Source organism: Pseudomonas sp. AKS31 (assembly GCF_023634765.1).
Lineage (GTDB): Bacteria > Pseudomonadota > Gammaproteobacteria > Pseudomonadales > Pseudomonadaceae > Aquipseudomonas.
The window spans coordinates 323,394-373,418 of sequence record NZ_JAMLFX010000004.1; the positions used below are offsets into that span (position 1 = coordinate 323,394).

Genomic DNA, 50,025 nt, shown 5'->3' on the forward strand with positions numbered 1-50,025 from the left:
GGCCCACCGCGGTTTACGCTTTTGCACAAAAGCCATGGTGCCCTCGATCCCTTCGGCGCCAGTCACCGCTTCGCTGAACCACTGCGCTGCCTCATCGAGCAATTCGCTTGAAGGCTGCCCGGCGCTCGCCAAGAGCAATTTCTTGGTCATCGCATTCGCCTCCGGCGCGCAACACAGCACATGTTGCAACACCTCATCCAGGCGCTCAGCCAAGGCCTGCGCATCCTCTTCGACGAAATGCACCAGCCCCAGACGCCGTGCCTGATGCCCGTCGAAACGTGCGGCGGTCAGTGCCAGTCGACGGGTTTCGGTGAGGCCGATGCGCTGCACCACAAACGGCGCAATCTGCGCCGGCAGCAAGCCGAGACTGGTTTCCGGCAAACCGAATTGCGCCTGATGATCGGCAATCGCGATGTCGCTGACACAGGCCAGCCCGAAACCACCGCCAAGCACCGCGCCTTGCAGCACGCTGATCAGCACTTGCGGCGTGCACTGTGCTTCTTCCAGCAGGGCGCCGAATGCGCGATTCAAATCTCGATAAGCCTCGGCGCCTTGAGCACGAGCGCTGGCCATGTCCTTGATATCGCCGCCGGCACAGAAATGCCCGCCGGCACCGCTGAGCACCAATGCCCGAACAGCGCGATCATCGCGCACAGCCGCCAGCACCGCGCGCAGTTCGCTGACCATCTGCAGGCTCATCGCATTGCGACTGTCCGGCCGATGCAGGGTGATGTGCAGCACGCCGCCCTGCAGTTCCAGCAATAGCGTCTGGCATTGCGGCAGGCTGCTCATTTCTTTTTCCCCGGCAGGATGCCCATCAGTTTGCAGATGATCCCCAACATGATCTCGTCGGCGCCGCCGCCAATCGATACCAGCCGCACATCGCGGTAGGCGCGCGCCACCGGGTTGTCCCACATGAAACCCATGCCGCCCCAATATTGCAGGCAGCTGTCGCTGACTTCACGGCCGAGGCGCCCGGCCTTGAGCTTGGCCATCGACGCCAGCCGCGTGACGTCCTGGCCTTTCACGTATTGCTCGGTGGCCTGATAGACCAGTGCGCGCAGGCATTCGATTTCGGTCTGCAGTTCGGCGAGGCGGAAGTGGATGACCTGATTGTCGATCAGCGCATTGCCGAAGGTTTTGCGCTCCTTGCAGTACTCGATGGTGCTGTCGACGCAGTATTCCAGACCCTTGATCATGTTTGCCGCACCGAACAGGCGTTCTTCCTGGAATTGCAGCATCTGCATCATGAACCCGGCGCCTTCATGACCGATGCGGTTGCGCTGCGGCACACGCACGTTGTCGAAAAATACCTGGGCCGTTTCCGAGCTGCGCATGCCGAGCTTGTCCAGGTGCGAACTGAGGCTGATCCCCGGCGTGTTCATCGGCACCATGATCAGCGATTTGTTGATGTGCGGTTTGTCGTCCGAGGTGTTGGCCAGCAGGCAGATGAAGTCGGCGCTCGGCGAGTTGGTGATCCACATCTTGCTGCCGTTGATCACATAGTCGTCGCCGTCCTTGCGCGCGGTGGTTTTCAGCCCGGCGACGTCGGAACCGGCGCCGACTTCAGAAACGCCGATGCAACCAACCTGCTCGCCAGTGATCGCCGGGCGCAGGAACTCTTCGCGCAATTCATCGGAGCCGAAGCGGGCGAGGGCCGGCGTGCACATGTCGGTCTGCACGCCGATCGACATCGGAATGCCGCCGCAATGGATGGTGCCGAACTCTTCGGCGGCGACAATCGAGTAGCTGTAGTCGAGGCCCATGCCGCCGAACTTTTCCGGTTTGGAAATCCCCAGCAAGCCGAGGTCGCCGGCCCTGCGGAAAATCTCGTGGATCGGGAAGCGACCGGCCTTTTCCCATTCGTCGACGTGCGGATTGATCTCGTGCTCGACAAATTGGTGGACGGTACGGCGCAGGGCTTCGTGTTCCGGGGTGAAGATCATTGTTATTGTTCTCCGTAGGGTCCGTGGCGGTCAGAAGCGGCTGACGCCGAAGCTGTTGGGTTGCAACGTGCGAATGTCGGCCTCGTGGCAGATGTCCAGCAGGTAACCGAGCAGGGTGCGCGTGTCGCGCGGGTCGATCAGCCCGTCGTCCCACAGGTTGGCGCTGCCATAGAGCGCGGTGGACTGGCTGTCGAGTTTCTGCGCGGTGACCTGTTCGAGCATGTCGAGCATTTTCGGGTCCGGCGTCAGGCCGTCCTTGAGCTGCTTGGCTTCGGTGACGATGCGCAATACCTTGCCGGCCTGCGCACCGCCCATCACCGCGGTGCGGCTGTTCGGCCAGGCGAAGATGAAGCGCGGATCGAGACCGCGGCCGCACATCGCATAGTTACCGGCACCGTAAGAACCGCCGACCACGATGGTCAGTTTAGGCACCCGCGCATTGGCCACCGCTTGAATCAGTTTCGAGCCGTGTTTGATCACGCCTTGTTGCTCGGATTCGGTGCCGACCATGAAGCCCGTGGTGTTGTGAAAGAACAGTAGCGGTGTCTGGCTCTGGTCGCACAGTTGAATGAACTGCGCCGCTTTGCTCGCACCGTTGGGCGTGATCGGGCCGTTGTTGCCGATGAAACCGCAGGCGCGGCCCTGAATCTTCAATTGGCCGCAAATGGTCTGCTGATCGAACTCGCCCTTGAATTCGACGAAACACGATTCGTCGGCGATGCGCGCGATGATTTCGCGCACGTCGTAAGGCTTTTTCGGATCGTCGGGGATCAGCCCGAGCAACTCGTCGATGGGGTAGAGCGGCTCTTTGTATTGCGGCTCCGGCAGCCACGGCAGTTGCTCGTTCCACGGCAGCATACGGAGGATTTCACGGACCTGACGCACGCCGTCGGCATCGTTTTCAGCGAGGTATTCAGCCGTGCCAGCGACTTGCGCGTGCATCTCGGCGCCACCGAGTTCTTCATCGGTGGCGACTTCGCCGGTGGCCGCTTTCAGCAGGGGCGGACCGGCGAGAAACAGCTTGGCCTTGCCGCGCACCACCACCACGTAATCCGACAACCCCGGCTGATAAGCGCCACCGGCCGTGGCCGAACCATGTACCACGGTAATCTGCGGCAAACCCATTGCCGACATCCGCGCCTGATTGGCAAAACTGCGCGCGCCTTCGACAAAAATCTCGGCGGCGTAATTGAGATTGGCACCGCCGCTTTCGGCGAGGGTGATCACCGGGAGTTTGTTTTCCTGGGCGATCTGTTGCAGGCGCAGGGATTTTTTCAGGCCGCTGGGCGAGATCGTCCCGCCCTTGATTGCGCTGTTGTTGGCGACCACCATCGCGCGGATGCCGGACACATACCCGATGCCGGCGATCAAGCCGCCACCGGCCGCGCTGCCGTCCTTGTCGTCGTGCAACTTGTAGCCGGCGAGGCTGGCCAGTTCGAGAAACGGCGCGCCGGGATCGAGCAACAGGTTCAAGCGCTCACGGGGCAGCAGTTGCCCGCGTTGGTCGAATTTGGCTTTGGCCTCGGCGGCTTTGTTCAGCAGGTTTTTTTCGAGCTGCTGTACGTGTTCGATGGCCGCGAGCATGGCTGCCCGGTTGCGGGCGAAGTCCTCACTGTGCGGGTCGAGCCGGGACTGGATCTGCGGCATGGCTTACTCCTTGTCCTTCAGCACTTCGGGTAAATACGCGCGATGGAAGCCGTTGAACGACTCGCTGTGGCTGGCCTTGTGCAACGGCCATGCACGGCTGCCGAGGCTGGCCGCACCATCGATTCTCAAAGTGCTGCCGCTGATAAACGCGGCGGCCGGGCTCAGCAAAAACACAATCGCCGCACTGACTTCCGACTCGGTGCCGATGCGCTTGAGCGGCACGTGTTCGCGCAGGGTCGGAATCACCGCTTTGAACGCCCCCTCATAAGTGTCCATGCCGCTGGAGGCAATCCAGCCCGGCGCCACCGCGTTGACCCGCACGCCGGCATAGCCCCATTCGAACGCAGCGGTCTTGGTGAAGTTGTCCATGCCCGAACGCGCGGCGCCGGAGTGACCCATGCCGGGCATGCCGCCCCACATGTCGGCGAGCATGTTGACGATGTTGCCGCCGTGTTTGCTCATCGACTGATTGAACACTTCCCGCGCCATCAGAAAACCGCCGACCAGGTTGGTGCGCAGCACGGTTTCGAAGCCTTTCTGATTGATCGAAGCCAGGGGCGACGGGAACTGGCCGCCAGCATTGTTGACCAGGCCGTGGATCGGCCCGTGCTCAGCGATCAGCTCCTTGATCAGTTGTTTCACTGCTTCTTCATCGCGGATGTCGCAAGCCTTCCAGTGCGCCCGGCCACCGTCCTCGGTGATTTCGGTGGCGACCTTTTGCAGTTTCTCCGGCTTGCGCCCGACCAGCAGCACATTGGCGCCGAGGGCTGCCAGTTCATGGGCGGTGCAGCGACCAATGCCACTGCCGCCCCCGGTGACGATGATGGTCTGGCCGTGGAACAGTTCGGCGTTGAAAATCGACGCGTAAGCCATGCAAACAATCCTCTAGTCGAGCTGTTCGGCGATGCTCTGCGGCACCGGGATCTGGATTTCCAACAGTTGCTGGGCGAAGGCTTTGCCTTGCGGATCGATGCGCAGACTGGCCACGCCACCGCCGCCAAGGGCGTTTTCCAGAAGGAAGTTGAGGCTGTGGGTGCCAGGCAGATACCAGCGTTCGACCCGGCCGTGGATCGGGTCGAGCACGTGGCTCATCCAGTCGACCACGACGGCCGGGGTCAGCGCTTCGGCGATCCACGGCAGGTATTCGGGTTTGCGCGGCATCACGCCGATGTTGCTGTGATTGCCCTTGTCACCGGAGCGCGCCACGGCCAGTTTCACCAGCGCTACGCTGGCATCGGCGCGGCCCAGTGGTTTGGGCGGTTGCTGGGGCAGGGGCAAGTCCGCGCTGTCGAGTGAGCTGAGCGAGGGCAGGGCGCATGGATAACGTTCACCGGCCATATCGATCTGCACGGTGCAGGCGCTTTTATCGATCAGGAATGAAAACAGACGAATCAGCGGGTACACCGTTGGCCGCCCGCCGACGATGCCGGTCAGCCCCGGCGCCATGCCGGTTGCGGCCTGAGCGATCTCCCGGGAGAACAGTACCAGCGCCTGTTTGCTCGGATGACGCACGGCGAGTTTGATCACCACTTCACGGCTGTCGCGGCGTTGGCCATGAGGGCCGTAGGTGGCTTCGCTGCCGAGCAGTTCGATGTTGGTTTCGCTGTAAGGCGCCCAACCGCGCTGGCTGAACATCTCCGCCGTCTTGTCGATGATCGCCTGACTGACCCGCCGGGCCTTGTCCACGGCATCGATGCCGGCAATCAGGCAACTGGCGGTGCAACGAAAACCGTCCGGGTAAGTGGCGCTGACCTTGTATTTGTCGCTCGGCGGCAGGCCTTTGGCGCCGTGGACGTGCACGGCATTCTTGCCTTGTTGCTGAAGTTTGACCTCGGTGAAATCGCAGACCACATCGGGCAACAGATAGGCCTGGGGATCGCCGATTTCATACAGCATTTGCTCGCCGACGGTCAGCGTAGTGACCAGTCCGCCGCTGCCTTCAGGCTTGCTGACGATGAATTGGCTGTCGCCGCTGACCTCAACGATCGGGAAGCCGATGTGCTCGTAATCCGGCACCTCGCGCCAATCGGTGAAATTGCCGCCGGTGCATTGCGCGCCGCATTCGATGATGTGCCCGGCGAGCGCGGCCTGGGCGAGTTTGTCGTAGTCGTGCCACGACCAGCCGAATTCGTGCACCAGCGCCGCGCTGACCACGGCGCTGTCGACCACGCGCCCGGTGATGACAATGTCAGCGCCCAGGCGCAGCGCTTCGACAATGCCCGGCGCGCCAAGGTAGGCGTTGGTTGACACGCACATCGGCGGCAGCGCGGCGCCGCTGAACATTTCGGTGATGCCGCTTAGCTGTTTGAACCGTGGTTGCAGGTCATCGCCGAGTAAAACGGCGATTTTCAGCGCGACGCCGGCCTTGTCGCACGCCGCTTGCAGGGCGGCGGCGCAGGCTTGCGGGTTGATCCCGCCGGCATTGCTGATCACGCGGATGTTCTGCTCGGCCAGTTGTGGCAGCAGTGGTGTCAATACGTCGATGAAGTCGCTGGCAAAACCCGCTTGCGGGTCCTTCATGCGTGCCCCGGCCATGATCGACATCGTGATCTCGGCCAGGTAATCGAACACCAGATAATCAAGCTTGCCGCCGTCCACTAACTGCGCGGCGGCGGTCGAGGTGTCTCCCCAGAATGCACTGGCGCATCCGATGCGAACGGTGGTGGGCATTTTTTATCTCCGACTCAGCAACCTGCGACAGAAGTGTCTGGAGGCTACCAAGCAAGCGCTTGGTTTGTAAACAGTTGAAACTATCTTCTGCCCAAGCGCTTGCTTGGTTGCCGCTGGCGGCTTAAATTGCGCGCAACCCTGCGGTTTCAGGGGGCAACAGACTGATCGACTGTAGGAGAGAACGGGTGGACGAGCAAAAAGCCCTGAGGGTCATGCGCGATTTGGTCGACGAAGGCCAGTTGACCGACCCCGACAGCGCCCGCGGCAAATTGCTGCAAGTGGCCGCTCACCTGTTCCGCAACAAAGGCTACGAACGCACCACGGTGCGCGATCTGGCCGGTGCCGTCGGCATCCAGTCGGGAAGCATTTTTCATCACTTCAAAAGCAAGGATGAAATCCTCCGTGCGGTGATGGAAGAGACCATCCGCTACAACACCGCGTTGATGCGTGCAGCGCTTGCTGACGCGACCGATGTGCGCGAGCGCGTGCTGGCGCTGATTCGCTGCGAATTGCAGTCGATCATGGGCGGCAGCGGTGAAGCCATGGCGGTGCTGGTTTATGAGTGGCGTTCACTGTCCGAAGACGGTCAGGCCAAGGTGCTGGCATTGCGCGATGTTTACGAAGACATCTGGCTGCAAGTGCTGGGTGAGGCCAAAGACGCGGGGTTTATCCGTGGCGACGTATTTATTACCCGACGTTTCCTCACTGGCGCACTGTCGTGGACGACCACCTGGTTCCGTGCCGGCGGCAGTTTGAGCCTCGATCAGTTGGCCGATGAGGCGTTGATTCTGGTCCTTGAAGCGCGTTGAAGCACTTTCTATCCGGCCGGGAAACTGGCTAACTGGGCGAAACCGCCTAGCTTGAATGCATTGATCGGTATTTTTTCGGGGAGTGGGGTGTTTTGAAGTCTTCGCCAATTCGGACGGCCGCGGGGTTGATGCTCGTAGCGCTGGCTGCATTTTGGGTATTGCCCGCTCAGGCAGCGCAATTGGTCCGGGTCGGCGCGGCGCATTTTCCGCCTTACACCGTTCGCCCGGAAAACGGTGCCGACACAGGTCTTCTGCCCGCAGTTGGTCGAAGCCCTCAATCGTCTGCAAAGCGACTATCAGTTCGTCCTCGTACCGACCTCGATTCCTCGGCGTTTCGGTGATTTCAAGCAGGGCCGGATCGACATGGCAATTTTCGAGAACCCCGATTGGGGCTGGAAGGAAATTCCCCACACGGATGTCGACATGGGCCTTGAGGATGCGGAGATTTTCGTCGCGCAACGCGAAGACGGTCGGCAGCAGAACTATTTCGCCGACCTCACCGGCAAACGCCTGGCATTGTTCAGCGGTTACCACTACGAGTTCGCCAACTTCAACGCCGACCCCAAATACCTCGCACAGAATTACAACGCGACGCTGACCTATTCCCACGACAGCAACTTGCTGATGGTGCTGCGCCGGCGCGCCGATGTTGCCCTGGTGACACGTTCCTATCTGTTCGATTACCTGTTGCGTAACGAGAAGGTGCGCGACGAATTGCTGGTGTCGCAGCGCATCGATCAGGTCTATCACCATTACGCGATTCTGCGCCCGACCGCGCCGATCACCGGCGCGGCGTTTGGCAAGTTGCTGCAGGGTTTGCGCGACAACGGTGAAATGCTGAAGATTTTCGATCCGTACAAGATTGCCGTGGTGCCGGTGCCTCACCACTGAGGCAGCGATTTCTGGGCAAAGCCTAAATTTTCCTTCCCGGCTCACGTCCCATCGTTGAACTGTCGACGATTATCGTGAGCCCGACCCATGTCCAATCTGAATGACCTGACTGCCCTGGCCTTGCCTTCGGGCAGTCAATTGATCGCTGATGTCAGTGAAAGCCGTCTGAGCCTGAGCCTGGACGGTCAACCGCTGATCCGCTTGCGCCTCGATCGGGAGGCAAAGGGACCGATCCAGATCGATGAACGCTTTGCGCTGCCGCCCGGGCAGGCGTTGTGGGCGGCCTGTTACTGGCTGTTCGCACGGGATCCGGCGTGCCAGCAATTGACTTGGCATCTGGATCAGCCGCCGACCGAAGCCTTGCTCAGTGGCTTGCTGGTGAGCACCGGAGTGGCCGGCGAATATCGCTGCGAGCGCACGCTGTTCTGGCAGTTGCCGCAACCGTGGCTCGGCAACTCCCTGGCGGGCAGCTATCCGCAGCAAATGGTCATCAACGAGGGCAAGCGTCATCCACTGCGTCCGGTCAAACCGCGCGGTGAAGTGTATCGGCGTTTCGATGCGCGTCTTGGTGCGTGGATTTCCCTGCGCACTGTAGAGATCGAAGAAGACCTGTCGCGCTTCAACCGCTGGCAGAACAGCCCGCGCGTTGCCAGTTTCTGGCAAGAAGAGGGCAGCCTCGAGAAACACCGCGAGTACCTGAGCAAACTCGCTGCCGACCCGCACACGCTGACGCTGATTGGCTGTTTCGATGATCAGCCGTTTGCCTATTTCGAAGCCTACTGGGCCAAGGAAGATCGCATCGCGCCGTTCTACGATGCCGACAATTACGACCGCGGCATTCACATGCTGGTGGGCGAAGAAGATCATCGCGGCCCGCACAAAGTGGCGAGCTGGTTATCGGCGCTGGTGCATTACCTGTTTCTCGATGATCCGCGCACTCAGCGGGTGGTTGCCGAGCCTCGGGCCGACAACGCGAAGATGATCGGGCATATGCACAACCAGTGCTTCCACTGCGAGAAAGAGTTCGATTTCCCGCACAAGCGCGCGGCGCTGATGATACTGGGACGTGAGCGGTTTTTTGATCGGTGCAAATTGGCTTGAGGTGATTTAAAGGCAAAAGATCGCAGCCTTCGACAGCTCCTGCAGAGGAATGCATTTCCATGTAGGAGCTGCCGAAGGCTGCGATCTTTTTTATCTGTCGACGCGGTCTCAGCGACGACCCACGGCCACCGCCTCTCGACGACTGCCCGACACCTTGCGGCAGTGCACCAGCGCATCGCGAATCATGAAGTTGACCAGCGTTGGCGAAACGCCCAGTTCCTTGGCGATGTCCTTTTGCGGCACGCCGTGCAGCCGGTACATCTCGAACGCATAGCGCGTGCGGTTGGGCAGTTCGGTCAGCGCGTCGGCGATGTTTTCCAGGGTCGAGAAATTGATGTGCGAGGTTTCCGGCGAAGCACCCTGGATGACCACGTTCAGCCCTTCCTCTTCAGGGCCGGAGTACTTCTGCTCAAGCGCCTGTTTGCGGTAATGATCGATGGCGAGGTTGCGCACGATCTGGAACAGATAGCTCAGTTGAGCCTTGATCGACGACGTGATCGGTGGCGCCGATTGCAGGCGGAAAAACGCATCCTGCACCACGTCCTCGGCGCGCGAGCGGCAGCCGGTAATACGGGCTGCAATCTTGACCAGAATCAGTCGATTGTCGACGAATGCCTGAAGTAGCGGTGAATCGCACCTGCTTGTGGATACTTGTTCCGTCATGGAAATCACCTTGCTGCCAAATAGGGTCGTGGGACGCCTTGGGGGAGGGGGGCGTCCTACACATCGAGCGACAAATTATGTTGAATGATAATGATTGTCAATTGAGAAAGAGAAGTAATGCGCTACAAAGGTGCATTCTGAGAACTGCGACACGCCGCCGCACCCCGGCGCTATTGGCGCTCCTGCCCGTCGACTAATTATTTCAAGACGTCATCCGTTCTCATTGGTGAATGGTTCCGGGTATCGAGCCCCGGCCAGACAGCATTCCCAAGCCTTGCGCGGTCGGCACAGACCGCGCCCTGCATGCCCTTCGCGGGGCGTGACGCAGCAACCCGATTCCATTAGCAAGCCGAATTCAGGCAGGAAACCCCATGACCGACGCGTTCGAACTCCCCAGCACCCTGGTCCAAGCCCTCCAGCGCCGCGCGGCCCTGACGCCGGATCGACTGGCCTTGCGTTTTCTCGCCGAAAACCCGGAGCAGGCTGTGGTACTCAGTTATCGCGAGCTGGATCAACGCGCACGCATGATCGCCGCTGCACTGCAGGCTGACGCTGAATTCGGTGATCGCGCGGTGCTACTGTTCCCAAGTGGCCCGGATTACGTCGCGGCGTTTTTTGGCTGCCTGTACGCAGGGGTGATCGCGGTGCCGGCCTATCCGCCGGAATCCGCGCGCCGTCACCATCAGGAGCGTTTGCTGTCGATCATCGCCGACGCCGAACCGCGTCTGTTGCTGACCAGCGCTGACCTGCGCGACACCTTGCAGCAGATCGAGGGCGCGCCGCCGTTGTTGTGTGTCGACACGCTCGACAATTCACTGGCGCAAAACTGGGTTGAACCGAGCCTGCCGCAAGACCACATCGCCTTCCTGCAATACACTTCCGGTTCCACTGCGCTGCCCAAAGGCGTGCAGGTCAGCCATGGCAATCTGGTCGCCAACGAACAGCTGATCCGTCACGGGTTCGGCATCGACGTGAACCCGGACGACGTAATCGTCAGTTGGCTGCCGCTGTATCACGACATGGGTTTGATCGGCGGTCTGCTGCAGCCGATTTTCAGCGGTGTGCCGTGCATCCTGATGTCGCCGGCCTACTTCCTTGGCCGGCCATTGCGCTGGCTGGAAGCGATCAGCGAATACGGCGGCACCATCAGCGGCGGGCCGGACTTCGCCTATCGCTTGTGCAGCGAACGGGTCAGCGAGTCGGCGCTGGAGCGTCTCGACCTGAGCCGCTGGCGCGTGGCCTATTCCGGCTCCGAGCCGATCCGTCTCGACACCCTTGAGCGCTTCGCCGAGAAGTTCGCCGCATGCGGTTTCAGTGAGGGCAGTTTCATGGCCTCGTACGGTCTGGCCGAGGCCACGCTATTCGTCGCCGGCACCCCGCGCGGCACCGGTATTCCGGTGTTGCGCGTGAACGATCAAGCCTTGGCGCAAAACCGCGCCGAACCGGGCGATGGCAGCCCGATCATGAGTTGCGGCATCAGCCAGCCGGAACACGCCGTGCTGATCGTTGAACCGAACACGCTGGTCGAACTTGCCGACAACGCCGTTGGTGAAGTCTGGGCTGCTGGCCCGAGTATCGCCCACGGCTACTGGCGCAACCCTGAAGCCAGCGCCAAGACCTTCGTCCAGCACGCCGGGCGCACCTGGCTACGCACCGGTGACCTTGGCTTCATGCGCGGCGCTGAACTGTTTATCACTGGCCGCCTGAAAGACATGCTCATCGTGCGCGGCCATAACCTCTATCCGCAGGACATCGAGAAAACGGTCGAGAACGAAGTGGAAGTGGTGCGCAAGGGCCGCGTCGCGGTGTTCGCGGTCAATCAGGATGGCGAGGAGGGTATCGGCATCGCCGCAGAAATCAGCCGCAGCGTGCAGAAAATCCTTGCGCCGCAGGCGTTGATCAAAGCCATCCGCCAAGCCGTGGCTGAGGCATATCAGGAAGCGCCAAGCGTCGTGGTGTTGCTTAATCCGGGCGCACTGCCCAAAACCTCCAGCGGCAAATTACAGCGTTCGGCGTGCCGCAATCGTCTGGCCGATGGCAGCCTCGACAGCTACGCAGTGTTCCCGTCGAACACCGCTGAAAGCCAGGACGCAGTCACCAGCGCCTCGGAGCTTGAAGCCTTGATCGGCAAGATCTGGGCCGAGCAACTCAACGTTAAACAGGTCAACGCCGACGACCACTTCTTCCTGCTCGGCGGTAACTCGATCGCCGCCACGCAAGTCATCGCCCGGGTTCGCGAAGAACTCAGCCTTGAGCTGAACCTGCGTCTGCTCTTCGAGGCGCCGACCCTGTCCGCGTTTGCGGCTGCCGTGGCCCAACAGCAACAGGACGGCGGCAACGCCCAAGGTGCAATCACCGCACTGTCGCGCAGCGAGCCGCTGCCGCAATCGCTGGCGCAAAACCGTCTGTGGATCACCTGGCAACTCGACCCGCAGAGCAGCGCCTACAACATTCCCGGTGCCCTGCGTCTGCGCGGTGAACTCGACGAAGACGCCTTGCGTGCCAGCTTCCAGCAACTGATCGAGCGCCATGAATCCCTGCGTACACGCTTCTTCGAACGCGACGGCGTGGCCCTGCAACAAGTCGCAGCCGCCGCCGAATTCAACCTGCAACTGATCGACATCAGCGACATGCCGGCCCATGCGCGTGAACTCCGCGCCCAGCAGATCCGCGAAGACGAAGCACACACCCGATTCGATTTGCAAAAAGGCCCGCTGCTGCGGGTGACACTGGTGCGTCTCGATGACGAGGATCACCAACTGCTGGTGACGCTGCATCACATCATCGCCGACGGCTGGTCGCTGAACGTATTGATCGACGAATTCTCGCGGCTGTACGCCGCCGCTTCGCAAGGTGCGAGCGCCAACCTCGCGCCGCTGCCAACCCATTACGCCGACTACGGCAGTTGGCAGCGTCAATGGTTGGCGCAAGGCGAGGGCGAGCGACAACTGACGTACTGGAAAGCGCAACTGGGTGACGAGCATCCGACCCTGGAACTGGCCACCGATCACCCGCGTTCGGCGCAAAAAAATCCCAGCGCCGCACGCCACACCGTGCGTCTGGGCGCGAGCCTAAGTGATGCGATCCGCAACACGGCGCAAGCTCACCAATCGACGCCGTTCATGCTGCTGCTCTCGGCGTTTCAGAGCCTGCTGCATCGCTACAGCGGTCAGCGCGACATTCGTATCGGTGTACCGAACGCCAACCGTCCGCGCCTGGAAACCCAGGGCCTGATCGGCTTCTTTATCAACACGCAAGTGTTGCGCGCGCAGATCGATTCGCGCTTGTCATTCGTTGCGCTGCTGGCCCAGACCCGCGACGCTGCACTCGGTGCCCAGGCGAACCAGGATCTGCCGTTCGAACAACTCCTCGAAGCCTTCCCGCAAGCCCGCGAACACGGCTTGTTCCAGGTCATGTTCAACCACCAGCAGCGCGATTTGAGCGCGCTCAAGCGTCTGCCGGGGCTGCTCGCCGAAGAGCTGCCGTGGCACAGCCGCGAAGCCAAGTTCGACCTGCAACTGCACAGCGAAGAGGACCGCAACGGGCGTCTGACGCTGTCGTTCGACTACGCCAGCGAACTGTTCGATGCGGCGACCATCGAGCGGCTGGCCGAGCATTTCAGCCACTTGTTGCGCGAGGTCTGCGAACGTCCGGAGCAAGCCATTGGCGATCTGCAACTGCTGACCGCCACTGAGCTCGAACAGCAACAACACTGGGGCGTTGCGCCGTGCACCCCGGCGCAACAATGGCTGCCAGAACAGCTCAACGAACAGGCGCGTCTGAACCCGGAACGCACCGCGCTGGTGTGGGACGGCGGTAGTCTCGACTTTGCCGAATTGCACATGCAAGCCAACCGCCTCGCGCATTACCTGCGCGACAAAGGCGTCGGCCCGGATGTCCGCGTCGCCATCGCTGCGGAGCGTTCGCCACAACTGCTGATCGGCCTGCTGGCGATCATCAAGGCGGGCGGCGCTTATGTGCCGCTGGACCCGGATTACCCGGCCGATCGTCTGGCCTACATGCTCAGCGACAGCGCCGTCGAATTGCTCCTGACCCAAACCGAATTGCTCGGCCGCTTGCCGGCCTGCGCCGGTGTCAGCGTCATCGCCATGGACGCCTTGCACCTGGAAAACTGGCCGAGTCAGGCACCGGGTCTGCACCTGCACGGTGACAACCTCGCCTACGTGATTTACACCTCGGGTTCCACCGGCCAACCGAAAGGTGTCGGCAACACCCATGCGGCACTGGCCGAGCGTTTGCAATGGATGCAGAACACTTACCGCCTCGATGAAACCGATGTGCTGATGCAAAAGGCGCCGATCAGCTTCGACGTGTCGGTGTGGGAGTGCTTCTGGCCATTGATCACCGGCGCGCGTCTGTTGATCGCCGGCCCCGGCGAACACCGTGATCCGCATCGCATCGCCCAACTGGTTCAGGAATACGGCGTGACCACGCTGCACTTCGTGCCGCCGCTGCTCGCGCTGTTTATCGATGAACCGCTGAGCGCCGAATGCACCAGCCTGCGCCGGGTGTTCTGCGGCGGTGAAGCGCTGCCGGCCGAACTGCGCAACCGCGTACTCGCGCAATTGCCGGCGGTGCAATTGCACAACCGTTATGGCCCGACCGAAACCGCGATCAACGTTACTCACTGGCATTGCAGCGCTGCCGATGGCGAACGCTCGCCGATTGGCCGGCCGCTGGGTAACGTGATTTGCCGTGTGCTCGATGCTGATCTCAATCCAGTGCCGGCCGGTGTGCCGGGTGAACTGTGCATCAGCGGTATCGGTCTGGCCCGGGGTTACCTCGGTCGTCCTGCCCTGACGGCCGAGCGTTTTGTGGTCGATCCGTTGGGCGAGCAGGGCGCTCGTTTGTACCGCACTGGCGACCGCGCGCGCTGGACCGCCGATGGCGTGATCGAATACCTCGGTCGCCTCGATCAGCAGGTCAAGCTGCGTGGCTTCCGCGTCGAACCGGAAGAAATCGAATCGCGTTTGCTCGCGCAGAACGGCGTCGCCCAAGCCGTGGTGCTGGTACGCGAAACCGCTGCCGGTGCACAACTGATCGGCTACTTCACCGCAACCGATGCCAGTGAAGATCACGACGAGCAAATCACTCGCCTGAAAACTGCTCTGGCCGCCGAACTGCCGGAATACATGGTCCCGGCGCAACTCATGCGTCTGGACGCAATGCCCCTCAGCCCGAGCGGCAAACTCGACCGCCGGGCCTTGCCCGAGCCGCAATGGCAAGTGCGGGAACACGTCGAACCGGTGACAGAACTGGAACAGCAGATCGCCGCGATCTGGCGCGAAGTGCTGGGCTTGACTCGGGTCGGCCTGCGCGACGACTTCTTCGCTCTCGGCGGTCATTCCTTGCTGGCCACGCAAATCATCTCGCGCACCCGTCAGGCCTGCGACGTCGAACTGCCGCTGCGTGCATTGTTCGAACACAGCGAACTGGCTGATTTTGCCGAACAGATCCGCCTGATCCAGGCCAGTGGTCGCACTAATAAACAACCGCCAATCGCCAAGGTTGATCGCAGCCAACCGGTGCCGCTGTCGTACTCGCAACAGCGCATGTGGTTCCTCTGGCAGATGGAGCCGGACAGTCCGGCGTACAACGTCGGTGGCATGGCGCGCCTGCGTGGCGTGCTGCATGTCGAGCGTTTCGAGTCCGCGTTGCAAGCGCTGATCCTGCGCCATGAAACCCTGCGCACCACGTTCCCGAGTGTCGACGGCGTCGCCCGTCAGCAGGTGCATGGCGAAACCGGCGTGCGCATGGGCTGGAAGGATTTCTCAAAACTTGCCACCGATGTGCGTGAGCAAAAGGTTCAGCAACTGGCCGATGAAGAGGCGCATCTGCCGTTCGACCTGGAAACCGGTCCGCTGCTGCGCGCCTGTCTGGTGAAAACTGCCGAGCAAGAACATTACTTCGTGCTGACCCTGCACCACATCGTTACTGAAGGCTGGGCGATGGACATCTTCGCCCGCGAACTCAGTGCGCTGTACGAAGCGTTTGTCGATGACCGCGATTCGCCGCTTGAGCCGCTGCCGGTGCAGTATCTCGACTACAGCGTCTGGCAGCGCAACTGGCTGGAATCCGGCGAGCGTCAGCGCCAACTCGACTACTGGACGGCGCAACTCGGTCGTGAGCATCCACTGCTGGAATTGCCCGGCGACCGTCCGCGTCCCCCAGTGCAAAGCCATCAGGGCGAACTGTTCCGTTTCGACCTCAGCGACGATCTTGCCGCGCGGGTTCGTGCCTTCAATGCGCAAAACGGTCTGACCCTGTTCATGACCATGACTGCCGCGCTCGCCACGCTGCTTTACCGCTACAGCGGCCAGACCGATCTGCGCATTGGCGCGCCGGTGGCCAACCGCATCCGCCCGGAAAGCGAAGGGCTGATCGGTGCGTTCCTCAACACCCAAGTGCTGCGTTGCCAGCTCGACGGCATGATGTCGGTCGGCGAATTGTTCGAGCAGGTGCGTCACACCGTGATCGAAGGCCAGTCACATCAGGACCTGCCGTTCGATCATCTGGTTGAAGCCTTGCAGCCCCCGCGCAGCGCCGCATACAACCCGCTGTTCCAGGTGATGTGCAACGTGCAGCGCTGGGAATTCCAGCAAAGCCGCATGCTCGCCGGGATGACCGTCGAGTACCTGGCCAACGATGCGCGGGCGACCAAGTTCGACCTCAATCTGGAAGTCACCGACCTCGACCATCGCCTCGGCTGCTGCCTGACCTACAGCACGGATCTGTTCGATGAACCGACCATTGCGCGCATGGCCAAACATTGGCGCAACTTGCTCGAAGCGCTGATCGCTGATCCGCAGCAGCGCCTCAGTGAACTGCCGCTGCTCGACCAGCCTGAGCAACAGCAACTGCTCGACAGCCTCGGCATTGAGCCGGGCGAGCATCGCCTCGATCAATGCATCCATCACCTGTTCGCCGAACAGGCGCTGGCGCGCAAAGACGCGCCGGCCCTGACGTTCGCCGGGCAGACCCTGAGCTACGCCGAACTCGACGCCCGCGCCAATCGTCTGGCCTGGGCCTTGCGTGAACGCGGCGTCGGCCCGCAAGTGCGGGTCGGTCTGGCACTGGAGCGTTCGCTGGAAATGGTCATCGGTCTGCTGGCGATTCTCAAGGCTGGTGGCGCGTATGTGCCGCTGGACCCGGAATACCCGCTCGACCGTCTGCATTACATGATCGAAGACAGCCGCATCGGCCTGCTGCTCAGTGATCGCGCGATGTTCAAAGCCCTCGGCGATCTGCCGCCAGATGTGGCGCGCTGGTGCCTGGAAGATGACAGCGCGGCACTCGCCGCTTACCCGTCCACTGAGCTGCCGTTTATCAGTCTGCCGCAGCATCAGGCCTACTTGATTTATACCTCGGGTTCGACCGGTAAACCGAAGGGCGTGGTGGTCTCCCACGGCGAAATCGCCATGCATTGCCAAGCCGTGATCGAGCGTTTCGGCATGCGCCCGGACGACTGCGAGCTGCATTTCTATTCGATCAACTTCGATGCGGCCACCGAGCGTCTGTTGGTGCCGCTGCTCTGCGGCGCGCAGGTCGTGTTGCGTGCGCAAGGTCAGTGGGACGCGGAAGAAATCTGCGCCTTGATCCGCACGCATAAAATCAACGTCCTTGGTTTCACCCCGAGCTACGGCAGCCAGTTGGCGCAGTTCCTCTCGACGCAAAACCAGATCTTGCCGGTGCGGATGATCATCACCGGCGGCGAAGCGCTGACCGGTGAGCACCTGCAGCGGATTCGCGCGGCGTTCCAACCGGCAATGTTTTTCAACGCTTACGGCCCGACCGAAACCGTGGTCATGCCCCTGGCCAGTCTGGCGCCGGAGGTGCTGGAGGAGGGTGCCGGCAGTGTGCCGATCGGCAGTGTGATCGGCGCGCGCGTGGCGTACATTCTCGACGCCGATCTGGCGCTGGTGCCGCAAGGTGCAACCGGTGAATTGTTCGTTGGCGGTGCCGGTCTGGCCCAGGCTTATCACGACCGTCCAGGCATTACCGCCGAACGTTTTGTCGCTGACCCGTTTGCCATCGATGGCGGGCGCATGTACCGCACTGGCGATCTGGTGCGCCAGCGTGCCGATGGTTTGGTGGAATACCTGGGCCGGATCGACCATCAGGTGAAGATCCGTGGTTTCCGTATCGAACTCGGCGAAATCGAAACCCGTCTGCTCGATCATGACTCGATCCGCGAAGCCGTGGTGCTCGCTCTGGATGCACCAAGCGGCAAACAACTCGTTGGCTATTTAGTCACTGAAGTTGCCGAGCAAAGCGAAGCCAATCAAGCAGAACTGCGCGACGCGCTCAAGGCGCACCTCAAGGCACAATTGCCGGATTACATGGTGCCGACGCACCTGATTCTGCTGGCAAGCATGCCGCTGACCGCCAACGGCAAACTCGACCGCCGCGCCTTGCCGGCGCCGGATCCGGAGCTCAATCGTCAGGACTACGTCGCGCCAAGTAACGAACTGGAACAGACACTGGCGCAGATCTGGTGCGAAGTGCTCAACGTCGAACAGGTTGGCCTCAACGACAACTTCTTTGAGCTGGGCGGCGACTCGATTCTGTCGATTCAAGTGGTCAGCCGTGCGCGTCAGCAGGGCATTCATTTCAGCCCGCGTGATCTGTTCCAGCACCAGACTGTGCAGACACTGGCCGCAGTGGCCAGCCGTAGCGAGCAGGTGACGGCCGAGCAAGGTCTGGTGGTGGGTGAATCGGCCCTGACACCGATTCAGCATTGGTTCTTCGACACCGATATTCCTCAACGCCAGCACTGGAATCAGGCGTTATTGCTGGAGCCGACCGCAACCCTTGAACCGCATCGTCTGGAGCAGGCGCTGCTGGCGGTGATCGAGCAGCATGACGCCTTGCGTCTGCGCTTCAGCGAAGTCAACGGCGCGTGGCAAGCGACGCACCAACCGGTGTCCGATGCGGCGGTGTTGTGGCAGGCGCGGGTTACCTCGATGGACAAGTGCGAGGCGCTGTTTGCCGACGCGCAACGCAGCCTCGATCTGCAAAATGGCCCGCTGGTTCGCGCCTTGCTGGTCGATGGCCCTGAAGGTCAGCAACGTCTGTTTATCGCGATCCATCACTTGGTGGTCGACGGCGTCTCGTGGCGCGTATTGCTCGACGATCTGCAAACCGTGTATCGCCAACTCGACGCCGAACAAGCGGTAAAACTGCCGGCGAAAACCAGTGCCTTCAAGGACTGGGCGGCACGCTTGCAGGCCTACGCCGGCAGCGAATCCCTGCGCGAAGAACTCGACTGGTGGCAGACCCGACTGGCCGGCCCGAGCGCTGATCTGCCTTGCGAAAATCCCCAGGGCGGCCAGCAGAATCGCCACGCGCAAACCGTCAGCGTACGCCTTGATGCCGAGCAAACCCGGCAGCTGCTGCAACAAGCTCCGAGCGCTTATCGCACTCAGGTAAACGACCTGTTGCTGACCGCATTGGCCCGCGTACTCTGTCGCTGGAGCGGTCAACCGTCGGCGCTGATTCAACTGGAAGGTCACGGCCGCGAAACCCTGTTCGACGAGATCGATCTGACCCGCACCGTCGGTTGGTTCACCAGCGCTTACCCACTGCGTCTGACCCCGCACAACATCGAAGAAGCCGCCGGGCAGGGCGCTTCGATCAAGGCGATCAAAGAGCAACTGCGCGCGGTGCCGCACAAAGGCCTCGGCTACGGAGTGCTGCGTTATCTCGCCGATGACCTCAGCCAGCGCAGCATGGCCGCGCTGCCGCAGGCGCCGGTCACCTTCAACTACCTCGGCCAGTTCGACCAGAGCTTCGGCAGCGATGCGCTGTTCCGTCCGCTGGAGGAAGCGGTCGGCGCCGCCCACGATCCGCAGGCGCCGTTGCCCAACGAGTTGAGCATCGACAGTCAGGTTTACGGTGGTGAACTGCTGCTGCGCTGGACCTTCAGCGCCGAGCGGTATGACGCGCAGACCATCAACGATCTGGCCGACGCTTACCTCGGTGAGCTGCAAAGCCTGATCGCCCATTGCCTGCAAGACGAGGCCGGTGGCCTGACGCCGTCGGACTTCCCGCTGGCCAGACTGACTCAGGCACAACTCGATGCCTTGCCGGTGCCCGCCGCACACATCGAAGACGTCTATCCGCTGACGCCGATGCAGGAAGGCATGTTGCTGCATACCTTGCTCGAACCGGGCACCGGTCTGTACTACATGCAGGATCGCTACCGCATCAACAGCGAACTCGACCCGCAGCGTTTCGCTCAGGCCTGGCAAGCGGTGGTCGCCCGTCACGAAGCGCTGCGCGCGTCGTTCTGCTGGAACGTCGGCGAAGACATGCTGCAAGTAATCCATACCCCGGGCCGTACGCCGATCGAGTATCTGGACTGGAGCGCCATCACCGAAGCCGAGCAGGAACCCAAGCTGCAAGCCCTGCTGAAAAGCGAGCGCGAAGCCGGCTTCGATCTGCTCAATCAGGCACCGTTCCACCTGCGCCTGATCAAGGTCGGCGCGGCGCGTTACTGGTTCATGATGAGCAACCACCACATTCTCATCGATGCCTGGTGCCGCTCGTTGCTGATGAACGACTTCTTTGAAATCTACACCGCCCTTGGTGAAGGTCGCGAAGCGCAATTGAGCGTGCCGCCGCGTTACCGCGACTACATCGGTTGGCTGCAACGCCAGAGCCTCGCCGAAGCACGGCAGTGGTGGCAGCAGAACCTGCAAGGGTTTGAGCGCACCACGCCGATTCCGAGCGACCGGCCATTCCTGCGCGAACATGCCGGTGAAAGCGGCGGCATGATCGTCGGCGACCGCTACACCCGCCTCAATGTCGAGGACGGTGCGCGGCTGCGGGAACTGGCGCAGGCCCATCAACTGACCATCAACACCTTCGCCCAAGCGGCATGGGCGCTGGTACTGCGGCGCATGAGCGGCGATCGTGACGTGCTGTTCGGCGTCACCGTGGCCGGGCGTCCGGTGGACATGCCGGAGATGCAACGCACCGTCGGCCTGTTCATCAACAGCATCGCCCTGCGGGTGAAAATGCCTGAGGACGATCAGCGCAGCAGCGTGCGTGAGTGGCTCAGCGCTTTGCTCGACAGCAACATGCAACTGCGTGAGTACGAATACCTGCCGTTGGTGAACATCCAGGAACAAAGCGAATTGCCGAAAGGCCAGCCACTGTTCGACAGCCTGTTCGTGTTCGAAAACGCTCCGGTGGAAGTCTCGGTACTCGATCGCGCGCAGAGCCTCAATGCGACCTCGGACTCCGGCCGAACCCACACCAACTTCCCGCTGACGGCGGTGTGCTACCCGGGCGATGACCTCGGTCTGCATCTGTCGTATGACCAGCGTTACTTTGACGAATCGACCATCGAGCGCATGCTCGGCGAGTTCAAGCGTCTGCTGCTGGCGCTGGTCGATGGCTTCCATGGCGACATGGCCGATTTGCCGCTGCTAGGCACGGAGGAGCAGGACTTCCTGCTTCACGGTTGCAACCAGAGTGCCCACGATTATCCGCTGGAGCAGAGCTACGTCGCGCTGTTCGAAGCGCAGGTTGCCGCGCATCCGCAGCGTATCGCCGCCAGTTGCCTGGATCAGCAGCAGAGCTATGCCGAGTTGAACCAGAATGCCAACCGCCTCGGTCATGCACTGGTCGCCGCCGGTGTGCAGATGGATCAACCGGTGGCCTTGCTCGGCGAACGTAACCTTGACCTGCTCGGCATGATCATCGGCAGCTTCAAGGCTGGCGCGGGTTATCTGCCACTGGATCCGGGTCTGCCGAGTCAGCGTCTGCAACGCATCATCGAACTGAGCCGCACGCCGGTGCTGGTCTGCAGCGACGCGTGCCGCGCACAGGCGCAGACTTTGCTGGATGAGTTCAGTTGCGCCAATCGCCCGCGCTTGCTGGTGTGGGAAGAGATTCAAGCGGCGGCGACATCGGCGCAGGACCTGGGCATTTACAGCGGCCCGGACAACCTCGCTTACGTGATTTACACTTCGGGCTCCACCGGCCTGCCGAAAGGCGTGATGGTCGAGCAGCGCGGCATGCTCAACAATCAGTTGAGCAAGGTGCCGTATCTGCAACTGAGCGAGGCCGACGTGATTGCGCAGACCGCTTCGCAAAGCTTCGATATTTCGGTCTGGCAGTTCCTCGCCGCGCCGCTGTTCGGTGCGCGGGTGGACATCGTGCCGAACACCATTGCCCACGATCCGCAGGGGCTGCTGATGCATGTGCAGGCCCAGGGCATCACCGTGCTGGAGAGTGTGCCGTCGCTGATTCAGGGCATGCTTGCCTCGGAGCGCCTGAGCCTTGATGGCTTGCGCTGGATGTTGCCGACCGGTGAAGCCATGCCGCCGGAACTGGCGCACCAATGGCTGCTGCGTTATCCGGACATTGGTCTGGTCAACGCCTACGGCCCGGCGGAATGCTCGGACGACGTGGCGTTCTTCCGCGTCGACATGGCTTCAACACGCGGCAGTTACTTGCCGATCGGCACGCCGACCGACAACAACTTGCTGTACCTGGTCGATGGCGCGCTGGAACTGGTGCCATTGGGCGCGGTGGGTGAGTTGTGTGTAGCGGGCACGGGTGTCGGTCGCGGTTATGTCAGCGATCCGCTGCGCACCGCGCCGGTGTTTGTGCCGAACCCGTTCGGTGCGCCGGGCGAGCGTCTGTATCGCACCGGTGACCTGGCGCGACGTCGCAGTGACGGCGTGCTGGAATACGTTGGCCGGGTTGACCATCAGGTGAAGATCCGTGGTTATCGCATCGAGCTGGGTGAAATCGAGGCGCGTCTGCATGAGCAACCAGAAGTGCGCGACGGCGCGGTCGGCGTGCAGGAAGGCGTCAACGGTAAACACTTGGTGGGTTATCTGGTCGCGGCAGACTCCGCGCTGAATCCGAGCGAACGCCTGGAGCGGATCAAGCAGCGCCTGCGTGCCGAACTGCCGGAGTACATGGTGCCGCTGCACTGGCTGTGGCTTGAGCAGATGCCGCTGAATGCCAACGGCAAACTCGATCGCAAAGCCTTGCCGGCGCTGGAGATCGGGCAGTTGCAGAGCGAGGATTATCTGGCGCCGCGCAATGATCTTGAGCAGACGTTGGCTGACATTTGGGCCGAAGTGTTGAAGGTCGAACAGGTCGGTGTGCGCGACAACTTCTTCGAGCTGGGCGGGCATTCGTTGCTGGCCACGCAAATTGCCTCGCGCGTGCAGAAAACCCTGCAACGGGATGTGCCGCTGCGGGCGATGTTCGAGTGCAGCACGGTGGCGGAACTGGCCGAGTACATTGATGGACTGGCGGCGAGTGATATCACCGAGGAGAAGGTTGATCGGTTGAATGATCTGATGGCGGAGCTGGAGGGCCTTTGATTCTCTAGTGCCCGTACCGGCCTCATCGCTGGCAAGTCGCATCGTCGCACCGCAGCTCCCACAGTTTCGGCGCTTTACACAAACTTTGTGAACGACGTTGATCCCTGTGGGAGCTGGCTTGCCAGCGATGGCGTCAGTGCGTGCAACACCATTCAACCGGCACACCCGCGTACATTTCCAGGGTTGACGATCAGCAACCGGCAGCTCAGTCTGCCGGTTCTCTTTTTTGTCGCGGGGGTGGTCGATGCCTTTTTTTACGGTGGACGGACAAGCGCTGCATTACATTGATCAAGGCACCGGTCCGGCGGTACTGCTGGCCGGGAGTTATCTATGGGATCAGGCCATGTGGGCACCGCAGATCGCCGCGCTGTCGCCGCACTATCGGGTGATTGCGCTGGATCTGTGGGGCCATGGCGAGTCAGGGCGGTTACCTGAAGGCACGACATCACTGGATGACATTGCCAGTCAGGCGCAGGCTCTGCTCGATCATCTGGATATCGACCGTGTCACCCTGATTGGCCTGTCGGTCGGCGGCATGTGGGGCGTGCGTCTGGCGTTGTCGGCACCGCAACGGATCAACGGTCTGGTATTGATGGACACCTACGTTGGCGTCGAACCTGAACCCACCCGTCAGTATTACTTCTCGCTGTTCAAGCAAATTGAGGAAACCGGCGAAATCTCCGAGCAACTACTGGATATCGTCGTGCCGATTTTCTTCCGTCCGGGGATCGATCCGCAGTCGGCGCTGTATCAGGATTTCCGCGCGAAACTGGCGGCGTACTCCTCGGATCGACTGCGCGAAAGCATCGTACCGATGGGGCGTATAACCTTTGGGCGTGACGATTTGTTGCCACGGCTGGGCGAGTTCAACGCAGCGACCACGCTGGTGCTGTGTGGCGATCAGGACAAACCACGTCCACCGTCGGAAGCCCAGGAAATGGCTGAGTTGATCGGTTGCCCGTGGATACTGGTGCCGGAGGCGGGGCATATCTCCAATCTGGAGAATCCCGAGTTTGTCACTGAAGCGTTGCTCGCCTTTTTGGCTGAGCGGCATTGAAAAGATCGCAGCCTGCGGCAGCTCCTACAGAAAGCGCGTTCCCATGCAGGAGCTGCCGCAGGCTGCGATCTTTTCACTTTGCTTATTTAGGCCCGAGAATCTTCGCCAACTTGTCCGGCGAAGGCGCGCCTTGCTGCTGTTGCAGCTCGCCCTTGTCATCCATGTAGAAAATCGCCGGCGTGGCTTGCAAGTCGAGGTCTTCCATCAACTGCATGTTCGCCGCCAGTTTGGTCTGCACGGCCACCGGAATGTCTTTCAAGGCTTTGAGCGAGCTGCCCTTGCCAGCCTTTTCGTGATCTTCCAGGGCCTTGGCCGGATCTTTCGCGGCCAGCAATGCCGCCGATTTGCCCGGGCTGTCCTCGCGGATGATGCCGACCATGATGTGCCGCAGTTGCACCTTGCCGGCCTTGACCCATGGCCGTGCCTGTTCCCAGAACATGTTGCAGTACGGGCAGTTCGGATCGCTGAACAGGTACACGGTGCGCGGTGCATCCTTGTTGCCGTCCTGAATCCAGTTGCTCGCTTCGAATTTGGCCCAGACTTCTTTGGCCATCGGCGCGTAAACCAGTTTTTGCAGTGGCTCGCTGCTCAGGTCCTTGCCATCGGCGTCGTACAGATTACCCAACAGAACATGCTTGCCATCCGGGGTCAGGTACAACGCCATGCCGCGATTCTGATACTGCGCCGCATACCCGCGCAGGCCATCGGGGGCGTCGAACTGGCCGACGATTTTTGCGCCTTTGGCTTCGATCTGTTTGATCGCCGCAGGCAATTCTTCAGCAGCCTGCACCGACGGCAAGTGCAGCAGGGCGGTGCCCAGAGTCAGCGTCAGCAGGTGGCGGAGGCGGGGCATGGCAATTTCCTTGCAGAGGTGGCCGGTGCAGTGGCCGGGTTCGAATTCGGGATCGGAGTGGCGAAGTTTTCCAGCGCACGCGCCAGGCTGGCGTTGGACAGCTCGCCCAGGTGGCTGGTCAGTAGGCGACCGTCAGGGCTATAGAACAGCGTAGTCGGCAAGGCCATGGAGCCGACGGCCTGACCGAGGCGGCCGCTGCGGTCAAACAGCACGTTGTTGAGGCTCAGGCCCTGGGTTTCGAGAAACGTCGCCACGCTCTGCATGCTTTCGGCCTGATTGACGAACAGGAAGGTCAGGTCCGGGCGTTGCATCTGGGCGTTTTCCAGCACCGGCATCTCGCGGCGGCACGGTGGGCACCAGGTCGCCCACAGGTTGATCACCAGCGGGCCGCCCTGATAGTCACGGAGCTGGATGGTTTCCCCGGCCGCATTGCGCAGGGTAATGTCCGGCAGTCGCGTGCCTTGTTCGTAGAGGTTCAATGACAGTGTCGCCAACAACCAGAACGCCACGCCGCTGGCCACGCCAAAGCCCAGCGGGCGACGCAGGCCCGGACGACGCCAGCCGCGATACAGCGCTGCGAGCAACAGCACGATCACCCCCGGCCAGGCGAGGAAACCACCGTCACGCAAGTCGATGATCTGCCACAGGTCATTACGATAGTGCGACCAGTACAGCAGCACAAAGGCAACCCGTGCCGCGAGCATGCCCAGCAGAAACAGGCTGAACAATGCCGACTCGGGGTTATCGCCACCCCGCTTGGCCACTCGCCAGCCGACAAAGGTCGCCAGCGCCAGGGCACTGATCAGCAGCAGATGGTTGAGCGCGATGGCAAAGGTACCGAGGGTTAGCGTCAGCATTAATTGGCGTCCCGGGTGGTGGCCCAGCGTTGCAGGAACGTCTCGGCATCGACTTCGCCGGTGATGCGCTGGCTGCGGCGCTCTTCGCCATCAGCACCGATCCAGATGAAAGTTGGCGGCCCCGGTACTTTGTAGCGGCTCAGCAGTTCGCGGCTGGCGGCATTGTCAGCGGTGACATCGAGGCGCAGCAGGCGCACGTCACTCAGTGCTTGCATGACCTTGTCTTTGCCGAACACTTGCTTCTCCATGACCTTGCACGACACGCACCAGTCCGCGTAGTAATCGAGCAACACCCACTGGCCTTGAGCCTTGGCGGCATCGAGTTCGCGCTGCAGTGCAGCCGGTTCCTTGATCGTGGTGAATGCGTCGTGAGCCGATGGCGCCGCTGTGCTGGCGTGGCCGGCACTGTAGACCTGCAACGGTTGATACGGATCATCGCTGCCGCCCGCCGCACCAATCACCAGCAAACTGCCCCACAGCCCAAGCAACAACGAGCTGGCGCCGAACAACTGGGCAACGCGGCCAAAACCTTCGGACTGTTTCCAGGCACAGAACGCAGCGATCAACAGCAGTGCACCGCACAGGCCCAGCCACAACGACGTATCCAGTACCGGGCGCAGCATCAGCAGCGCGGTGGCGAGGAAGAGGAAACCGAACACGCCTTTGAGCAGATTCATCCACGCGCCCGGTTTGGGCAGGAAGCGATTGCCCACGGTCACCAGCAACAGCAGCGGCACACCGATGCCGATGCCCAGCGAAAACAGAATCAAGCCACCGTGCAGCGCGTTGCCGGTCTGCGCGATATACAGCAATGCACCGGCCAGCGGCGCGGTCATGCACGGCCCGACCAGCAGGCCGGACAAGGCACCGAGCGCCCCGGCGCCGATCAGGCTGCCGCCACTGCGGCTGCGCGAGGCGTGCTCAAGACGATCACGTAGAGCCACCGGCAGTTGCAGTTCGAAGAAGCCGAACATTGGCAAGGCCAGCACCACGAAGACCGCGGCGAACGTGCCGAGCAGCCACGGATTCTGCAACCATGCCTGCAGGTTTGCGCCGAGCAGCGCAGCAATGACCCCCATCGCCGCATACACCAACGCCATGCAGATCACATAACTGCCGGCCAACGCGAAACCGCGACGCGGAGTGGCGCCACTTCCAACGACCATGCCGGCCAGAATCGGCAGCATCGGCAACGTGCAAGGTGTGAACGCCAGCAACAGACCGAGACCAAAAAATACCAGTAGGCTCCAGCCCAACGCGCGTTGTTGCAGGCTGCTGGCCAATGCCTGATCCGGCGCTTCAGCGCTGGCGGCCACCGCCGCTTTGCCACCCAGATCAATGACCCGGGTTTGCGGTGGATAGCACAGGCCGGCATCGGCACAGCCCTGATAGCTGACCTTGATCTGGCCTGTGGCTGCCGCCGGGATTTTCACTTCCAGCCCTTGGCGATAGACCGGTTGCTCGCCGAAAAACTCGTCGCTGTGGGATTCGCCTTCAGGCAGCGCGGGCTGTTGCTCTGCGCTCAGCCCTTCGAATTTCAGGCGTTTCTGATACAGGTAATAGCCGTCGGTGATTTGCCAGAACAGCTGGGTCTCACCGGATTCCAGGCGTTCGGAGGTGAGCACGAATGCCTGGTCGACCGGCAGAAAGTCCGGTTTTGTCTCAAATGGATTGTTTCCAGCCTGGGCCAGACTTGAAATCAGCAGTGCAAACAATAGAAAAAAATGACGCATGGAGAAGCCTTGTCCCTGTGCAAGTGAGGTGCACAATGGGCGGCGGCGATTAACCGATGATTAACCGCCACGCCCTTGTTGCTGTGACGTTCGGGGCATAATGTCAGCTTAATCGGCCAACTGCCTAATCGGCTTTTTTCTACGGGACTCACCATGCACGTACTGGTTTGCGAAGACGATGAGCTGATCGCCAGCGGCATTGTTGCCGGTCTTACGGCTCAGGGATTGACCGTTGAGCACGTCAACACCGCATCGAAAGCGCGGGCGATGCTCAAGGTTGCCGAATTTGACGTGATGGTGCTAGATCTCGGCCTGCCCGACGAAGATGGCCTCAAGTTGCTACAACAACTGCGTCAAAGCGGCCTGGAAATTCCGGTGCTGATTCTGACCGCGCGCGACTCGGTCACCGACCGCGTTGACGGCTTGCAGGCCGGGGCTGACGATTACCTGCTCAAGCCGTTTGATCTGCGCGAGCTGTTCGCCCGTCTGCAAACCCTGTTGCGCCGGGTTGCCGGGCGCAGTGTCAACCTGATCGAGCACGGCGCATTGACATACGACCCGAGCAGCCGCGAAACCATGTTGGCCGGGCAACCGGTGGACCTGTCACGCCGGGAGCAATCGCTGTTGCAGGCGCTGCTGCACAATCGTGGCCGGGTGCTGTCCACCGAGCAATTGAAGGACAGCGTCTACGGCTTCAACGATGAACTGGAAAGCAACGCGCTGAATGTGCACATCCATCACCTGCGCAGCAAACTGGGCAAAGGCATCGTCGAAACCGTGCGCGGCCTGGGCTATCGCCTCGGCCCGGCCGACGGCGGAGATCGAGACAAGTGATGAGCCTGCGACTGCGCCTGAGCCTGACCCTCGGCGCTGCGTTTGCGCTGATCTGGGCGCTGGCGGCGGCCTGGATGCTCAGTGACCTGCGCAATCAGATGATGTTTTCCCTCGACCAGCGTCTGGTGGCGTCGGCGCGCATGGTCGCCGGGCTGCTGGAACAGCTGCCGACGCTGCCGAGCAAAGGCGAGGGCACGCATTTCAGTGCCGAACAACTGAATATCCCCGGCGGCATGGCCTGTCAGGTCAGTTCGTTGCGCGGAGAAATTCTCGCGCGCAGTCATAACAACCCCGAACAAGCACTGGAAGCCGAAAAAATGGGCTTCCATGACCAGATGATCGACGGTGCACCATGGCGCAGTTTCACCCTGGCCCGGGGCGATGTGCGCATTACCACGGCCGACCGGCAGATCGAACGCGAAGCCCTGAACATGTCGATCCTGCTGGCGGCGTCGGTGCCGGTGGGTGTGGCGTTGCTGGGTTGTCTGTGCCTGTTGTGGCTGGGCATCGGTCAGGGGCTGGCGCCGCTCAACCGTCTGCGTGAGGCGCTGATGCGGCGCAATGCCGACTCGCTCGAACCGCTGCAGATCCAGACGTTCCCCAGCGAATTGAAGCCGCTGCTCGAAACGCAGAACCAGTTGTTCCAGCGCATCGGCAAGACCATCGAACGTGAGCGGCGCCTGACCGGTGATGCGGCTCATGAGCTGCGCAGCCCGCTGACGGCGATCAAGACCCACCTGCAAGTTGCGCGCATGACCGATGGCAGCGCCCGCGATCAGTCGCTGGCGCGGGCCGAGGAGGGCGCCGATCGCTTGCATCGCACCCTTGAGCAATTGTTGTTGCTGGCGCGGGTCGAGGGCAGTCTGTCGTTCGACGACGGTTCGCAGTGCAGCGCCGAGCAAGTGGCACGCCTGGCGATCCAGGACGCCACGGGTGGCGAGCGCCTGCGGATCAAACTGCAACTGCCGGCCGGGCTTTCTGCAGCGCCGCTGCACATGCCGTCGGTGCTGTCGATTGCGGCGCTGCGCAACTTGCTCGACAACGCCTTGCGCCACACCCCCGAGGACTGTGCGGTTGAGCTGAGCCTGGAAACCATTGGCAACCGCGTACGTTTTGTCGTGCGTGATCATGGCCCGGGCATTGCACCGGAGGATCTGCAGCACCTGACCCAACGCTTCTGGCGCAACGGCCAAAGCACCGGGTGCGGCCTCGGTCTGGCGATTGTCCAGGCGATCGTTCAGCGCTGCGACTGCGCCCTGCATTTCGACAGCCGCCCGGATGGCCTGCGTGTCGAACTGACGATGCCGCTGCAACCTGTCTGATTCCAGCACAGCCTGTGTAGGAGCTGCCGAAGGCTGCGATCTTTTGATTTTGTTTTTTAAGATCAAGATAAAAAGATCGCAGCCTTCGGCAGCTCCTACAGGAAATCGCGCCAGACACATCAAATGTAACTTCTCGACGTTCGCTATCCGGCAGGGCTAGGGGTAAGGTCAACGCAGCTTTGACTCAATGGATTGAGGGAACTGCGCCATGGAAGCACCCATCTGCATTCGTCCGGCCATACTGGCCGACGCCGGCATCATCAGCCGCATCATCGAACGTTCGATCCGCATCGGTTGTGCACTCGACCACCGCAACGATCCGCCACGGGTCAGCACCTGGATCGCTCAGCAATCCGCCGACTTCATCAGCGCCCGGCTCGCCGATCCCCACTTCTATTTATGCATGGCTTTACTGGCGGGCAAACCAGTCGGTGCCGGCATGGCGCAGGCCAGCGGCGACATTTCCCTGTGTTACGTGCAGCCGGAGTCATTTCGTCGCGGCGTCGGCCGGGCACTGATGCACGATCTGGAGGGTTGGTTGCGGGTTCGCGGAGTGCTTCACGCGAACCTCAACAGTACGCGCACCGGCCGCGCTTTTTACCGCCGTCTGGACTATCGCGAGTCTGCGCCGCCCTTTGAATACCAAGGTGTGCAGACACTGCCCATGCACAAGTTGCTGGCTGCGCCGGTCTGACAACTCGATCACAGGCTAAATCCTCAGGACCCTTAAGCGTTTCCAGAACAGGAAAACCTGCAAGTGCGCCCCGTGATCGGAATGCGCACCTGTCCGGTGTGCTGTTTTGGTCACTATCCATAGCGTATTGAGGGGTCGAGAGATGTCAGTCGCCACCAGCCTTATCGAAGAGTCGTCGGCTCGGGTCACTTCGGCGCCGGCCGAAACGTTGTACCAGTTCAATGAATCGCCATTGCTGGCCCGGCAGGCCCAACAGGAATCCAACGCCCGCAGCTACCCACGGCGCATTCCGCTGGCCCTGAAACGCGCCAAAGGCCTGTATGTCGAAGACGTCGAAGGGCGCACCTTCATTGACTGTCTGGCCGGTGCCGGCACGCTGGCGCTGGGGCATAACCACCCGGTGGTGATCGAAGCGATCCAGCAGGTGTTGGCCGATGAGTTACCGCTGCACACCCTCGACCTGACCACGCCGGTCAAGGATCAGTTCGTCCAGGATCTGTTCGGCCTGCTGCCACCCGCCCTGGCGGTGGAGGCGAAAATCCAGTTCTGCGGCCCGACCGGTACCGATGCCGTGGAAGCGGCGTTGAAGCTGGTGCGCACGGCGACCGGGCGCAGCACCGTGTTGTCGTTTTCCGGCGGTTACCACGGCATGAGCCAGGGCGCGCTCAGCCTGATGGGCAGCCTGGGACCGAAAAAGCCGCTGGGTGCGTTGCTCAGCAATGGCGTGCAGTTCATGCCGTTCCCGTATGACTACCGTTGCCCGTTCGGTCTCGGCGGTGCGGCGGGGGTGAAAGCCAACCTTTGCTACCTGGATAACCTGCTCAACGACCCCGAGGCCGGCGTGCAATTGCCCGCAGCGGTGATCGTCGAAGCGGTGCAGGGCGAGGGCGGCGTGATTCCGGCGGACATCGAGTGGCTACGCGGCTTGCGCCGGATCACCGAGAAGGCCGGTGTGGCGCTGATCGTCGATGAGATCCAGAGCGGTTTCGCCCGCACCGGCAAAATGTTTGCCTTCGAACACGCCGGCATCACCCCGGATGTGGTGGTGTTGTCCAAAGCCATCGGCGGCAGCCTGCCGTTGGCCGTGGTGGTTTATCGCGACTGGCTCGACACCTGGCAGCCGGGCGCGCATGCCGGCACCTTCCGTGGCAATCAGATGGCCATGGCGGCGGGGTCTGCGGTAATGCGTTATCTGGTTGAACACAAGGTCTGCGAACACGCCGCTGCCATGGGTGAACGCCTGAGTGAACACCTGCGCATCCTGCAACGGGACTTCCCGCAACTGGGCGATATTCGCGGTCGTGGCCTGATGCTCGGGGTTGAACTGGTCGAGCCGAACGGCACGCCGGATGCGCTTGGTCATCCGCCGGCGTTTGCGCGACTGGCGCCGCTGGTCCAGCGCGAATGCCTCAAGCGCGGGCTGATTCTGGAGTTGGGTGGTCGGCATGGCGCGGTGGTGCGTTTCCTGCCGCCACTGGTCATCACTGCCGCCGAAATCGATCGTGTGGCGGAAATCTTTGGCCGTGCTTTGGCCGCTGCCAGCGCTGCGCTGTAAATTTTTCGCCGAGCCAAACGTTCTTTCTACATACCCGGCTGCACCCCGCGTGCAGCCCACCCTTACAACGATGGAGAACCAGCATGACGTCAGTATTCGACCGCGAGGACATCCTCTTTCAGGTCGTGGTCAACCACGAAGAGCAATACTCGATCTGGCCGGACTACAAAGCCGTGCCGCAAGGCTGGCGCACCGTGGGCAAGAGCGGCCTGAAAAAGGAATGCCTGGCCTACATCGAAGAAGTCTGGACCGACATGCGTCCGCTGAGCCTGCGTCAGAAGATGGAAGCCCAGGCCGCCGCGCAATAAGCAGCCGGGCAAAAACAAACCCGCTGGACTGGTGACAGTCAGCGGGTTTTTTCATGCCAGCAAAAAAGATCGCAGCCTTCGGCGGCTCCTACAGTGCAGCGTTTACATCCTGTAGGAGCTGCCGAAGGCTGCGATCTTTTGATCTTCAGCCCTTCAAGCCCTTGAGCAGCAAATCCACATTGCCTTCCAGCTCCGTCACCGGATCCGCCGCATCGGTACTCAACACCACCAGACGACTGCCTGACCCGGCAATTGCCGCTTTCACCGGCTCCGATGGCTGACGATGATGCAGCACCACCGCCACATCATTGTCTTTCAGCGTTGCCGTCAGTTGTTTCAGATCCTCCGGCGTCCACTCCGCATCAGGGCGTGGATCCTGGCCAACCAGCTCCAGATTCAGACTGCCGATCAGATAACCAAAGTGATCGCTCAAACTCATCACGCTCAGATTGTCGGCACTGGCCAACCGCGCCTCGCTGTCGGCGCTGAGTTTCAACAAGCGCTGCTTCAGCGTCGCCAGGTTCGCCTCGATCACAGGTTTGGCGCCCGGTGCCAGGCGCACCAGATCCGCCGCCATCACATCCGCCATGCGCCCCATGTTGTTGCTCGCCAGCCATGGCTGGCTGTTCAGACCATCAATCTGCAGATCCGGTTGCACGGCAATGCCCGGCAGGGCGCCGTCGACCGGGCGCGCCGCGTCGACTTCAACGATGCGGATATTGCTGCGGCGGGCGATCGGGTACAGCGGATCATCGGCCCACAGCGAGCGCACGCCAATCACCGCATCGGCGCCCGTTGCCAACTTGCTCAGCGCCGGGGCACCGCGACCGGTGAAATAAGCGCTCTGTCGGCTGCCCGGCAAGTTCGCCGGTGCCGCACGCTCGAGCTGGACGTCAGTGCCTTTGAGCAGTACTTCGCCCAGGCCATAAGTGATTGGCAACGAGGCCAGCACTCGCAGCGGTTTAGCGTTTTCGGCGGCCATCACCGGCATGCAGACCACGCCGCACAGGGTCATGGCCAAGGTCAGTTTGCGCAGTGAAAAAGTCATTTATCCAAGATTCCCTTTCAGACTCGGGACAACCCCGCGCGCAATGGCGGCGAGGGCGAAGGCAATGCCGGCGACCAGAATGATCGCGGCGCCGGATGGAATCGGCAGGTCAAACACTATTGGCGCAAGGATCCCGCACAGCGTGCTGACGGTGGCAATCAGCACCGAGCACCAGAAAAAGCCCTTGAGCGACTGGCTGAGCAAACGTGCCGCCGCCGCTGGAATCACCAGCAGCGCGCCGACCAGAATCGCACCAATGACTTTCACCGCCGCGACGGTGATCAGCGTCACCAGAATCACGAACAGATAATCCAGGGTCTTCACCGCCACCCCGCGCACCGCCGCCAGTTGCGGGTTGAAACTGGCGAGCATGATGCGGTTGTACAGCGGCAAGGCCAGGGCCATGACCAGTGAACCGACGATGGCCAGTACCGCCAGATCGTTGCCGTTAACGGTCAGTACCGAGCCGAACAGCACGTTCTCGAGAATGTGCACGTTGATCTTGCCCGCGAGAATCAGCAGCAGACTCGCACCCAGCGCCAGCGACACCGAGAGGAACACGCCGATCAAGGTATCCGGCGCCAGGCCGGTGCGGTTGCGCAGGTAGTTAAGCAGGATGCCGAACAGCAGACAGTAGCCGAACAGGCTGCCATACGGCCCGGTGTAAGGTTCGCCGAGCAGAATGCCGATGGCCACGCCGGTCAGCGCCGCGTGGCCCACCGCTTCGGAGAAGAACGCGAAGCGCTTGACCACCACCAGCGTGCCGAGGCCGCCTAGCACCGGACCGATCAACAAGCCGGCAAGCAACGCATTGACCACGAAACCGTAGGCCAGCGCTTCCGGCAGATACCCTGACGAGGCCCAGCCTTGAACCATCAAACGAAAGGCTTCGTAACTCATCAGGCAGCGCTCCGTGGATGGGTCGAGAACAGCGTCAGCAGGCGTTCCGGAGTCAGCGCCTCTTGCGGCGTGGCATCGAACAGCACGCGGCGGTTAAGCCCGGTGACGCGGCTCGCCAGACGCCCGACTGCTTCCAGATCGTGCTCGATCCACAGCACGGTGATGCCCGCTGCACGCCAGTCGCCAAGCAGGCGTTCAAAGACTTGAATCCCGGCTTCATCGAGGGCCGACATCGGTTCATCCAGCACCAGCAATTGCGGCGCCGGAATCAAACCCTGGGCGAGCAGCACCCGCTGCCGCTCACCGCCGGACAGCGCGCCCATGCGGCGTTTGCGTTTGTCTTGCATGCCGACGCGTTCCAGCGCTTCACCAATGGCGCCGGCATGACGCTTGCTCAAGCCGAGAAACGCCGGGCGTCGCTGGCACATGGCAGCCATGAAATCGTCGACGGTCATCGGCAGACCGCGATCAAATTCCAGTGCCTGCGGTACATAACCGATGGTGCCGGGTTCGCCGGGCCATTGCAGGCTGAGCTGGCCCTGATGCGGCATTTGCCCGAGCAGGGTCTTGACCAGCGAACTCTTGCCGCCGCCGTTGGGGCCGACCAGGGCGTGCACGCTGCCGGGCTGCACCTGGAAGGTGACGTTGTCGAGGATTGTCGTGCGACCGAGCGTCAGAGAGACTTCCGCAAAATCCAGAGTCGGTCCCAATCCTTGTGGGAGCGAGCCTGCTCGCGAATGCGGTGTGTCATTCGGTAAAGATGTTGGCTGGCCCGGCGTCTTCGCGAGGAGGCTCGCTCCCACAGGGGATTCGGTGTTTTCGCAGGAAAGGTTTTCTCTGGAAGTCATGCGCCAGACTCCTGAATCGCCCGCACCACGGTGTTGAGGTTGCCGGTCATTTCCTTTTCGTACTTGTCGGCGGTGTATTCGCCGTAGGAAATGTGCGACAGCGGATACAGCTTGACGCCGGACTCACGCTGAATGGTCTCGACATAAGTGGACGGGAAATCCATCTCCGAGAAGATCACTTTCACGTCCAGTTCACGCAGCTGGTCGATGGTCTTCTTCAACTGGCTTGGACTCGGTTCGATACCATGGGCCGGTTCGACCACGGCGGTCACTTCCAGGCCGAACTCACGCAGCAGATAGTCGTAAGCGGCATGCACCGTGGCCACGCGCAGTTCGGCGTTCGGCGCTTGAGTCAGCTTGGCCAGGGCATCGGCGCGCATCTGCCGCAGGCGTTTGCCGTAGGCGCGGGCGTTCTGGGTGTAGGTCTTGGCGTTGTCCGGATCGAGTTTGCCCAGCTCGCGGGCAATGTTGTTGACCTGAGCGATGGAAGCGCTGATCGACAGGAACGTATGCGGGTTCACCACTTTGCCGGCACCGCGCGCGGCAACCCCGGTGGCGGCGAGCAACGGCACGTTTTCGTTGGCTTCGATGGTCTTGATGTTCGGCGTTTCGCTGGCGGCGATCATGCGATCGGCAAAGTCGTCATGGCCGACGCCGTTGAGCACGATCACATCCAGCCCGCTGATGCGTTTGATGTCCTCGGCCCGTGGCTCGTAGGCATGCGGATTGAAGCCGGCCGGGATCAGCGGCACCACCTCGGCCTTGTCGCCGACGATGTTCGCCACATAGCTGTAGTAAGGGTGCAGGGTGATGCCGATGCGCAGGCGTTTGCCCTGATCGGCGCTGGCCAGTGGACTCAGCAGGCAGGCACACAGGCCCACGAGAAACAAACGTAACAACGGACGGCGAGGCGATGAAATAAACATGGGCAAACGGTCTTCTCTCGGAGGAGGGCGAGGAATCAATGGCGATGTTCGCGGGTAACCCCGGCATCGTATTGCGCGACGATCTGTTTCCAGCCAGCAGCGGACAGTGCTGCCGCACTGAGTTGCGCTGGGGCTTGAGCGGCGGCATCACGATTGAGCCAGATGTCTGGCGCAGCCTTGTCATCGGCACTCAGCAGCATCACAAACGAACCAGCGACGGTCGGATTCTGGCTCTGACCGACATACGCGGTGTCCGCGAGCAATTGCCAGGCATGACCACCCCGGCTGACCGAACTTGCGTCCTGGGCAAACGGCGCAAACCCTTCGTCGGCCAGGTTCTGCGGTGTCGGCAAGGCTTGCTGTTCTTCGCGCAGCAAGCGGATTTCATCGAGGGTCACCCGCAGGTCGGCATAGATGCCTTGCTCGGCAGCACTGAGGTCGCGGCGTGCGTCGAGCTGGTTGGTCGCCACTGGCTCTGGCTCATGGGAAACCCCGCGCCACGCGACCACGGCACCTGCGACCGCCAGAATCAACAGGCACAACAGCAGCACATTGAGGGTTTCATGACCGGCACCTGCCGGACGTACGATTTGTCGGGTCGGCGTACTCATGGGGCTTCGATATCCGCTTGATCGATTTCCACCACGTGACCCGGACCTGCGTCGAACAGCACGTAAAACTCACTGCCGGGTTTCTTGAACGTCAGTGTGGAATCGGCGCCGAGCTTGCCCGGCACCAGAATGGTTTCGTCGTAACCGATCACATCAAGGGTCACCCCCGGCGCGCCGCTGCCGTCGGAGAACCCGCCGGTGCATTTGATCTGTTCGGCGTCGATGGCTTTGCATTCACACATCGGGTTGTGAGCCAGCGCACTGGCACTGAAACCGGCGCACAGCACCAGCAGTGCAACCTTCAGGCACAAGCGGGAAGGGCGTTGAGAGCACGTCATGGTTTGACTCCTTGTTTATTCAGCCAGGCGAAGGTGGCGGGGGAGGCCTGACTCAGAGGGATCGAAGCCTGATGCATGCTGCCGTCCCAGCCTTCCATGGTGATCCACAGTTCGGCGTCGGGTCTGGTCTTCTCCGGGAACGGCATTTGCGTGCCCATGCGGTAAGGCGTGCCGAAGAAAATGCTGCCGGCGGCGCGCAGGCTGCGTGGCTTGCCGATGCGCAGATAGGTAGCTTTGACCTGTTCGACGCAGGCATCGCACAGGGCGGCGCTGAAGTCCTTCATGTAGCCGGCCGGGCCGGTGAGCACCGGCGCCTCGTTGCGCAATTCGGCCAGGCGCAGGCTCCATGGGCCGACCTGGATAGTGCCGATTTCGTGCTGACCCAGGCCGCTGTCACCGCGAAACAGCGAGGCGTCGGCGAAGTACTTGGGCATGAAACCCAGCGGAATCAACAGCAGCAGGACGTTGATGTGGAAGCGCCATTTATGCCAGAGACGCGCGAGTCGAGAGGGTTGAGCCTTGGTAGTGGATTTGCTCACAGGCTGGCCTCCGAGGTTTCACGGCTCATGGCCGGTTGTGCCTTGAGGCGGGTTTTCTTGTCTTCGCGCTTCAATGCATTGGCGGTGGCCAGTGCAGTGCGTTTGGTCCAGATCAACAAGCCGCTGAGGATCATCATGCTCAGTATCAAACCGAAGAAGAACCAGATCAGCTTGATCCAGATGCCGCCGAAATCGCCGGTGTGCAGCGGCCGCATGGACTCGGTGACGAACTCCAGCGACGAGCGATCGGACAGCAATCGTGACGCGGCGATGTCGCCGTTGTACGGGTTGAGCGTGGCGGTCTGGAACATCAGCGGATACCAGCCGCGCCCACCGACGCTCATGTGGCTGTAGGCATTGCCCGGCAGGCTGACGAAACTGGCTTCCAGCCCCGGAATCTTCTCTTGCGCGAGCTCGACGGCACGGTCCAGGCTGATCCTTGGCGGTGGCGTGCCGGCGGCAGAAATCGGCACGCTTTCACGGGACATGGCCGGAATGATCGGCTCGCTGGAAATGGCGATCTGGTTGTCGAACAGAATTGCCCGAATCAGAAACCAGATCCCGGTGATGGAAATCACCGCAATGAACCAGATTGACCAGATACCGCACAAGCGGTGGAAGTCACCCCAGAAAATCCGCGCGCCGTGGCGCACGCGCAGGGTCGGACGCAGAAAACCTTTCCAGAAGCGCTTGTAGACCACCAGGCCGGTGATCAGCGACACCAGCATCGGCACGCCGAGAAACGACACCAGATACCAGCCCCAACTGAAACCGTTGGTGAACGGCACCAGCCACCAGCCGTGCAGGGCGCGGGTGAAAGCCTTGAAATCGAAAGTCGGCGCAGGGCCCTGAATCACCCCGGTGTAAGGGTTGACGTAGACCGTCTGCGAACGGCCGTCCGGATAACTGACCGCAACGTCCAGGGCGAAGTGTGATTCGTCGGGGCGACTGATGCTTTCAACGAGGGTCTGCGGTTCGGCTTGCTTGATCGCCGCCATGATCTGGTCATAGCTGAGCAACGGCGCATCGTCCGCTGGCTGGCTGGCACGCATTTGCGGGTTGGCCAGCCAGACGATTTCCTGGCTGACCACCGCCAGGGTGCCGGTGACACAGACGATCAGGACAAAGAACCAGATCGGTAAGGCTAGCCAGCTATGAACGAGGAACCACAGTTTGGAGCGGGATTTCTTCGACATGATTGCGCGTCTTGATAGCGATGAAAGGGCGCGTGGCTACGGGCTTCGCAGCACGGCAGACCCCGAAAGGCCGAACGTGGCTTTTGCCTACGCGAACGGCCTGCATCTCTATAGGACGGATGAGCGAGGTAAATCCCGAAAGGTGATATGAAAGCAAATGTTTCCCAATTCCCCGATCAGCATAAAACCCTTGTGGGAGCGAGTCTGCTCGCGAAAGCGCCGGTTCAGTCACTTCACCCGTTGTCTGATCCATCGCATTCGCGAGCAGTCCAGGCCAGTCCAGGCCATGAAATGCTCAACCCTGCTGAAACATTTCCATCGCCCGCTGCTTGATCTGCTCTTCAGTCAGATCCTCCTTGCGCGAGGCAAGAAACCACAGATGCCCATACGGATCCTTCAATGTCCCGCTGCGATCCCCGTAAAACTGATCCTTGACCTCGGACACCGTCGTCGCCCCGGCCTCCAGCGCCCGTTGAAACGATTTGTCGACATCGGTCACATACAAGCAAACCAACCGACACGGCTTTGTCGGGACTGCTTAGAGGCCCTTGATCACAGGGTGAGCCGAGCATGATCGCGCTGTCGCCGATGCGCAGTTCGGCGTGGCCGATGCCGCCGTCCGGCATGGTCAGGCGCATGACTTCGGTGGCGCCGAAGGCTTTTTTATAGAAATCGATGGCCTCGGCGGCTTTGTGAATGCCGAGATACGGGGTAATGCTGTGATACCCCTCGGGAATGGGTTTGACGCTCATGACGTTCTCCCTGAATTGTTGTTCTGTGGGACAGGACTCCACCGGATTTGTGGAAGATTCACTATAGAACTGTCCTTGCCGAGCAGATTTCTGCCCGACGAGCAGTCAATTTTTGGGAAAGTGCGGCCCCGGTCCCTGTTCGCCCAGCACATCCCCCTGATTGCGCAGCGGGCAGGCTTCCATCGACAAACAGCCGCAACCAATGCAGCCATTGAGCCGGTCACGCAGCAGCGTCAATTGCTCGATCCGTTCATCCAGCTCACGGCGCCATTGCTGCGAGAGGATTTTCCAGTCGGCCGCAGTGGGCGCCCGATCATCCGGGAGAGTTTTCAGCGCCTCACCAATTTCCGCCAACGGAATCCCCAGTCGCTGCGCGACTTTGATCAACGCCACCCGGCGCAGTACTTCGCGCGGATAGCGCCGCTGGTTGCCAGCATTGCGCTGGCTCTTGATCAAGCCTTTGGCTTCATAAAAGTGCAGGGCAGTGACGGCGACACCGCTGCGCGCCGCGACTTCGCCGACCGTTAACTGCTTGTGCACATTTTCTTTGCTGATCATCTGCAGACAGCTCTTGACCTTGACTTAACTAGAGGTTTTACCCTGCAGGCCTTCGAGTCGCAAGGCTCGTCTTACGATGAGTGGGGGCTTTCCATGAATAACCGCAGTTTTACCCAATTGATCGAATTTGAAGTCGAACCACGCCAGCAACCGGCGCTGGTGACTGCTCTAGCGAGGCAGACCGAGCGTCTGGCTCAGCGCTACGACGGTTTTGTCAGCGCCAGTGTGCAGGCCAGTGATGACGGCCGGCGCGTGCTGGGTTTTCTCCAATGGCGTTCCCGCGAGGCGGGGGAGGCGGCGTTTCGCAGCTTCGAAAGCGGCGAGCAGGACTTCTGGCAACTGATTCACACCCATCAGGCGAAAACCATCACCTTTAATTCGTTTCAGGTGCTGAGCAGCATCGCCCGCAGCCACGACGATGCGCTGCACTGCCACCTGGTCGGCTAGATCGACAACTGGATCAAGCGATCGCCCTGCAGATTCTCGGTAAGTCGCCGCTTGTTCACCGCCAGTTCGCCGATCTTGATCAAACGCGTGCGCGTAACGTTGCGGCTCAGGCCGAGCAGCGCCGCAGTGTGTACCTGGTTGTAATGGCAAAAGCGATACGCCGCGCGCAGCAGGGCGTCTTCGACTTTTTCGTGCAACGCGCCGGCCTGTTGCGCGAACAGTTTTTCAAAGGCCTGTGCAAGCAACGCTTCCGGTGAGTCATCGGCGCTGCTGTGATGACCGTCCGGGCGATCGATGCGCAGGTTCGACAGGCGCAAATCATCGCGTTCGATCACGCCGTTGCGGCAGATCAGCAGGGTGTGATGGATGACGTTTTCCAGTTCACGAATGTTGCCCGGCCAACTGTAGGCACGCAGTTTCTGCTCGGCGCCGGGGCTGATGCTGACCCGGCCATAACCGAGGCGCTGGCTGTAGGTCTCGATGAAATGGCGGGTCAGCGGCAGGATATCGCCGGGCCGCTCGCGCAACGGGTTCAGTTGCAGATTGACCACGTTGAGGCGGTAATACAGATCCTCGCGAAAATGGCCGGCATTGATGGCTTTTTCCAACTGCACGTTGGTCGCTGCCAGCACCCGTACATCGATGGCAATGCTTTTGCGCGAGCCGAGCCGCACCACTTCGCGCTCCTGCAAAACCCGCAACAACTTCACCTGAATCGCCATCGGCAGATCGCCGATCTCATCGAGAAACAACGTGCCGCCATCCGCTTCCTCGAACCACCCGGCCTTGGCGTTCAGCGCGCCGGTGAACGCACCTTTTTCATGACCGAACAATTCCGCTTCCACCAGCGACTCGGAAAACGCCCCGCAATTGACCGCAATAAACGGCCGATGCCGGCGGTTGCTGAGGTTATGAATATGCCGCGCCACCAGCTCTTTGCCAGTGCCGGTCTCGCCGATGATCAGCACACTGGCTTCACTCGGCGCGACCTGTTGCAAATGCGCGAGCAGGGCCTGGGACTTCGGGTCTTCGAACACTTGCGCGGTGGCGCGGATCGACGTGGCGAGCGTGGGTGAGGGCGGTAGGGTCAGCAGTTGCATGGGCTCGTCCTTCTTTTTAGTTCAAATGCAGGCAGGTCAGGAATAGAAAGTCGGCGCCGGCAGCGACTGATTCAGCGCCCAGTCGCCCAACTCATGGAGTTTGTAGTCCAGCGGGTCGTGCAGGGTTTGCGTGCGCAGGTTGCGCCAGTGGCGGTCGCAAGATGCCCAAGTCCGCGTATTCCTCGATCCGCTCAGGCGATTTTCAGCAGTTCGGTACGGGACGGACGCCAGGTGCCGCCGGAGAGGGCGACGACTTTCAGGGGACGCGACATGATCAGTTCTTTTTTCAACAGTTGCTCAGCGAGCAGTGAGTAAGTCATCGGGTCAGAGCAAGTGCTGTACCCATTCCTGAAAGCCCCGGTTTACAGGGGTTGAGCGTTAGCTTGGTGGTCGCCGCTGTGAGTGACAGGGCGCTTTGTTGAATCAGTATCGGCTGAGTAACAGTGGCTGGAGCAACAGTGCTCACCGCATGGATGGAGTTATAAACGCAGTTTTTTATTCCGTAAAAGAACGTTAATTGATATTTATAGATCGTTGGGAGATATGCGGCAGCTTGTGTCGAATTCCTGATAGCCACTATTGAGAGCGTTGATTTCTGCGCGAGCGAGCCGGGGCGTAGCCTTTGTCCATCGACTCCCCCATTGCTCGCCAGGACGCTCCCATGAATCGTTTACTGACTGTCTCCCTGTTGCTCGCTGTCTCCGTACTCGCCGGTTGTGCCGGACACGTTTCGCCGGAACTGCGCCCTTATACCGATGAAGAATCCCGCGAATTGGCGATGGAAGCACTGAACCGCAGCGGCTTGTCCTTCGACGAATACCACGCTAAAAAAGCGCAATTGCTCGGTCAGTCGCAGTTCGACAAGAAAGCGGAAATGAGTGCTGAACGTGCCGTACAGCTGCACGGTCGCCCAAGCTGAAAACAAACTGTACTGGTAGAAGTTTTACCCAACTGTCCGTGGGTTTGCCGGGCTGCGTGGGATAGGGTCAACACCTGAATGACCCGGATGGACTGCCTGCCATGAACCTCTCGCTTGATCTGCTGTTGGGCTTTGCCCTTTTTGCCCTTGTCACCTCGATTACGCCGGGGCCGAACAACACCATGTTGCTGGCATCGGGGGTGAATTTCGGCTTTAACCGCACCATCCCGCATATGCTCGGGATTACCTGCGGCTTCTTTGTTCTGGTTGTGGCCGTGGGCTTTGGCCTTGGTGCGGTGTTTCAGACCTATCCGATTCTTTATACGGTTCTGCGCTATGTCGGCGCGGCGTATCTGTTGTATCTGGCGTGGAAAATCGCGCACTCGGGACCTGTCGGTGACAGTGCCGAAGGCGAGGCGAAGCCGATCAGCTACCTCGGCGCTGCCGCGTTTCAGTGGGTCAACCCCAAAGCGTGGATCATGGCCATCGGCGCCATCAGCACTTACACGCCGATGCAGGGCTATTTCAGCAATGTCGTGGTGATTGCCGCGGTATTCGCCATCATCAACCTGCCGAGCGTCGGCGTCTGGGCAGCCTGCGGTACGTTGTTGCGTAATGTGCTGAAGGATCCGCGCTGGTTACGCGTGTTCAACTGGGGCATGGCGGCGCTGCTGGTGATTTCGCTGTACCCGTTACTTCTCGAAAGCTTTACCTGACGCATCGCTTCAACCGCAGGCCGGATGCCTGTTAAGCTCGACTTCAGGAGCGTTCCTACGCACTTTTAAATGAAGTTGTTCTTCTTTAACGGCATCCGATCAGGTATTGATGGCGCTCTCGAACCGACGCGCAGCTCACAAGGCTGCGCCGTACCGTTTGCAGACACGAGCCTCCTGATCCCGGAACACGCTCTGCGAGTCTTTTATGAACACACGTCCGTTGTATTTCGATTACGCCGCCACCACCCCGGTTGACGAGCGGGTCATCCAGGTGATGATCGAGTGTCTGGGCTTTCACGGTAATTTCGGCAACCCGGCTTCCAGCTCCCACGCGTTCGGCCAGCAGGCCCGGCAGACGGTCGAGCAGGCCCGCCGACAGGTCGCCGAACTGGTCGGCGCCCAGGCTGAGCAGATTGTCTGGACCTCCGGCGCCACCGAGTCCAATAACCTCGCCCTCAAAGGCGTGGCGCAGGCCCGCGGGGTTTCCGGCGGCCACATCATTACCAGTCAGATCGAACACAAAGCCATCCTCGATACCGCCCGCCAATTGCAGGACGCCGGCATCGCCGTGACCTATCTGGTGCCGGATTCCAACGGCCTGATCACGCCGCAAGCGGTCAGTGAAGCCATGCGTGATGACACTTTTCTAGTGTCGCTGATGCTGGTCAACAACGAGCTGGGCACCGTCAACGATGTTCAAGCGATTGGTGCCGTGGTGCGCAGTCGCGAGGCGTTGTTCCATGTCGATGCGGCGCAGGGGGCCGGCAAGGTTGCTATCGATCTGGCGCAATGGCCAGTGGATCTGATGTCGTTTTCCGCGCACAAACTTTACGGCCCCAAAGGCATCGGCGCGTTGTATGTCGGCCCACGGGCGCAGCAGCGGTTGCAGGCGCAGATTCACGGCGGTGGACACGAAGGTGGCTTGCGCTCCGGGACATTGGCGACGCACCAGATTGCCGGGATGGGCGCAGCGTTTGCTTTGGCCGCCGAGGCATTCGATGCCGAGAAAAAAACCATCGTCGCACTGCGCGAACGCTTGCTCGAACAACTGCTCAGCTTGCCGGGCGTGCGCTTGAACGGCTGCGCCACTCAACGTATTGCGCACACCTTGAGCCTGACCTTCGGCGAAGGCGAATTCAACAGCGCGGCATTGAGCCATTCGATCGCGTTTTCCGCGACCTCGGCCTGTAACTCGGCCAGTAACACGCCATCCCACGTGCTGTTGGCGCTCGGGCATGACGCGCATCTGGCCGGTCGCACCATTCGCCTGAGCCTCGGCCGTTTCACCACCGTCGAAGATGTCGACAAGGCCGTTCAACTGATCAAGACCGCCTGCGCCAGTGCTCCGGCATTCTGGGCGACAGGGCTTTAAACCAGCCGACTCACGGCTACGAACAATAACGATGAAGTGATTAGCAGGAGACATGATGAGTACCCAGACCTCGACCGAAGGATCGGTGCCCCAGCGCCTGGCGCACACCCGTGAACTGATGCGCCGCGAAGGCATTCATGCGCTGTTGGTGCCGTCCGCCGACCCGCATTTGTCGGAATACCTGCCGGGTTACTGGCAGGGTCGGCAGTGGTTGTCGGGCTTCCATGGTTCGGTCGGGACGCTGATCGTCACCGCTGATTTCGCCGGTGTCTGGGCCGACAGCCGTTATTGGGAGCAAGCGACCAAGGAACTCAAGGGCAGTGGCATCGAACTGGTCAAACTGCAACCGGGTCAGCCGAGCCCGCTGGACTGGCTGGCCGAGCAGACACCGGAAGGTGGTGTGGTCGCGGTTGACGGTGCGGTGATGGCCGTGGCATCGGCGCGTACCCTGAGCAGCAAGCTCGAAGCACGCGGCGCGCGCCTGCGTACCGACATCGATCTGCTGCAGGAAGTCTGGCGCGATCGCCCGAGCCTGCCGAATGCTCCGATCTATCAGCATCTGCCACCGCAGGCGACAGTCAGCCGTGGCGAGAAACTGGCCAAACTGCGCGACACCCTGCAAGAGCGCGGTGCCGACTGGCATTTCATCGCCACCCTCGACGACATTGCCTGGCTGTTCAACCTGCGCGGCGGCGATGTGTCGTTCAACCCGGTGTTTGTTTCGTTTGCCTTGATCGATCAGCAGCAGGCCACATTGTTCGTGGCGCTGAGCAAGGTTGACGCGGATCTGCGTGCGGTGCTGGAGAAGGATGGCGTGACGCTGCGTGATTACCGCGAAGTCGCTGATGCCCTGCGTGCCGTGCCGAGTGGCGCAAGTCTGTTGGTGGATCCGGCGCGAGTGACCAGCGGTTTGCTGGATAACCTCGACAGCACTGTGAAACTGGTCGAAGGCCTGAACCCGACCACATTGGCCAAGTCGCAGAAAAGCGAAGCGGACGCCGAACATATTCGCCAAGCGATGGAGCAGGACGGTGCGGCGCTTTGCGAATTCTTCGCCTGGCTGGAATCGGCTTGGGGGCGCGAGCGCATTACCGAGTTGACCATCGACGAAAAGCTCACCGCAGCCCGCGAACGTCGTCCGGATTATGTCTCGCTGAGTTTCAACACCATTGCCGCGTTCAACGCCAACGGTGCGATGCCGCATTACCACGCCACCGAAGAAGAGCACGCGGTGATCGAAGGCGACGGTTTGCTGCTGATCGACTCCGGCGGTCAATACCTGGGTGGCACGACGGATATCACGCGGATGGTGCCGGTCGGTACGCCGAGCGAAGAGCAGAAACGCGATTGCACGCGCGTGCTCAAGGGCGTGATCGCGCTGTCGCGAGCACAGTTCCCGAAAGGCATTCTGTCGCCGCTGCTGGACGCCATTGCCCGTGCGCCGATCTGGGCCGACAGCGTGGATTACGGTCACGGCACCGGTCACGGCGTTGGCTACTTCCTTAACGTCCATGAAGGCCCGCAAGTGATTGCCTATCAGGCAGCGCCTGCGCCGCAGACGGCCATGCAGCCGGGGATGATCACTTCGATCGAGCCGGGCACTTACCGTCCGGGCCGTTGGGGTGTGCGCATCGAGAACCTGGCGATGAACCGCGAGGCGGGCAGCAGCGAATTCGGTGAATTCCTCAGGTTTGAAACCCTGACGCTGTGCCCGATCGACACGCGTTGCCTGCTACCGGATCTGCTCACCGAGGAAGAGAAGCAGTGGTTCAACGCCTACCATGCGCAAGTGCGTGAGCGGTTGAGCCCGTTGCTTGAGGGCGCGGCGCTGGAATGGCTGAACACCCGTACTGCGGCTATCTGATTGGTTGGGATTCAGGCGCTGTGTTCAGCGCCTGAATGATCGCTTAGCGCTGGCGCAGGGCTTCTTCAACGAAATCGAGTCGATCCTGGCCGAAGAACAGTTGCTTGCCGATAAACATGCTGGGTGCGCCAAACACGCCGCGTTTAACCGCGGTTTCGGTATTGTCTTTGAGTACGGCTTTGACTGACTCATCGTTGCTCAGTGCTAGCACTTCAAGCGGATCGAAGCCGTGGTCGCTCAGCACGGCAGCGACTGTCTCCGGCTCGTCGAGACTACGTCCTTCCACCCACAGCGCCGTGAACAGGCAATCGATAAAGGCCTGAAAGCGTTCTGGTTGACGCAATTGGATCCCAGTGACCGCACGCATCAGCATCAGTGTGTTGATCGGGAAATGCGGATTGAATCTCAGCGGCACCCCGTAGCGTTTCGCGTAGCGATCCAGATCCTCGAACATATACCGACCCTTCGCCGGAATCATCGCCGGAGATGCGTTGCCGGTTGCCTTGAATACGCCACCGAGCAGCATCGGGATGTAAATCAGCTCACTGTTGGTCTCGGCACAAATCTTCGGCAATTGGGTGTAGGCCAGATAGGTGGCAGGGCTGCCGAGGTCGAAATAGAACTCCACGCTTTTAGTCATTTTCGCGTCTCTGTCGTTATTGTTATGGCGGGGGCTTACCAGCGTTCGTTCCACGGGCGCAGGTCCAGTTCGAAGGTCCAGGCATCCCGTGGCTGACTGTGCAGATACCAGTAGTTTTCGGCAATGTGCTCGGGGTTGAGGATGCCGTCCTGATCTTTGGTCGCGTACTTCTCGGGGAAACTGTTGCGAATGAAATCGGTGTCGATCGCACCATCGACTACCACGTGGGCGACATGAATGTTCATCGGCCCAAGTTCCCGCGCCATGCTTTGCGCCAGGGCGCGGATGCCGTGTTTGGCACCAGCGAAAGCGGCGAAGCCGGAAGCGCCGCGAAGTCCGGCAGTGGCGCCGGTGAATAGAATCGTGCCGCGCTGGCGCGTGACCATGCGTTTGGCCACTTCGCGGGCATTGAGAAAACCAGAGAAACAGGCCATCTCCCAGATCTTGAAATATTTGCGCGCGGTTTCTTCGAGGATGCTGCACGGCACATTTGCGCCGATGTTGAACACAAAAGCTTCGATCGGACCGAGTCGAGTCTCGATGTCTTCAATCAGGGCGATGACCTCTTCTTCCTTGCGCGCATCGCAGGCAAAGCCGTGGGCCTCTCCGCCTTCAGCTTTGATTGAATCCACCAGCGGTTGCAGTTTGTCGGCGCTGCGCCGGGTGACGCAGGCGATGAATCCCTCTTTGGCGAAACGCTTGGCAATCGCTCCGCCCGTGGCATCGCCAGCACCGGCCACCAACACGACCTTCTTGTTATTCATGGGTAGATCCCTTTATTAAACGATCGTTAAGTGAACGAACGTTATGCTAGGATCCAGACCACGTCAAGGCAGTCGATTCGAGGGCAAACACATGCGTTATTCCGCCAGCCACAAACTGGAAACCCGGGAAAAGTTATTGCAGAGCAGCGCGCTGTCGGCCAAGCGTTCGGGGTTTTCCACGGTGGGCGTCGATGGCTTGATGAAGGCTATCGGATTGAGCGGAGCGGCGTTCTACAGCCACTTCTCGTCGAAAGATGCATTGTTCACTGCCATCGTCGAGCGCGAGTTGGGCCAAAGCCTTGAGCGACTGGGGGGCGAGGGCGCGCCGGATCGTGAGCGACTGGAGCGCTGTCTCAAGCACTATCTGAGCTTGGCTCACGTTGAGCAACCTGAGGCCGGTTGCGCGTTGCCGGCGCTGGGTGCAGAAATTGCCCGATCGGATGTTCAGGTACGCGAACAGGCCGAGTTATGGATTTGTCGGCTGCAAGAGCGCTGGGCACAGATACTTGAGAGCGAGACCCTGGCGTGGTCAGTGTTGTCGCAATGCGTCGGGGCATTGGTGGTGGCGCGTATGTTGGTCACGCCGGACGTCCAGCAAGCGGTGCTGAAGTCCAGCCATGAAGAGATTGGCCGGCAGATCGCCGGGCCACGCTGATCTATTTGCAGATGACAATCATGCTGCGACTGGTGTAACCCGCAGGATTGAGACCGAACGGGTAATCGCCGGGCTCTTCCACGGTGTCACCGGATTTGGCGATGACCTTGTAGCCTTTCGGCAAACAAGCACTGGCGGCGCTGGCGTAGCACTTGTCCCAGGAGGACGATAGCCCTGAGCAGTTGATGTGCAGCCCTTTTTTTCCGCGTTTTACCTTGGTTTCCGAAGTCGCCGCACAACCCGCAATAGCCAGTATGGCGATCAGTATCAAAATTCGTTTCATTACCGTCCTTATAGCGGCCACGAGTCTAACGCTCGGGTTTGCCTGTGTTCGCTTGCGCTCTAAGCGTTTTGAAATCCCTGTCCGAAAAAATCCATGTCTGGCATTGGGTTACGGGTCTAAACATGGCCTAAATGCGCACCAATTACCAGACCTTCGTCAAAACCTCTTTCAGTCAGCCGCGATTGCGGGGTTCGCGCCGCTACCCATGGTCATGGTTGCGCCTACGGACGCCAGAATAATGCACAGGATCGCCATCCATTGTGACAGCGTGAGGAATTCATGCAGAAACAACAGGCCAGACAAGGCCCCGAAAGCCGGTTCGATACTCATCAGTGTGCCGAATGTACGTGCCGGCATGCGGGTGAGGGCGACCATTTCCAGTGTGTAGGGCAGGGCGGTAGACAGAATGGCGACGCCAATGGCAATCGGAATCAGGGAGGGGGTCAAAAGCGCTGCGCCGGCATGCACGATGCCAATAGGGGCCACGAACAATGCCGCGATCATTACGCCTAGTGCTGCGGTCGCCACACCGTTATCGGCCCCGGCCTTCTGCCCGAACAGTATATATAGCGCCCAGCAGACACCAGCTCCCAGTGCATACCCAGCGCCGACCAGATCGATTCCGGCGCTGGTGGCGCCTGTTGGAATCAGCAACATCAATCCCGCGGCGGCGAGGGCGATCCAGAGAAAGTCGATGGCGCGGCGGGAGGCATAAATGGCTACAGCCAATGGCCCGGTAAATTCGAGGGCAACGGCGATCCCCAGCGGCACAGTGCGCAATGACATATAGAAGAGGAAGTTCATGCCGCCCAGTGCCATGCCGTAAACGATAACCGTGCGCAGGGATTTGGCGGTCAGCGTGGCGCGCCAGGGACGAAGTATCAACAGCATGATCACACTGGCGAAGATTAGACGCAGCGTTGTGGTTCCCTGAGCGCCAACGATGGGGAACATGCTTTTGGCCAGTGAGGCGCCTGACTGGATCGATGCCATGGCTATTAATAGCAGGCCAACCGGAAACAGCATTGAGGCGAGGGAACGTGGCTGGTCATTCATTGCGTGGCATCGTCCAAGGTAAGAACAGCAGGGTTTTATTTTGATATTGGGCAATATACTGCGCATTCGTTGCGGTTACGTCTATATAGAAGGGGCTTTTTGCGTGATTCGATAGAAAAGCGAAATTAACGGTTGACGGCAGATTCAGGATGTCTATAATTCGCCCCACTTCCGGCGCAGTCG

At 60.9% G+C, this 50,025-nt stretch carries 39 protein-coding genes and 4 pseudogenes; 16 read left to right on the forward strand and 27 right to left on the reverse strand.

Features of this window, described 5'->3' with window-relative positions; translation table 11 throughout:
* From M9827_RS15805 to M9827_RS15825, 5 genes are all read right to left on the reverse strand, one after another.
* On the reverse strand, positions 1 to 792 hold a 792-nt coding region (locus M9827_RS15805), incomplete at its 3' end, for an enoyl-CoA hydratase/isomerase family protein (protein ID WP_250606118.1).
* Positions 789 to 1,946: a citronellyl-CoA dehydrogenase gene (gene atuD / locus M9827_RS15810; protein WP_250606119.1), complete on the reverse strand. Its 1,158-nt coding sequence runs from the start codon at positions 1,944 to 1,946 to the stop codon at positions 789 to 791. The genes M9827_RS15805 and atuD, both read right to left, overlap by 4 nt.
* A gap of 30 nt (positions 1,947 to 1,976) precedes the next feature.
* A complete protein-coding gene (atuC, locus tag M9827_RS15815) occupies positions 1,977 to 3,593 on the reverse strand; it encodes a geranyl-CoA carboxylase subunit beta (protein WP_250606120.1) in 1,617 nt (538 codons plus the stop codon).
* A gap of 3 nt (positions 3,594 to 3,596) precedes the next feature.
* Positions 3,597 to 4,466 (reverse strand): SDR family oxidoreductase, encoded by an 870-nt coding sequence (locus tag M9827_RS15820; RefSeq protein WP_250606121.1) that lies wholly within the window; start codon positions 4,464 to 4,466, stop codon positions 3,597 to 3,599.
* 12 nt (positions 4,467 to 4,478) lie between these two features.
* Positions 4,479 to 6,263: an acyclic terpene utilization AtuA family protein gene (locus M9827_RS15825; protein ID WP_250606122.1), complete on the reverse strand. Its 1,785-nt coding sequence runs from the start codon at positions 6,261 to 6,263 to the stop codon at positions 4,479 to 4,481.
* 185 nt (positions 6,264 to 6,448) lie between these two features.
* Here M9827_RS15825 and M9827_RS15830 point away from each other — a divergent pair, with 185 nt between their 5' ends.
* The 3 genes and pseudogenes from M9827_RS15830 to M9827_RS15840 all read left to right on the forward strand — a co-directional run bounded on the left by M9827_RS15830 (position 6,449) and on the right by M9827_RS15840 (position 9,064).
* The gene (locus M9827_RS15830) at positions 6,449 to 7,072 is read left to right on the forward strand and encodes a TetR/AcrR family transcriptional regulator (protein ID WP_123595323.1); all 624 of its coding nucleotides are present in this window, start codon (positions 6,449 to 6,451) and stop codon (positions 7,070 to 7,072) included.
* A 92-nt stretch (positions 7,073 to 7,164) separates the two neighbouring features.
* Positions 7,165 to 7,963: pseudogene (locus tag M9827_RS15835) on the forward strand (substrate-binding periplasmic protein).
* Positions 7,964 to 8,050: 87 nt separating this feature from the next.
* Positions 8,051 to 9,064 carry a GNAT family N-acetyltransferase gene (locus tag M9827_RS15840; protein WP_250606123.1) on the forward strand — a complete coding sequence of 338 codons (1,014 nt, stop codon included), beginning with the start codon at positions 8,051 to 8,053 and terminating at the stop codon, positions 9,062 to 9,064.
* A gap of 108 nt (positions 9,065 to 9,172) precedes the next feature.
* Here M9827_RS15840 and M9827_RS15845 read toward each other — a convergent pair whose 3' ends face one another.
* Complete coding sequence (locus M9827_RS15845; RefSeq protein WP_250606124.1) at positions 9,173 to 9,727, reverse strand: RNA polymerase factor sigma-70; 555 nt, start codon at positions 9,725 to 9,727, stop codon at positions 9,173 to 9,175.
* A 371-nt stretch (positions 9,728 to 10,098) separates the two neighbouring features.
* Here M9827_RS15845 and M9827_RS15850 point away from each other — a divergent pair, with 371 nt between their 5' ends.
* Both M9827_RS15850 and M9827_RS15855 read left to right on the forward strand, forming a co-directional pair.
* A complete protein-coding gene (locus M9827_RS15850; RefSeq protein ID WP_250606125.1) occupies positions 10,099 to 23,097 on the forward strand; it encodes a non-ribosomal peptide synthetase in 12,999 nt (4,332 codons plus the stop codon).
* 244 nt (positions 23,098 to 23,341) lie between these two features.
* A complete protein-coding gene (locus M9827_RS15855) occupies positions 23,342 to 24,154 on the forward strand; it encodes an alpha/beta fold hydrolase (protein ID WP_250606126.1) in 813 nt (270 codons plus the stop codon).
* An 82-nt stretch (positions 24,155 to 24,236) separates the two neighbouring features.
* Here the strand turns inward: M9827_RS15855 and dsbG are convergent, their stop codons facing one another.
* Genes dsbG through dsbD form a run of 3 tightly spaced genes read right to left on the reverse strand, consistent with a single transcriptional unit; the run spans position 24,237 to position 27,597 of the window.
* Positions 24,237 to 25,007, reverse strand: a complete 771-nt coding sequence (dsbG, locus tag M9827_RS15860) for a thiol:disulfide interchange protein DsbG (protein ID WP_141127405.1) — start codon at positions 25,005 to 25,007, stop codon at positions 24,237 to 24,239.
* Positions 24,983 to 25,864 (reverse strand): TlpA disulfide reductase family protein, encoded by an 882-nt coding sequence (locus tag M9827_RS15865; protein ID WP_250606127.1) that lies wholly within the window; start codon positions 25,862 to 25,864, stop codon positions 24,983 to 24,985. The genes dsbG and M9827_RS15865 overlap by 25 nt, the downstream gene beginning before the upstream one ends.
* A complete protein-coding gene (dsbD, locus tag M9827_RS15870; RefSeq protein ID WP_250606128.1) occupies positions 25,864 to 27,597 on the reverse strand; it encodes a protein-disulfide reductase DsbD in 1,734 nt (577 codons plus the stop codon). The genes M9827_RS15865 and dsbD overlap by 1 nt, the downstream gene beginning before the upstream one ends.
* 153 nt (positions 27,598 to 27,750) lie before the next feature.
* Between dsbD and M9827_RS15875 the strand changes: the two genes are divergently transcribed.
* From M9827_RS15875 to M9827_RS15895, 5 genes are all read left to right on the forward strand, one after another.
* Positions 27,751 to 28,431, forward strand: a complete 681-nt coding sequence (locus tag M9827_RS15875; protein ID WP_250606129.1) for a response regulator — start codon at positions 27,751 to 27,753, stop codon at positions 28,429 to 28,431.
* Positions 28,431 to 29,753 (forward strand): ATP-binding protein, encoded by a 1,323-nt coding sequence (locus M9827_RS15880; RefSeq protein ID WP_250606130.1) that lies wholly within the window; start codon positions 28,431 to 28,433, stop codon positions 29,751 to 29,753. The genes M9827_RS15875 and M9827_RS15880 overlap by 1 nt, the downstream gene beginning before the upstream one ends.
* Before the next feature lie 208 nt (positions 29,754 to 29,961).
* A complete protein-coding gene (locus tag M9827_RS15885) occupies positions 29,962 to 30,447 on the forward strand; it encodes a GNAT family N-acetyltransferase (protein ID WP_250606131.1) in 486 nt (161 codons plus the stop codon).
* A gap of 142 nt (positions 30,448 to 30,589) precedes the next feature.
* Entirely contained in the window at positions 30,590 to 32,002 is a 1,413-nt protein-coding gene (locus tag M9827_RS15890; protein WP_250606132.1) for an aspartate aminotransferase family protein, read from the forward strand.
* A gap of 83 nt (positions 32,003 to 32,085) precedes the next feature.
* A complete protein-coding gene (locus tag M9827_RS15895; RefSeq protein ID WP_038364139.1) occupies positions 32,086 to 32,310 on the forward strand; it encodes an MbtH family protein in 225 nt (74 codons plus the stop codon).
* A gap of 145 nt (positions 32,311 to 32,455) precedes the next feature.
* On the opposite strand, the gene M9827_RS15900 is transcribed toward M9827_RS15895, so the two are convergent.
* The 10 genes and pseudogenes from M9827_RS15900 to soxR all read right to left on the reverse strand — a co-directional run bounded on the left by M9827_RS15900 (position 32,456) and on the right by soxR (position 40,026).
* Positions 32,456 to 33,358: a metal ABC transporter substrate-binding protein gene (locus M9827_RS15900; RefSeq protein WP_250606133.1), complete on the reverse strand. Its 903-nt coding sequence runs from the start codon at positions 33,356 to 33,358 to the stop codon at positions 32,456 to 32,458.
* On the reverse strand, positions 33,359 to 34,258 hold the full coding sequence (locus M9827_RS15905; protein WP_007917717.1) for a metal ABC transporter permease: 900 nt from the start codon (positions 34,256 to 34,258) through the stop codon (positions 33,359 to 33,361). It lies immediately after the preceding gene.
* Positions 34,258 to 35,106 carry a metal ABC transporter ATP-binding protein gene (locus tag M9827_RS15910; RefSeq protein ID WP_250606134.1) on the reverse strand — a complete coding sequence of 283 codons (849 nt, stop codon included), beginning with the start codon at positions 35,104 to 35,106 and terminating at the stop codon, positions 34,258 to 34,260. The genes M9827_RS15905 and M9827_RS15910 overlap by 1 nt, the downstream gene beginning before the upstream one ends.
* The gene (locus tag M9827_RS15915) at positions 35,103 to 36,032 is read right to left on the reverse strand and encodes a metal ABC transporter substrate-binding protein (RefSeq protein WP_250606135.1); all 930 of its coding nucleotides are present in this window, start codon (positions 36,030 to 36,032) and stop codon (positions 35,103 to 35,105) included. Before M9827_RS15915 ends, M9827_RS15910 begins: the two co-directional genes overlap by 4 nt.
* A 35-nt stretch (positions 36,033 to 36,067) precedes the next feature.
* On the reverse strand, positions 36,068 to 36,643 hold the full coding sequence (locus tag M9827_RS15920) for a DUF6162 family protein (RefSeq protein WP_250606136.1): 576 nt from the start codon (positions 36,641 to 36,643) through the stop codon (positions 36,068 to 36,070).
* Positions 36,640 to 36,981 carry a hypothetical protein gene (locus tag M9827_RS15925; protein WP_250606137.1) on the reverse strand — a complete coding sequence of 114 codons (342 nt, stop codon included), beginning with the start codon at positions 36,979 to 36,981 and terminating at the stop codon, positions 36,640 to 36,642. Before M9827_RS15925 ends, M9827_RS15920 begins: the two co-directional genes overlap by 4 nt.
* Positions 36,978 to 37,520, reverse strand: a complete 543-nt coding sequence (locus M9827_RS15930) for a PA2404 family protein (RefSeq protein WP_250606138.1) — start codon at positions 37,518 to 37,520, stop codon at positions 36,978 to 36,980. Before M9827_RS15930 ends, M9827_RS15925 begins: the two co-directional genes overlap by 4 nt.
* Complete coding sequence (locus tag M9827_RS15935) at positions 37,517 to 38,716, reverse strand: PepSY-associated TM helix domain-containing protein (protein ID WP_250606139.1); 1,200 nt, start codon at positions 38,714 to 38,716, stop codon at positions 37,517 to 37,519. Before M9827_RS15935 ends, M9827_RS15930 begins: the two co-directional genes overlap by 4 nt.
* Positions 38,717 to 39,011: 295 nt before the next feature.
* Positions 39,012 to 39,468, reverse strand: a pseudogene (locus M9827_RS15940) (VOC family protein).
* Between the two features lie 105 nt (positions 39,469 to 39,573).
* Entirely contained in the window at positions 39,574 to 40,026 is a 453-nt protein-coding gene (gene soxR, locus M9827_RS15945; protein ID WP_250606140.1) for a redox-sensitive transcriptional activator SoxR, read from the reverse strand.
* 93 nt (positions 40,027 to 40,119) lie between these two features.
* Here soxR and M9827_RS15950 point away from each other — a divergent pair, with 93 nt between their 5' ends.
* Positions 40,120 to 40,473, forward strand: a complete 354-nt coding sequence (locus M9827_RS15950; protein ID WP_250606141.1) for an antibiotic biosynthesis monooxygenase — start codon at positions 40,120 to 40,122, stop codon at positions 40,471 to 40,473.
* On the opposite strand, the gene M9827_RS15955 is transcribed toward M9827_RS15950, so the two are convergent.
* The 3 genes and pseudogenes from M9827_RS15955 to M9827_RS27975 all read right to left on the reverse strand — a co-directional run.
* Positions 40,470 to 41,573, reverse strand: a complete 1,104-nt coding sequence (locus tag M9827_RS15955; protein WP_250606142.1) for a sigma-54 interaction domain-containing protein — start codon at positions 41,571 to 41,573, stop codon at positions 40,470 to 40,472. The genes M9827_RS15950 and M9827_RS15955 overlap by 4 nt on opposite strands.
* Positions 41,574 to 41,609: 36 nt before the next feature.
* Positions 41,610 to 41,729 (reverse strand): annotated as a pseudogene (locus M9827_RS15960) (acyl-CoA dehydrogenase family protein); the annotation flags it as partial.
* Between the two features lie 47 nt (positions 41,730 to 41,776).
* Positions 41,777 to 41,845: pseudogene (locus M9827_RS27975) on the reverse strand (FMN reductase); the annotation flags it as partial.
* Positions 41,846 to 42,234: 389 nt separating this feature from the next.
* Between M9827_RS27975 and M9827_RS15965 the strand changes: the two are divergent.
* The 4 genes from M9827_RS15965 to M9827_RS15980 all read left to right on the forward strand — a co-directional run bounded on the left by M9827_RS15965 (position 42,235) and on the right by M9827_RS15980 (position 46,444).
* Complete coding sequence (locus M9827_RS15965; RefSeq protein WP_093434993.1) at positions 42,235 to 42,492, forward strand: hypothetical protein; 258 nt, start codon at positions 42,235 to 42,237, stop codon at positions 42,490 to 42,492.
* A gap of 101 nt (positions 42,493 to 42,593) precedes the next feature.
* Entirely contained in the window at positions 42,594 to 43,208 is a 615-nt protein-coding gene (locus M9827_RS15970) for a LysE family translocator (protein ID WP_250606143.1), read from the forward strand.
* Positions 43,209 to 43,413: 205 nt separating this feature from the next.
* Positions 43,414 to 44,580 carry an aminotransferase class V-fold PLP-dependent enzyme gene (locus tag M9827_RS15975; RefSeq protein WP_250606144.1) on the forward strand — a complete coding sequence of 389 codons (1,167 nt, stop codon included), beginning with the start codon at positions 43,414 to 43,416 and terminating at the stop codon, positions 44,578 to 44,580.
* Between the two features lie 55 nt (positions 44,581 to 44,635).
* Positions 44,636 to 46,444 carry an aminopeptidase P family protein gene (locus tag M9827_RS15980; RefSeq protein WP_250606145.1) on the forward strand — a complete coding sequence of 603 codons (1,809 nt, stop codon included), beginning with the start codon at positions 44,636 to 44,638 and terminating at the stop codon, positions 46,442 to 46,444.
* Between the two features lie 43 nt (positions 46,445 to 46,487).
* Here M9827_RS15980 and M9827_RS15985 read toward each other — a convergent pair whose 3' ends face one another.
* Both M9827_RS15985 and M9827_RS15990 read right to left on the reverse strand, forming a co-directional pair.
* Positions 46,488 to 47,084 (reverse strand): 2-hydroxychromene-2-carboxylate isomerase, encoded by a 597-nt coding sequence (locus tag M9827_RS15985; RefSeq protein WP_250606159.1) that lies wholly within the window; start codon positions 47,082 to 47,084, stop codon positions 46,488 to 46,490.
* A gap of 35 nt (positions 47,085 to 47,119) precedes the next feature.
* Positions 47,120 to 47,848 (reverse strand): SDR family oxidoreductase, encoded by a 729-nt coding sequence (locus tag M9827_RS15990; RefSeq protein WP_250606146.1) that lies wholly within the window; start codon positions 47,846 to 47,848, stop codon positions 47,120 to 47,122.
* 91 nt (positions 47,849 to 47,939) lie between these two features.
* On the opposite strand from M9827_RS15990, the gene M9827_RS15995 reads away from it, so the two are divergent.
* On the forward strand, positions 47,940 to 48,503 hold the full coding sequence (locus M9827_RS15995; protein ID WP_250606147.1) for a TetR/AcrR family transcriptional regulator: 564 nt from the start codon (positions 47,940 to 47,942) through the stop codon (positions 48,501 to 48,503).
* A 1-nt stretch (position 48,504) separates the two neighbouring features.
* On the opposite strand, the gene M9827_RS16000 is transcribed toward M9827_RS15995, so the two are convergent.
* The 3 genes from M9827_RS16000 to M9827_RS16010 form a co-directional block, all read right to left on the reverse strand.
* Entirely contained in the window at positions 48,505 to 48,786 is a 282-nt protein-coding gene (locus M9827_RS16000; RefSeq protein WP_123452866.1) for a hypothetical protein, read from the reverse strand.
* A 168-nt stretch (positions 48,787 to 48,954) separates the two neighbouring features.
* On the reverse strand, positions 48,955 to 49,842 hold the full coding sequence (gene rhtA / locus M9827_RS16005) for a threonine/homoserine exporter RhtA (protein WP_250606148.1): 888 nt from the start codon (positions 49,840 to 49,842) through the stop codon (positions 48,955 to 48,957).
* Positions 49,835 to 50,025 (reverse strand): hypothetical protein (locus M9827_RS16010; protein ID WP_250606149.1); only part of this gene is annotated, 191 nt, incomplete at its 5' end. The genes rhtA and M9827_RS16010, both read right to left, overlap by 8 nt.

What these genes read in the sequence shown, in the direction of transcription:
- atuD (WP_250606119.1), bottom strand. Translation starts at nt 1,946, where the DNA reads ATGATCTTCACCCCGGAACACGAAGCCCTGCGCCGTACCGTCCACCAA.
- atuC (WP_250606120.1), bottom strand. Translation starts at nt 3,593, where the DNA reads ATGCCGCAGATCCAGTCCCGGCTCGACCCGCACAGTGAGGACTTCGCC.
- M9827_RS15820 (WP_250606121.1), bottom strand. Translation starts at nt 4,466, where the DNA reads ATGGCTTACGCGTCGATTTTCAACGCCGAACTGTTCCACGGCCAGACC.
- M9827_RS15825 (WP_250606122.1), bottom strand. Translation starts at nt 6,263, where the DNA reads ATGCCCACCACCGTTCGCATCGGATGCGCCAGTGCATTCTGGGGAGAC.
- M9827_RS15840 (WP_250606123.1), top strand. Translation starts at nt 8,051, where the DNA reads ATGTCCAATCTGAATGACCTGACTGCCCTGGCCTTGCCTTCGGGCAGT.
- M9827_RS15845 (WP_250606124.1), bottom strand. Translation starts at nt 9,727, where the DNA reads ATGACGGAACAAGTATCCACAAGCAGGTGCGATTCACCGCTACTTCAG.
- M9827_RS15850 (WP_250606125.1), top strand. Translation starts at nt 10,099, where the DNA reads ATGACCGACGCGTTCGAACTCCCCAGCACCCTGGTCCAAGCCCTCCAG.
- M9827_RS15855 (WP_250606126.1), top strand. Translation starts at nt 23,342, where the DNA reads ATGCCTTTTTTTACGGTGGACGGACAAGCGCTGCATTACATTGATCAA.
- dsbG (WP_141127405.1), bottom strand. Translation starts at nt 25,007, where the DNA reads ATGCCCCGCCTCCGCCACCTGCTGACGCTGACTCTGGGCACCGCCCTG.
- M9827_RS15865 (WP_250606127.1), bottom strand. Translation starts at nt 25,864, where the DNA reads ATGCTGACGCTAACCCTCGGTACCTTTGCCATCGCGCTCAACCATCTG.
- dsbD (WP_250606128.1), bottom strand. Translation starts at nt 27,597, where the DNA reads ATGCGTCATTTTTTTCTATTGTTTGCACTGCTGATTTCAAGTCTGGCC.
- M9827_RS15875 (WP_250606129.1), top strand. Translation starts at nt 27,751, where the DNA reads ATGCACGTACTGGTTTGCGAAGACGATGAGCTGATCGCCAGCGGCATT.
- M9827_RS15880 (WP_250606130.1), top strand. Translation starts at nt 28,431, where the DNA reads ATGAGCCTGCGACTGCGCCTGAGCCTGACCCTCGGCGCTGCGTTTGCG.
- M9827_RS15885 (WP_250606131.1), top strand. Translation starts at nt 29,962, where the DNA reads ATGGAAGCACCCATCTGCATTCGTCCGGCCATACTGGCCGACGCCGGC.
- M9827_RS15890 (WP_250606132.1), top strand. Translation starts at nt 30,590, where the DNA reads ATGTCAGTCGCCACCAGCCTTATCGAAGAGTCGTCGGCTCGGGTCACT.
- M9827_RS15895 (WP_038364139.1), top strand. Translation starts at nt 32,086, where the DNA reads ATGACGTCAGTATTCGACCGCGAGGACATCCTCTTTCAGGTCGTGGTC.
- M9827_RS15900 (WP_250606133.1), bottom strand. Translation starts at nt 33,358, where the DNA reads ATGACTTTTTCACTGCGCAAACTGACCTTGGCCATGACCCTGTGCGGC.
- M9827_RS15905 (WP_007917717.1), bottom strand. Translation starts at nt 34,258, where the DNA reads ATGAGTTACGAAGCCTTTCGTTTGATGGTTCAAGGCTGGGCCTCGTCA.
- M9827_RS15910 (WP_250606134.1), bottom strand. Translation starts at nt 35,106, where the DNA reads ATGACTTCCAGAGAAAACCTTTCCTGCGAAAACACCGAATCCCCTGTG.
- M9827_RS15915 (WP_250606135.1), bottom strand. Translation starts at nt 36,032, where the DNA reads ATGTTTATTTCATCGCCTCGCCGTCCGTTGTTACGTTTGTTTCTCGTG.
- M9827_RS15920 (WP_250606136.1), bottom strand. Translation starts at nt 36,643, where the DNA reads ATGAGTACGCCGACCCGACAAATCGTACGTCCGGCAGGTGCCGGTCAT.
- M9827_RS15925 (WP_250606137.1), bottom strand. Translation starts at nt 36,981, where the DNA reads ATGACGTGCTCTCAACGCCCTTCCCGCTTGTGCCTGAAGGTTGCACTG.
- M9827_RS15935 (WP_250606139.1), bottom strand. Translation starts at nt 38,716, where the DNA reads ATGTCGAAGAAATCCCGCTCCAAACTGTGGTTCCTCGTTCATAGCTGG.
- soxR (WP_250606140.1), bottom strand. Translation starts at nt 40,026, where the DNA reads ATGATCAGCAAAGAAAATGTGCACAAGCAGTTAACGGTCGGCGAAGTC.
- M9827_RS15950 (WP_250606141.1), top strand. Translation starts at nt 40,120, where the DNA reads ATGAATAACCGCAGTTTTACCCAATTGATCGAATTTGAAGTCGAACCA.
- M9827_RS15955 (WP_250606142.1), bottom strand. Translation starts at nt 41,573, where the DNA reads ATGCAACTGCTGACCCTACCGCCCTCACCCACGCTCGCCACGTCGATC.
- M9827_RS15965 (WP_093434993.1), top strand. Translation starts at nt 42,235, where the DNA reads ATGAATCGTTTACTGACTGTCTCCCTGTTGCTCGCTGTCTCCGTACTC.
- M9827_RS15970 (WP_250606143.1), top strand. Translation starts at nt 42,594, where the DNA reads ATGAACCTCTCGCTTGATCTGCTGTTGGGCTTTGCCCTTTTTGCCCTT.
- M9827_RS15975 (WP_250606144.1), top strand. Translation starts at nt 43,414, where the DNA reads ATGAACACACGTCCGTTGTATTTCGATTACGCCGCCACCACCCCGGTT.
- M9827_RS15980 (WP_250606145.1), top strand. Translation starts at nt 44,636, where the DNA reads ATGAGTACCCAGACCTCGACCGAAGGATCGGTGCCCCAGCGCCTGGCG.
- M9827_RS15985 (WP_250606159.1), bottom strand. Translation starts at nt 47,084, where the DNA reads ATGACTAAAAGCGTGGAGTTCTATTTCGACCTCGGCAGCCCTGCCACC.
- M9827_RS15990 (WP_250606146.1), bottom strand. Translation starts at nt 47,848, where the DNA reads ATGAATAACAAGAAGGTCGTGTTGGTGGCCGGTGCTGGCGATGCCACG.
- M9827_RS15995 (WP_250606147.1), top strand. Translation starts at nt 47,940, where the DNA reads ATGCGTTATTCCGCCAGCCACAAACTGGAAACCCGGGAAAAGTTATTG.
- M9827_RS16000 (WP_123452866.1), bottom strand. Translation starts at nt 48,786, where the DNA reads ATGAAACGAATTTTGATACTGATCGCCATACTGGCTATTGCGGGTTGT.
- rhtA (WP_250606148.1), bottom strand. Translation starts at nt 49,842, where the DNA reads ATGAATGACCAGCCACGTTCCCTCGCCTCAATGCTGTTTCCGGTTGGC.